Genomic DNA, 57,671 nt, shown 5'->3' with positions numbered 1-57,671 from the left:
CACCAGCTAGAACTAAGTCGCCTTGTTTCAATGTACCTTTTTTAACTAGGACACTAACGACAGGACCACGACCTTTTTCAAGTCTTGATTCAATAACCACACCCTGAGCAGCACCGTCTAGTGGCGCTTCTAGTTCCATTAGCTCAGCTTGTAAGCTAATGAATTCTAGTAGGTCTTCGATACCTTCGCCTGTTTTGGCTGAGATACGAGCCATTGGTGTATCGCCACCCCATTCTTCTGAAACAACTTCTTTCGTCGTTAATTCATTAAGAACACGGTCAGGATCAGCACCTGGCTTATCCATCTTGTTAATAGCAACAATGATTGGCGTACCAGCTGCACGTGCATGATCAATTGCTTCTGCTGTTTGTGGCATCATGCCATCGTCAGCTGCAACCACCAATACAACGATATCAGTCGCTTGAGCACCACGTGAACGCATTGCGCTAAACGCTGCGTGACCTGGAGTATCAAGGAAAGTAATAACACCGCGATCAGTTTTTACATGATAAGCACCGATATGCTGTGTAATGCCGCCCGCTTCGCCATTCGCAACTTTCGTTTCACGAATTTTATCTAGTAGTGAGGTCTTACCATGATCGACGTGACCCATAATAGTCACTACTGGTGGACGAGTCTGGATGTTACTACTACGCTCATCAACTGCGTACTGTAAGTCATCTTCGACTTTAGTATCACTAACTGGTACTGGGTTGTGGCCCATTTCTTCAACAAGCAAGCTTGCGGTTGCCTGATCAATCGTATCTGACTCACGAGCCATTTCACCCATTTTCATAAGTAATTTGGTTACTTCGCGAGCTTTAACTGCCATACGCTGCGCAAGATCGGCAACTGAAATTTGCTCACTAATCTCGACATCATAAACAATTTTTTCGACAGGTTTTTCAAACTTATGCTGTGACGCCTGAGTTGAACGCAAACCGTTTTTGCGATTTTTGATTTCGCGCTCATCTTGGTTCTTACGACGACGACCACGAGTACCAGTACTGTTCGAACCACGTTTGATTTCGCGACGCTCTTTTTCGAAAGACTCTTCTAGTGCATCACCGACCAAACCTTCAGCTAACGGTTCATCTTTACGTACTTCAGTAACAGGCTCACGATCTGTATATTTACCAGCCATTTTGCGCATTTGCTCAAGTGTACGCTTTTGCGCTTCTTCAGCTTGTGTGCGGCGGGTTTCTAATTCAATTTCACGCAGACGCGCTTCTTCTTTCTCACGAGTCTCGCGAGCTTTACGTTCAGCAGCGGTTTCAACTTTAGGCTTGGTTGCAGCAACTTTCTTCTTCGGCTGCTCTTTAGGCTTAACTTCAGCAGTCGCTTTACCGCCTTTTTTGACGACAACTGATGTAGAAATATCATCGTTTTTGTCGTCTGATTTTTTGCTAGAGCCTAAGCTTGCGCGCATTGCTGCTAGCGTTGCTGCTTGACGCTCTTCCGCTTTTTTCTTAGTAGCGGCACGTTCTTCAGCTTCTTTTGCTGCACGTTCTTGAGACTCAATTAGAGCCTGCTCACGAGCGGCTAGCTCTTCAGCCATTTTTTCTGGATCAGGCTTTTCAAATACTTTCTTTTTACGCACTTCTACGTTGACGCTCTTAGATTTACCAGAAGAGCCGGTCACACGTGCAGTACTGGTCGTCTTAGATTTAAGACTAATACGACGCTTTTCTTGTTGACCATGACTTTGCTTTAAATACGTCACTAGCTTTTCTTGCTCAAGCTCGGTGACTAGGTCATCCTCTGCGCGAGCAGGCAGGCCAGCATCTACTAATTGCTGCTTTACAGCATCTGTAGTTTTGCCTACCATTTCTGCCAGTTCTTTGACGGTCTTATCTGCCATTTATTATCACCTACTGTCTATTATTTGCTATATGTTCAATTCAGTTGTTGGCTACAAATGATTGGGTTAAGGCTGATACTTATAAATAGATATCAGCGCTTTATTCTCAATAGCATATCACCAAAAGACAGCGATATGCAGTTACCGCTTATTCATCGAACCAAGATTCCCGAGCTTTCATGATGAGTTTTCCTGCAGTTTCAGAGTCTAATCCTTCGATATCTTCTAGATCGAAGACGGCTTGTTCTGCCAAGTCATCAACAGTAATGATGTCTTTTTGCGCCATTTTATAAGCCCAACTGACTGTCATACCTTCAAGCTCTTGAAGCTCTTGACTTGGCTCTTTCATGTTCTGTTGTTTGACCAGTTCATCAGCGATGACAACTTCTTTAGCACGCTCTTGAATCATATCAATCGCTTCATCATCTAGACCTTCGATATCATAGAAAGTCTCAACTGGTACATAGGCCACTTCTTCGATACTGGTAAAACCAATATCAACCAATGCTTGTGCTAAATCTTTATCTACTTCTAGGCGCTCATAGAATAATTCAATAAACGCTTTTGATTCGTTTTGTTGACGTTGCTGATATTCTTCTTCGAGCATCATATTCAGCTTATAGCCCGTCAACTCAGACGCTAGACGTACGTTTTGACCTTGTGAGCCAATAGCACGCGCCAATTGATCATTGGTGCTAAAGATAATATCTGCCGTTTGCGTATCTTCATCTAAAATGATACTGCTTACGTCAGCAGGCTCTAGAGAGCTGATGATGAACTGGGCAGGATCATCTGACCATACCACCACATCAATACGCTCACCGTCTAACTCTTGCTGTACTGCTTGGATACGTGTACCACGCATACCAATACAGGCACCAACTGGATCGATACGATGATCGTTGGTCTTCACGGCTATTTTAGCACGAGTACCTGGCAGACGAGCGACGTTACGAATTTCGATAATTTGTTCTGCGATCTCAGGCACTTCTTTTTGCATCAATGCTGATAGCATTTCAGGATGTGTGCGAGATAACAATAACTGTGCACCGCGGTTTTCACGGTTCACATGGTACAAGATAGCGTTGATACGCGACTTTGCACGGAGTTGTTCACGTGGCAACATTTGATCACGTGACAAATAACCTTCAGCATTGTCACCCAAATCGATGATATAGCCATCACGAGTCTGTTTTTTGACTTCGCCATACATCATCTCACCAACACGTGGCTCGAAAGCATCTGCAACTAATGCACGCTCAGCTTCACGAATCTTTTGGATGATGACCTGTTTTGCTTGAGTAGCAGCAATACGACCAAATTCGATTGATTCAATTTGCTCTTCTTTAATATCACCAATTGACCATTCTTCCTGATCAAGATCGGTGATAGCAAGCTGACAAGCTGGCATTTCATGGTCTTCATCTGCAACCACTGTCCAGTAACGATAAGTATCGTAATCGCCAGTTGCACGGTCGATTGCTACCCGTACAGCCACTTCTGGCTGCTCGGTATATACTTTTTTCTTAGTCGATACCACTAAAGCGTCTTCAATTGCTTCAAAGATATCTTCAGGATTTAAGCCCTTTTCATTACTGACAGTTTCTACTACCGTTAAGATTTCACGACTCATGCTATACCTGTCCTATCATTTTTTAATTGACTTAAATTTTATAATTTGGGTGCTGCTATTATATAGTTGCTATAAGCCACATAAGCTATTGGAAGATAAAACTGTCTATCTATAAACAGTTACCCTAGTAAAAATCTAGGCATCTTCATAAATCAAATTGGCTTTATCAATATTACTTAGTGCGATCTCAAATTGCTCACCATCACTTGACGTCAGTTTTAAAGAGTTTTCATCAATACTATTTAAAGTACCTGTGGCTTTACGACGTTTCTGATCGCCTGTACCGATAGCTTGAATCAGACGCAAGCTCACAGTTTGACCAACATACGCATGCATTTGCTCATCTGAGAAAAATGCACGGTCAAAACCAGGTGAAGATACTTCTAAGATGTACTCACCAGCGATAGGATCATGAACTTCTAAAATACCGCTTACTTGATGGTTTACTGCCGCACAATCTTCAATCGTTACTTGTTTATCTTGGGCTTGCTCTTCTGGCAATGCCTCAATATAGATACGTAGTAAAGAGCGACGACCTTGTGGCGCAAACTCGATACCCCATAATGACACATCACAAGCGGCCACGGCAGGGGCAATAATATTAGTCAGTTCTGCAACTTTAGTCGAAAGCTTCATAATCTCTTTGTATTTTCCTATTCACTTATCTATCGTACTTAGTAAACTGTATTAAAGATTGACTCTTATCCATATATAACAATCTTATGATGATAAGAATCACGGTCAGTATATAATTTTAAATCACAAATATATGATACATATTGTGCATTTATATAGGGACGAGCCTAAAAAACATCAAGCTCAGCCAAACAATGCTTTTATTAGTTATAAAGCACTACTATCGATAAAAGCGTGAGGAATAAAAGATAGTGTTGCTTAAGGAGCATCGTGCCAGTAGCGGCCGATGATGACCAGTGACGAGTAATATCGTACTCTATAGACTTAGAGCTTAGCATAAGTAGGATAGATACCGCGATAACACTGACCTTCAGATACAAAAAAACCCACAAACATTATGGTGGGTTAATCGGTACTGACAAATTTAGTGTACAAAACATCAGTATAAAAAGTGGTAGCGGGGGCTGGATTTGAACCAACGACCTTCGGGTTATGAGCCCGACGAGCTACCAGACTGCTCCACCCCGCATCAATCTAGAACGCATATTATAGGGAGATAATGTAGAAGTGTCAACACTTTATTTAAAATAATTATAAATTAAGTGGTTACTACTAAAAATCCAACCTGACGCTATGCTGCGTCTATGAAACTTGGTGCGATTGGGGGGACTTGAACCCCCACAGCTTTCGCCACCACCCCCTCAAGATGGCGTGTCTACCATTCCACCACAATCGCATTTTACTACTCTGTTTTCTAACTTCCTATCTACTATATATAATGCGTAAGGTAAGCATTAATAGATAAGGACTTGCGAAAACAGAAAAGCATTGTAAATGTAACCTACCAAAATAGCAAGCGCTGACTACTTAAAAGCCACTTATTCAGGATTTTGTGTCAATGGACGCGGCGTTTGCGGCGCTGATACTGGCGCATCTAGACGAAATTGATCTTCTGCTTGCTTACGCGCATGAACAGCCAGCGTCATACTGGTAATAAAGAATATGACCGTTAGTACTGCAGTCGCACGCGTCAAAAAGTTGGCGGTTCCCGCTGCACCAAATACCGTACCTGATGAACCTGCACCAAAAGAAGCTCCAGCGTCTGCCCCTTTACCATGCTGTATCAGAATCAAGCCGATCATGGCAATGGCCACAATAATATGCAGGGCTAATATAAACGTAAACATGGTGGCCTCTTTTGCCGCGTAATGACGACTGATAACGGAAAATAAAACGTAAGGTTAATAGAATGACAATCGGCATGATCAAATGCCAAATCGACTATATAAATAAGGCGCATTGTACACGATTGCAAGGGCAGTGTTAAACCTACTTTTACTAACCGATAAAACCATACTGTCTATAAGCTATGATCTTGATATCTGAGCGTTATTTAAGCATTGGCTTGGTTAAAGGCATCGGCAATCGCTAGAAAGCTCTCTGCTTTTAACGAAGCACCGCCCACTAACGCGCCATCAATCATAGCGTCAGAAGCAAAGCTATTGGCATTATCAGCATTAACACTACCGCCATACAGCACGGTAATCGTATCTGTTATATCAGCAAAGCTTGCAACCGTTTGTTTGATGTACTGATGAGTCTTACTCACTTCTGCCACAGTAGGCACTTTACCTGTACCAATGGCCCATACAGGTTCGTAAGCGACGAGCAGCTTTTCAGATAACGATGATGCTAAATCTGGCTGCTGAGTCAGTAAGTCTTTAATAACCGAGAGTTGCTCATTGATAACGTCGAGTGTTTGACTATTGTCATACTGCTCTTGTGTTTCGCCGATGCAAAACACCACGCCTAAGTTCTGGGAAAACGCATGAGACAATTTGCTTATCAGGCATTTATGAGACTCTTTATGATATTGGCGACGCTCAGAGTGGCCAAGTAGCGTCCAAGTAGCACCTGCATCTGCTACCTGTTGGGCTGAGCAGTCACCAGTATAGGCTCCTGTACTTGCACTATAGGTACTAACGTCCTGTGCTGCACAAAGTATTGAGCTATCTGCTAGACGCGTACTCACTGTACTTAAATGAACACAACTGGGCGCTACCATTAATTTACAGCGGTTTTTTGATGTCTGAGAGTTGGCTTGTTCTTCAGTATTAACTTTCGTCAATAAGTCGTCCAATAGTGCATTGACAGCACTGTTAGTCGCAGGATTCTGTTTCCAATTGCCAATTACCCAAGCTTGCATACTTATTTACCTTGTCTCATGTATTCATGCCAATTCGGCTAATATGCGCGTCAGTATAACAAATAATTCGTAAGTGCTATAGTAGCGTGCCACCATGAGCAGAATCACTTCTGTAAACTTATCTATAGATAGTGCATCAATAGACCATTATTTTTACGAGCTAGTCGCCTAATGGTATATATAAATTTTTCAAACTAAAGTAAAGTTCTATACTACAGAATGTATAAAATCAAATATTATTGCTAGCTATATATATAGATACGCAGGTAGATAAGATAAACAAAGCAATATAGTTATAGCGAGTTATCAACTGAAAACAACAAGCATATAACGTGTAATACCAAGCAGTTTTACAGAATATTTTGTATCAAAGGAGAGGTTAAAATGTCTATCGCAACCAGTAAGTACGGTGGTCTAGCGCAGCAACTGATTAGCGACGGTGTCGTTAGCGAAGCGAACATGAAGACGGCACAGATTGAGTCGCAGCAGCAGCAAATAGGACTGGTACCTTATCTAGTAGACAATAAATTGGCCGATGCTTATCAACTTGCCCAAATGCTATCCCAAGCTTTCGGCGACCCTCTATTCGATCTTGATGCATTAAATGTTGATGTTATTCCAAAAGACTTGGTTGATGAGAAAATCGTTCGTAAGTTTAATGCGTTACCACTCTTTAAACGAGGACAACGTCTATTTGTCGCACTAAGTGATCCCACACGCGTTGATGCTATTGATGCGATTGCCTTTAATTCTCGTCTGTCGATAGAAACCATTGTTGTCGAAGAAAACAAGCTCAAAAAGCGTATTGAAAGTGCATACGCAGATACGATGCAGAGCTTTGATAGCTTTTCTAATAGTGATTTAAATGTCGACTTCGATGATGGGCAGGAAGAAAACGAGACCAAGCTTGATGATGGTATCGACGAAGCACCTGTTGTAAAGTTCGTCAATAAAATGCTAGTCGATGCTATCCGTATGGGTGCTTCTGATTTACATTTTGAGCCATACGAAAAATCTTTCAGAGTACGATTTCGTGTCGATGGCGTCATGCAAAAAATGGCTAATCCACCAGTTCAACTTGCGAATAAAATTGCAGCACGCTTAAAGGTCATGTCTCAGATGGATATCTCAGAACGTCGGGTACCACAAGATGGGCGTATTAAACTAAAAATTTCTAAAAATAAAGCGATTGATTTCCGGGTAAACTCATTACCGACGTTATTCGGTGAAAAGCTTGTTTTGCGTATCCTTGATCCATCGTCAGCCATGTTAGGTATTGATGCATTGGGGTATGAACCAGATCAACAGGAAATGTTTTTAGAGGCATTACACAAACCACAAGGCATGTTGCTTATCACTGGTCCTACTGGTTCTGGTAAGACAGTATCACTTTACACTGGTATCAACATCTTGAATACTGGCGCAACCAATATCTCAACGGCTGAAGATCCAGTCGAAATTAACCTTGAAGGGATTAACCAAGTCAATGTTAATGCCAAAGTTGGTCTAACATTTGCCAATGCGCTAAAGTCTTTTTTACGTCAAGATCCTGATATTGTCATGGTCGGTGAGATTCGTGACCTTGAGACTGCTGAGATTGCGATTAAAGCGGCGCAAACAGGTCATATGGTTCTTTCTACTTTGCATACTAACTCGGCACCTGAAACATTAACGCGCCTACGCAATATGGGCGTCGCCTCCTTTAATATTGCCACGTCGGTTAACCTAGTCATTGCTCAACGTTTGGCACGACGTCTCTGCAAGAACTGCAAAAAACCTATTAACATCCCGCGTCAAAGCTTGTTAGAGATTGGTTTTACCGATACTGATTTAGATAACACTGATAATGTCATTTATGAACCAGTCGGCTGTAATGAATGCCGTGAAGGTTATAAAGGCCGTGTAGGTATCTATGAGGTGATGAAAGTCAGCCCTGATATTTCACGCATTATCATGGAAGATGGTAACGCAATAGATATCAAAGATGCTGCCATCAAAAATGGTTTCCGCGACTTGCGACGTTCTGGGATTTTAAAAGTGTTGCAAGGTGTCACAAGTATTCAGGAAATGATGCGAGTGACTTCTGAATAATAAGTAAAATCATAGAACACGTAATTTATGTCTTAGCATATTGACTTTTAGTTATTATAAGAGTGATAAACTAGCAACGTTCCTTATCGTATATCTTTAAAAATAAAACAGATAGCCACTGGTTTTTTACGCTAAAATAAAGTATGCCTGACTGGTATCCTAAGTCTGGTATTCTATTGTAAATTTACAATTTATATTGGACAATTTTGAGGGTAGTAACATGGCAAAAGCTAAGACCGATATGTTGTTAGATTTTGTTTACGACGGTGTGAATCGACGCGGACAGAAAGTTAAGGGCGAAACTACTAGTCGTAGCTTAGAGCTGGCGAAGGCAACCCTGCGTAAACAAGGTATCACGGTTAAAGGGATCAAGAAAAAACCAAAGCCACTTTATACTTTCAAAAAAGCTATTAAAGCCATTGATATTGCTATTTTTGCTCGGCAATTAGCAACAATGATGAAAGCAGGTGTACCGTTAACTCAGTCTTTTGAAATTGTCGCCGACTCTCTCGATAATCCGAGTATGAAAGACTTAGTATTGAAAATAAAAGCAGATATTGAAGCAGGTGGTACCTTTGCTTCTTCTTTGCGCAAACATCCTCGCTATTTTGATGATTTATTCTGTTCACTCGTCGAATCTGGCGAACAATCGGGTGCACTTGAGACGATGCTTGAACGAGTCGCTACTTACAAAGAAAAGAGTGAGCTACTAAAAGTAAAAATCAAAAAAGCAATGAAGTATCCTATTGCCGTTATCGTGGTTGCTATCATTGTCACCATGATTCTATTGATAAAAGTAGTACCTGTATTCTCCGATCTATTTGAATCATTTGGCGCAGAGCTGCCTGCCTTTACACAGATGGTTGTTGGCATGTCCGAATGGATGCAGGCATGGTGGTTTATCCTTATTATTGCTATCGGTGGTGCAATTATCGGTTTTTCAGAAGCTAAAAAACGATCTAAAAAATTTCGTGACTTTTTAGACCGTGCTGTCTTAAAAGCTCCCATATTTGGCAACATCGCCTATCAAGCGATTATTGCACGTTTCTCTCGTACACTATCTACAACTTTTGCCGCTGGTGTTCCACTTATCGATGCCCTAGACTCTACTGCCGGTGCGACCAATAATGTTGTATTTTACAATGCAACTCAACAGATCAAAAATGACGTATCTACTGGCCAGCAATTACAGTTTTCTATACGCTCGACCAACTTGTTTCCGAGTCTAGTCATTCAGATGGTTGGTATTGGTGAGGAGTCTGGTAGCTTAGAAGAAATGCTAGATAAAGTCGCTGTCTACTATGAAAATGAAGTTGATAATGCCGTCGATGGTTTGACCAGCTTGATGGAGCCAATGATCATGGCAGTTTTAGGTGTATTAGTTGGTGGCCTAGTCATCGCAATGTACTTGCCAATTTTCCAGATGGGCGCAGTAGTAGGATAATTACTTAATGCAATTTATACAGTTACTACAAGAAAACATCGCCCTAGCTTTATTCGTATTTGGCCTATTAGGTCTTTGCGTTGGCAGTTTTCTAAATGTTGTGATTCATCGCATACCGCTGATGATGGTGTATGGTTGGAGACAAGAGTGTAGCCAGTTCATGTCTGAACAAGCAGATATGCCACGCGAGCATACGCTGCCCATAGCAAATATTGTCGCTACTGACCAACCAATTACTTTAAGTCGACCTGCCTCTCGCTGCCCTCATTGCGCACATAAAATTAAGTGGTATGAAAACATCCCTTTAATAAGTTGGCTGTTACTACGCGGACGCTGTTCAAGTTGCAAAGCGGCTATCGGTCTACGTTATCCTCTCGTTGAGCTAGTAACTGCCCTCTTATCTGTATTAGTAATATATAAGTTTGGGGTAAATACTACAGGCTTGTCCGCATTGGTTTTAGTATGGACACTGGTAGCTCTAACAGGTATCGACTTTGACACACAGTTACTACCCGATCGCCTTACCTTTCCTTTGGCAGGCTTAGGGTTGGCGGTGAATTCACAAAGCTGGTTCGTATCACCAACACAGTCGATATGGGGATTACTACTTGGGTTTTTATCGCTATGGATAGTAGTCAAAGTGTTTTACTTAATAACTAAAAAACATGGAATGGGCCAAGGGGATTTTAAACTATTGGCGGTATTAGGTGCTTGGCTTGGGCCTATAATGTTACCCTTAATCATCCTACTATCGTCTTTACTTGGCTCTATCGTTGGATTGATCTTGATGAAAAAACAGGGTGAAAGCCGACCTTTTGCTTTTGGGCCTTATATCGCTATAGCAGGTATCGTTGCCTTATTATACGGCTCAGATATCGTCAGCTGGTATCTCGGTATGTATGTCTAATAGCTGACAGCGTACACTAGATTATTGTAGTAAATATCATTGTAGGAAATTTTCGGCAGCGACTCATAAGTAAAGCTTTACAAGGCCGATTGTGAGTTCAAAGCTGCATTCATTGTTCTATCTATCAGATAAGCCACTATTATGTCAAAAAATATATCGCACTCTTATTCACACCAACCACAAACCACGCAACCAAAAAATAAGAAGCTCGTGGTTGGTTTGACGGGTGGTATCGGTAGTGGCAAATCTGCCGCTAGTGCTTGGTTTGCTGAGCAAGGCATCGATATTATTGATGCAGACGTGATCGCCCATGAGACTGTCGCTAAAGGTAGCACCACTCTGCAGAAAATCCAGAAAAAGTTTGGTGATTGGATACTGACGGATGAGGGTGTCATGGATAGGGCTGCTGTACGTACACACGTATTTGCAAATCCTGAAGCGCTGATTGAGCTTGAGGCTATCACTCACCCAGCGATACGTGAGACAGCAAAGGCACAGCTAGATGCTAGTACTTCACCGTATATAGTCTTGTCTGCGCCCCTACTTATAGAGGCGGCAGAAGCAGGACTGGCCAATTTATGTCAACGTATTTTAGTCATGGATGCCACCGAAGACACGCAGCTTGCGCGTGCCAGTCAGCGTGATGATCAAAGCATACAAAAAATTAAGGCCATTATGACCAATCAGCTGAGTCGTGAAGAGCGTAATCGTCATGCAGACAATGTCATACTCAATGAGAGCGACCTTGCCTCTCTATATCTACAACTAGAACCCTTGCACCAAGAGTACCTTACGCTTGCCCAGCAGCTAAAGTTCGCTGGCGATTGACCTCATACAGTGCCATCCCAGTAGCAACACTCACGTTTAGGCTCTGTAGATTACCATGCTCGTTTCCTGACATTGGAATATAAACCAACTCATCACAGCTCTCCATTGTCAGGCGACGCATACCCTCTCCTTCTGAACCCATAATGATAGCGGTCTTGCCAGTTAGGTCAGCGGCATGTATTGGCTTAGCCTCTTCACTAAGTGCCGTACCAAATACAAAAACGCCTGCATTTTTGATTTGCGACAACGTGCGTGCCAAGTTCGTAACGCTGACAATCGGCATCATCTCTGCTGCGCCAACTGATACTTTAGCGACTGTTGGCGTTAGGCTCGCTGCATGGTGTTTTGGACAAACCACTGCATCCACACCCATAGCCACTGCGGTACGTAGGCAGGCGCCAAAGTTATGTGCATCAGTAATTTGATCTAGTACCAACAATAAGCATTGTTCACGGCCAATAATAGTATCAAGCAAACCTTCATCAGCGAAACCTAACGGACGAGCATTGAGCACCACGCCTTGATGCTGCGGACTACCACACAACTGCGTTAGCTTGTCTTTTTGGGTTGGTTGAATACTAATGCCGTTTGCTTCCGCTTCGGCCATGATAGCTTGTACATGACTGTCACTCTCACGCCCTTGCTGCACAAACAAGCTAAGGCCATCAAGAGGACGATGTTCAAGTAACGCATCAATGGCATGAATGCCGTAAAAATAAATGGGTTTTGCCATAATAGGCCTACTAAATATAAAGTGGATATCGCACTAGGCGACGGAATAAAAGAGGGTAACGTCGGCTTTAAATGTCATAGCTCATTGATGATGAGAGAACAGTAAACCAAACGTCAAAAAAGAAATAAACAATACCAATCCGATATTGTTTATTTTCTCGAAACACTAATGTGTGATAGAACAGGCGCTAGAATGAAAGCTCGAGCGCCCTATTAATAATATCAGCCTTCTAGATGACAGACATATTGAACAATCTCTTCAGTACGTAGGTTAAAACCGCTATTGCCTTCAACGACAAATGATTGACCGGCACGGTAGTAGCTGAATTCATCATCACCATTGATCTTCACTTCACACTCACCACTAGTGATTTCGATACGCTCAGAAGTATTAGTGCTAAAGTGATAATGCTCAACCAAGTTGTCACAAGGTAAGATCACGCCTAGCGTTTTATGACGACCATCCTCAAACATAATGGTATGGCTTGAGCAGCGACCATCATAAGATACTGTCGCTTGGGCATTAACTGTTACGTTAGTAAATTGCGCCGCTGTCATAGTGGCTTCCTTATCAAATAATTATGGCAAAACTAAAAAATAAGTAACGGGTTAAAGTACTGACAGAGTTGCACTGGGCTTCAAATACGCGACCAGTAAGCAAACACGCCTGCTTTAGATACTTTATCCCTCTATAGTAGATATCTGCGCGCTAAAGGTAGCCACAGGTTCTATGAAAACGCTTTTGAGTAATGATTGAGTGGCATATTTTTACCACTATACGCCTACAATTTTACAAAATTATGACTCGTTATCAGCTTGCATAGCGCATCAAACTCATAAGAAGAGTTTATCATTATGTGAGATTATGCTACCACATTATATCTATAAAGTTTGTTAAAGCGACTAGGAAAATTCTATTCGATGGCAAGTATCTACCCGTTCGTTTAATATTCATTTGGTATTTTTCTAGGCGGATGCTAGGCCACTAACTTAGGTATGTTTTTATAATTATCAGTCAAAACACTTCTTCACATACTGTGCTTATCTTTAGATATCCAATGACCCTAACGATTAATATTATAGGTATTATGTTGATGATTTATTGTCAGTTTTTAATAGTTTTATGGTAATCTCCCAATAATAAATTCTGTTATACCTCATCTTAAAGTTTGTATTTACGCACATTTAACACCATACTATTTGCCTACAATATTTATCTAATTAGCAAGTTTAAATAGATATTTTCACTTCCTTATTTACCCTATTTATAGATGGCTTCCTAAGATTTATATGATGTCCATTGTCTGTCCTGAGAGGCGTTGATGCTAGTATCGTTAACTTTACATCAGTTTGCGTTGATTGCTCAGCATGAGCTGAGCGTGGCTGAAGGTTTTAATGTCATCACTGGTGAAACAGGTGCTGGCAAGTCGTTATTGCTAGATGCACTATCACTATGTGTCGGTGAGCGAGCAGACAGTGCAATGGTCAGGCATGGCGCTGCGCATGCAGATATCTACGCTCAATTTGATGTAGAAAATAACAGCGTCGTCGCTGACTGGTTTGCCAAAAATGATCGACCGCTAGAAGAGCCTGAAGTACTTATTCGTCGACAATTAAGCAATACTGGCCGCTCAAAAGCATGGCTAAATGGTTCACCGGTTAGCTTAGCGGAGCTAAAGAGTTTAGGTGCTTTACTGGTCAATATACATAGCCAACATGCTCAGCAAGCATTACTTAAGCCGCAATTTGTGGTGCAATGGCTTGATGAGATGGCACAGATAACACCGCTAGCCATCCAAACTGCCAGTAGCTATCAAGCCTATCAGCAGCTAAAACGTCGCGCAGATGACATCGCGAGCCGCGAAGCCCAGCGTCAAGATCGTATTCAGTTGTTGCAGAGCCAATTAGCAGATATTGCCCCGTTATTAGCTGTGGATTACGCAGAAGTTGAATCTGAACACGAAGAGCTCTCCAATATTGAAGCCTTAATGCAAGAGGCCAGTCATGGTCTGCATTTGCTCGACAATGATACTGATGAACCAGACGTCATGACCTTGCTCGGACAAGCAATTAAACTCTGTGACAACCAAGTAGGCGTTAGCCAAACGTTTGAACAAGCTTCTGAACAGCTACATCTAGCACAGCAGCAAATCACTGAGGTGACTGCGCTGCTATCAGATTATGCCGAACAGCAGCTACCTGATCCTGAACGATTGCAAACACTAGACAATTTAATCAGCTTAGGACATCGTCTGTCACGTAAGCATAGCTTGCCAGCGAGTGATTTAATTGATGAAGCAAAAGGCTGGGAAGCGCAATTAGAGCAGCTAGAGAACGAGCCAAGCAGTGATGCAATGGCAGCGCAAATTGATCAGGCTTGGCAAGACTATCTCGCTCTGGCGACACAGTTGAATAAAGAGCGCACAAAAGCTGCTCCGATAATTAGTAAGCAACTCATCAAACAGCTACAACCACTTGCGCTACCCAATGCTCGCTGTGAATTTGTTTTTACTAAGAAAGCCGAACCTAGTCAGTACAATGCCCAAGGTTGTTTCGATATTGATTTATTATTCAGCGCCAATGTCGGTATGCCAATGCAGCCTCTACACAAAATCGCCTCAGGTGGTGAACTGTCACGTATGGCGCTCGTGATGCAAGTCTTACAAGCGACCAATGCTGATAACAATGCCGCCAAGCCTATGTTGGTATTTGATGAGGTCGACGTTGGTATCAGTGGCGGTACTGCGCAAGTGGTTGGCGAACTGCTACGCTCGCTTGGGCAAACACAGCAATTGCTGGCTATCACACACCAAGCACAAGTCGCAGCGCAAGCGCATCAACATATCTTGGTACAAAAGCACCATCAAGAACAGACCGAAAGCGAGCTACTCATACTGACCGACAGTGCGCAAGTAGACGAGTTGGCGCGTATGTCTGGTGGTGTCATTATCACCGATGTCACGCGCGACCATGCCCGCAGCTTATTATCCGATGTTAAATAACGCTTATCTGACCTATCTAACGTTAAATAATCATTCGTTTTCATTAAAACGGATGGTTAGCTGAGTCTGTATGATGGTCAGTAGCAATTAGTGCAAATCTTGCTTTTCTATTGATTATCACCATATAGTGGTCTTTCACCCTTATTATTAGGTTGCATTTGTTTCTATGTCTAAAACCAATTTGACCCATCATTTTTTGATTGCAGGACCAGAGCTGTCAGACCCAAGGTTTGAGCAGGCACTTATATATATTTGCCGTCATGACAAGCATGGTGCGCTAGGTCTGATGGTCAATCGTCCGCTTGAGCAATCTCGCGTAGGTAAGCTGCTAGAAGATTTAGACATTGAAGTGACCAATCCGCAGGTGATGGAAGATGTGGCACTAGAGGGTGGCCCTATGTATCCTGAGGTCGGCTTTGTGCTGCATACTGGTCAGCCAGAATGGGCCTCTTCTTTTGCTATTTCAGAGAACGTTTGCATCACGACTAGCCAAGATATTCTAAAGCGTATTGCCGCAGGCCAAGGCGTCGGTCACTATCAGCTGTGCCTAGGTCATGCCAGCTGGGGTAAGAAACAGCTAGACCAAGAGCTCAGTAATGGTGATTGGCTAGTTTGCCCTGCTGATCTAAACTTATTATTTGATACCCCGTTTGAAGAACGCTGGCAAATCGCAGCTGACAAAATCGGAGTCAATTTCGACTATCTTAGTAGTGACATAGGTCATGCGTAATATCATACGCTCTGCAAATTTAGATAAAGACATAAAGGACACCCATTACTATGGTAGATAGTACTTTTACGGCGAATAGCACAGACGCTATAGATAATGACATTGATATTGACACTCTCGATAGCAATAGCACTGCTGAAACTATCGAGCCAGAAGTAAAGCCGCATCTTATCTTGGCGCTAGACTACGGTGTCAAAAAGATGGGTATGGCGCTCGGTAATACCATTACGCAGACAGCGCGTGCCTTTGACATTTTGGCAATGAATAACGGTCAGCCAGATTGGGACAACTTAATTGGTATTATCAAAGTCTGGGGCGTGGCGCAAGTCGTGGTCGGTCTACCGCTTAATATGGATGGCACTAGCTCCATGCTTTCAAAACGAGCGCACAAATTCGCTCGTCGTCTGGCCCATAGAGTGATGGAGCAACATCTGCCAGTGACCGTATCATTGTGTGATGAGCGGCTGACTTCAATCGAGGCAAGAGAAATCGCATGGGACAATGGTTGGATCAAAAACGAACGCGACCCAATCGATGATATCTCCGCTTGTATCCTAATGTCGACCTATTTTGCTGATCCTAATAGCAGTATCGCTATCGATGCAATCAAAGCAGAATAAAGCAGCCAAATAGGTAAAAGACACGTGTGCGGCTATAATGCCACTTAGATACATCGTACTTCTCAACGGATAAATGACTGATTACTATGACCACTGTCTCAGACCAATCTTCGCAACATAAGTCACAGCATGGTTTTGCTCCGCTTGCTATTGCCCGTATTAAAGGTGCACAGCGTGCCAACCAAATAGCGATTTATCTCATTTATGCGGCTATTTTCGCATTTGTGGTCTTTGGCACGATTGCTAGTATCAAAGCCTTCCATGATAACCAGTTGCTTTATCAATTATTTTATAATTTGCCATATGCCCTAGTAGCCCTCACGATACCCATTACTATTTACGATGCATTGGTCGTTTATCGTTATCGCTTAAACCAACCGTCGATGATTGCCATGAGTATTGGCGTATCAACCATTATATTGGTTGGTGGATTAATTTTTGCCGATACTGCATGGTTAGGACTATCTTGTTGGCTGGGCGTGGCATTTTTATTTAAAGTAAGTTTTAAGCGGTTTTTTAACTTTTTAGAAATAGCTGATACGCCTGATGCCGACGAAGAGGCTGAAAGTACTGAAGCGTAGACGACCTACAAAGTACGCCGCAATAAGCACTTAAGCAAACTACTCATCCTCAAATTCACTTATTTAGCTTTACGATAATGACTATGACCACTTCGATACCAGACACGCCTATCCACCATCACTTAGACACTCAAGGGCTGATTTGTCCTGAGCCGGTCATGATGCTACATCGCGTCATTCGCAAAGCAGATGGCGGTGAAGTGATTGAAATATTGGCGACAGATCCGGCTACCACGCGCGACATTCCAAATTTCTGTCGTCATTTAGGTCATGAACTAGTAGGCCAAGAAACACTGGCTGAGAATGTGAGCTTAGACGCTGATCCTGATGAAATTACCATCGATAGCGATGAGGATACGCCTGCAAGCGTAACGCTATATCGCTATCTGGTTAAGAAAAAAATGGCATGATAAGTTTGGCATTATTTTAATAACTGTCTGTTATTGCTAACTTAATCCCTACCTGAGTATCATCCTATGAGCCGTGATCGTGCCGTGCAACAACGACAGCCTAAAGCATTGGCGGTCGATGATGAGCCAGCTTATATGACTGAGTTTCGTCAAGCCATGCTGGCACGCGGTCTAGCGACGCGTACTCGTAATGCGTACGTCCGCGACCTACGCTCTTGTGAGCTGACCAATCCTATCGCTCTGACACGCTGGCAGCCTGATGATGTGCTGCACTGTCTGTCACTCCTTGCTCAAGATGGCAAAACCCCACGTACACAAGCACGCATGCTCTCAAGCTTGCGCCAGTTTTATCTATGGATGATTGCCAGTAATCTGCGTGAAGACAATCCTTGTGAACGTATCAAAAGCCCAAAACTCGGACGTCCGCTGCCAAAAGACTTAGCCGAGGCTGACGTCGATAATCTACTTGCCGCACCTGATACCGGCACCGCGCTCGGTCTCCGTGATAAAGCCATGCTAGAAGTTTTATACGCCTGCGGTTTGCGAGTGAGTGAGTTGATTAACCTCTCATTAGAGCAAGTGAATCTAAACTCAGGCTGGCTACAAATCACGGGGAAAGGGAATAAAACGCGACTGGTGCCCCTCGGCGAATATGCAGCTGATGCATTGGAAGATTATCTGTCTCATGGGCGTGGCGACTTGATTGCTCATTTAAAATCAGGCAATTGCCAAGCGGTATTTTTGACGGCGCAAGGTGGCTATATGACGCGGCAGAACTTTTGGTATCTACTTAAGAAGTACGCCAAAGTTGCCAGTATCGATAAAGAGTTATCCCCGCATACGCTACGTCACGCCTTTGCCACGCATTTGCTCAATCATGGTGCAGACTTGCGTAGTGTGCAGTTATTGCTAGGACATAGCGATTTATCAACCACGCAAATCTATACTCATGTAGCAACGGCAAGATTGCAGAAATTGCATGCCGAACATCATCCACGTGGGTAGCCTTGCCATATTGTCATATGGCCAGCATTGAAATCTAATATTATTGATGATTGTAAAAGGAATATATCGTGTCGCAAGCTCAACCATCTGCCTTAACGAAGCGTCAAAACTCTGCACTCAGAAATCTTACTATCATGGGTTATTTAGAAGGCACGTCTTTTCTATTGTTACTTGGTATCGCGATGCCACTCAAATATATGTTCGATATTCCAGAAGCGGTAAGCTATGTCGGTCCAGTGCATGGGGTATTATTCGTTGCTTATGTCGTGGTGCTGGTCATTACGGCGAGCAGAATAAAAATGCCGCTTTGGGCGCTACCTGCTGGTGTGCTTGGCTCGTTTTTACCATTTGGGCCATTTATATTTGACCATTTATTAAAGAAGAGTTTGAGGAAGTAGTTTCAAGAAAAATTCAATATCAGAAATGATATATAGCTGAATATGGTTAACTATAATGCCATTCTATTCGCCTGCTGTATCTATCGCTATACTTGGATTACGTGCCTGTATCTCGCGATAAAAACGTGATTTGTCTTTTGGCGAGATTAGTATTTCTTCATCTTGATAGGATATTTTAATCCTATCCAATGATAGTGCTGGCGCAGAACTCATACTTCGAGTCGGCGTAATATAGGTGATATCTGTAATTTCAATTTTTTGAACAGAGAACCCACTATCTACTTGTAGTTGGTCATTCGTTAATATGTACTTAGTACCGAAAAAAGGGATGAGCATTAGTGCTGCAAAAGGGATGAGAATAACCGTCATTAATATAGTTTGTATGAGGGATTTGTGAGCACCTCGCTTCCACTGCCATAATGGAACAGACACAGTAAATAAACTCAAACCCCAAAGTAACAGTGCAAGCCAGAAGTCTACTTTGGATACGAATATAATGTCTGGCATAAATAACACTTAGAGACTATCAGGTTAGATTTGATTCTATCTTAAGCGATACCTCTTATCTAATATCTCTAGCATTTTTTCTTAAAAATTTTTACGACATAGCAAAATGCAGTTCCATAAATAGATAGCTGCAAACCTGCCCTTTTCTCGTTACAATACCCTTATTAAAGTGCGTCATGATATACATGCTACCTAACTGGGCTGCGCACTACCTTTTACCTATCTATTATCCGAGAATCCCATGAGCCATAGACCACCTGCTGACCTATTAAAAAATGCCGAACACTGGCGCGAAGATATCAATTTTCGCCAAGAGGTGCTTGGCAAGCCGTTTGATTTTTCGACCACGTGGGGTATTTTCTCTCCACAAAAGCTTGATGATGGTAGCTTGATGCTACTTGATTATGTGGATTTTGAGCAAGATGATGATTCGATCGATTTGGGCTGTGGTTATGGCGTACTCGGTATGACAGCAGCACGTGAATGTCCAAATGGTCAGCATACGCTGATTGATAAAGACTTTATGGCGGTAGAATACGCACGTCGTAACTGTGAGAAAAATGGTCTAAACAATGTCGATGTGCATTTATCAAATGGCTTTAATCATGTGGCAAAAGACAAAGACTTTAGCCTTGTGATGTCAAACTTGCCAGCCAAAGTAGGCAAAGAGCAGCATTATTTATACTTCCTCGATGCCTATGCACGTATGCGTAAAGGTGGCCGTTTTTATGTCGTGACCATCAATGGCCTACGCCAATTTGTGAAACGCTCATTTACCGAAGTTTTTGGCAATAGCGATAAAATCAAACAAGGTAAAACCTATACGATTACCATGGCGACTAAAGACTAGCTTTAGCTTTGCCTGATTGAGTTTCGGCCATTTAAACTGAAGCTTAAATTGAAATCGACATAAAAAAGCACGCTAAATTAATTTTAGCGTGCTTTTTATTTTGTATGATTAACTGTCATCTTACATCTGGCGTTTTATTAGATACCCGCCTAATAGTGCGCTGCCGATAATCGGCAATAGCACCATAAGCATTGGTGAAAAGCCTGTCGCCAGCGATACAAATCCGACCAAATCTTGAATATAGCTAAATAACAAACCAAACAACAACGCCACGACGATACGCAAGCCTAAGCTGTGCGTCCGTAGCGAGCCAAAGACAAATGAGCAGGCGACAATCACTAGCGACAATATCGACAATGGCGATAGTAGCTTTTGCCAAAATGCGACTTCATGATCTAAAGAACGATTGCCCTGCTGACGCATAAACGTGCGATGCTCATACAGCTGCGTTAATGACAAATCCTCTGCCTTACGCGTTAGCAAATACACAGACTCTGGGGCAAAGGGCAAGCTTAGCGTATCTGATGGTGAAACGGCTTGGCTACTCTCAAATCCCTGATTGATAGAGAGCTTAACCATATCATTTAGCTGCCACTCGTAACGATACTGCTCACTTGGCTTTTCACTATTCACATCAATTGGTTCACGGCCAGTATACTTTCCACCTTCCGCATGGACAGCAGTTTGCAAATTACCGTTGTTATCCAAATGCCAACGTTTCACTTCGCCAATATTGCCCGCGACATCAGCATAATCAATATATAAAACGTCGCTACCATCAGGTGTAGCACTGCCATCTTCTGATGTTTCGAATCGCGGCTGTATCGTCCAATAGCCGCGTACCGAGGTGACCAGTGAGATGCTGTCTTCATCATTAATCTGTTTTGCCAACTGGTTAGAAGACGGTAGGATAAATTGGTTGATAGCCAAGGCCAATAGTACAAATATCAAAGCGGGCTGCAATACCCAGCCGACGATACGATAAATACTGACCCCAGCCGCGCGCATAACGACCAGCTCGCTTTTATTAGCCAGCAAACCCAACCCTATGACAGCACCCAATAGCGCGCCCGTTGGGATAAATTGCTCTAAAAAATAAGGCGAACGATAAAAGATATATTTGAGCGCCTCGCCCATGGTGTAGTTATCATCTAACGAATCAAGCTCTGATAAGTAAGAAAAAATCAGCTGTAATGCCCACAAACCAATGACGGCAGCAATAATAGCCAATAGAGCATTAAGTTTGACATAACGACTAAGGACTTTTAGATTGGCAGGTTTCTTAGCCAATTGATCAGACTCAGCTGATTGAGCAAATAAAGAGCGCATTAAGACTGCCCTCCTTGTGAGCTGTTGTTCTGATGATCGATATCGATATCGCTAACTGAGTTAGTTGCGGCAGCAGCTAGCCTATTTTCTTGTTTGCGAAAGCGCAATCGATGTTGCACGCGGCTACCCCAATTCATATAAAGCGCCAATGCGATAAATCCTAAGATAAGCCATGCATACGCCCATACGCTAATGCTGTCTTTGCTCACTGCGTTTTTGAGCGAGATGATACCTAATGCACAGCTGACAAATAATAAGATAGAAGGAAATAGACGGAGCCAACGTCCTTGACGCGGACGGACTTGCGCCAGTGGCACGGCCAACATAGGTGCGATAATCATCAGCCATGGTAGCGCCAAACGATAGCCAAGCTCACCTTGTGCAGCACGCATTGCACTATTAGTGCCTGATGGTGAGCTACTCGTGGCGGCTTGCCACAATGGTCCAATCTGTTGCGTTTCAATATTGTCTTCGGTGATAACTTCCTGTGAAGACTCAGTCAAGGTGATGCGATAACGATCAAAAGCGACTTGATTATATTTCAGACTGCCTGCGCCAACTTCGTAACGACGTCCTTGGAACAGATCCAACTGAGTCACGCCGCTATTGCCAGTATTCACTTGCTCAGCACGCTTAGCCAACGTAATCGTGTCTTTACTAATGTCCTTCGCACCGCTATTTATAATATCTTTAGGAATATCAGAGATGCCAATTTGTTCGGCTGTTTCGCTGTCAATCATGTTATTCATATCAGTCGCAGTGGCATTAGCATTGACACTTTTGGCAGCACTACCTTTTTTCGCAGGTTCAGATTGGATCAATATCACATCTTGCAATTTTTTCTTATCATCGCTGAGACTACCCACGTATAAATGGTAATTACCGCTACTGATAAACTCGTTCGGACGAATCAAATCAAACGCACTGGTCAATGCTTGCTGCTGCCAAACAGCCTCAGACGAGCGTACGCCCCAAGGCTTACCAACGATAGATAGCGCCGCCTCGCCGACAAACAATGCCAATATTAACGGTGTCATTAACCGAGCAAGCCTACCGCGAGATACACCACTAGCATTAATCACTGCCATTTCTTGATCGACATATAAGCGGCCAAATACGAGCATCAAAGCAATAAAGAATGCTAACGGTAAAATGAGCTCTAAAAAATACGGCAGGTTATACCCAATGATAGTAAACAGTAGGCTGACGTCCAAACGACCTTCAGCAGCGATGCCAAAATAGCGTATCAAACGACCGCCGAGCATCATCACTACCAAAAACCCCAACACTAAGGCAGTGGTCGAGGCAACTTGTTGTGTCATGTAGCGGCGTAATATCACAATGGGTACTCTTAAACAGTTGGTATGCGCGCGATTGATGATGAGCTTATTAAATATCTAGGTCGTAGACGACATATCATCAGCATGATATGGATCATCTAAATACTCAAATAACGGTAAACGTTACTAAGCGACTGGTTAGTCATACTCAATAAACACCAGCAACAGATATAACCGCTAATGCTAGCATGTTTTGCCCAAAAATGGCTGTGAAATGTGTTTGGAAACATTACCTACACCTTGCTGAGAACGCATTATCGACAGTAAGTAACGAATATAGCAAATATTGGATGAATAATTGATAAAACCTCAAATTACATCACACTAATAGTATTTATGGCGTTAAGTTTTTGCTTTATTTATTTTAGAAAGGTTTGTTTGTCATTCGTATCATCGAACATTCATCTCTGTTATTAATTGCTAGACTGACTGATAGAAAAATATACTTATATCGTCAAACGGAGAATAATACTAATGAATAAAACGACCTCTACACCCTCTACCCTACTTGAACTCGCTGGCGGCACTTTTAATGCGCTTGACTGGTCAAACTGTGCACTCGTTCTTATTGATTATCAGAATGAATATGTCGATGGCGCTATGCCATTAGGGGACGCTGGGGCAAAAGCCATCGCCAATGCGCGCCTAGTACTCGATAAAGCACGTCAGCAAGATTTACCTATCTTTCACATTACCCATCATGGTGCCGAGAATGGCAATATCTTTGATCCTCTATCAGCTAACGTTGAGATAGTCGAACAGTTGCAGCCTCAAGATGGCGAAACAGTAATTGCCAAAAAGCATCCGAATGCCTTTTATGATACGCAATTACAATCATTGATCTCAGCAGCAGAAAAAAAGCAGATTATTTTTGCGGGTTTTATGAGTCATATGTGCGTCAGCTCAAGCGTCCGCGCCGCATTTGATTTAGGTTTCGATAGTTTTGTCTGCCATGATGCTTGTGCCACTCGTGACCTACCGAGCGCTACAAGAAAGCCGATAAGCGCTGAAATCATGCATGATACTGCCATGGCCGCACTACAAGACAGATTTGCCGCGATGGTAACGACCGATGAATTGATCAATGGCTAATATGTTGGCATCATCGAAAAATGATAATGTAACCGCTAAACCATAGCGTAAGTTAGCACAGCATAATAATTCAAACGTATTACCTAAGGCTTGCTAACTGCGCACGATTATCGCAATATGCTACACTACTGTGATTGCTCAACAAACCAAATAATCTAATAATCTAATAATCTGACAGGTATAAGCAGTCATCCAAATCCTGCAATTTTCATAACTCTAATAAGGATAACTATATGAATATCAAATTATCTCAGCATTTACCAAAGACCCATACGCAGAAAATCCTGAAAAAAGAAGCCAAAAGTAAAGACGATGCTTGTCTGGTTGTTTTAGTCGATGACAAGAAAAACATTCTGGCTGAATCTGTGCTGACCGAATATACCGCTCGCATTGAGCAGCTGATTGAAGTATCACATTTCAAGGGTACTACTTGTGAGACTGTTGCTGATTATGCGCTGGCAGGTGATAAAAAAACCACTAAGCAAAACCCTGTACAACTGCTATTAGTCGGTGTAGGCAATACTGATAAGTTCAACAATACAGTGCTGCAAAAAATCGCCAATACTATCTATAGCAGCACACAAAAGCGTGTGTCTTCTATCACTGTCGCCTTAGGTGATGCGCTAGAAGAAAATCACTTCGGTCAATTTGCCCTTAATCTACTGGCAGCGAGCTACCGCTTTGACAAGTATAAGTCTGAGCAAGCGACTCCTGTATTGACTGACGTTTATCTGTTAGCTGATGAGTCACTACAGCCTGCGCTAGCATTTGCTCAGTCAGTATTTGCTGGTCAGAGCCTCACTCGTGATGTAGCCAATGAGCCTGGCAATATCTGCTTCCCAGCTTATATGGCAGAACAAGCTCAAGAACTTGCAAAAACTTACCCTGACCTATTAACCGTGAAAGTACTAGGTGAAGACGAGATGGCAGCGCTAGGTATGCATTGCTTCTTGGCCGTTGCACAAGGCTCTACTAAAGAAGGTAAGCTGGTGCTCATGGAGTACCGAGGTAAATCAGAATTTAGTTCAAATGCAGGCACTACCGAGCAAACCACTAGCAACGCAAAAGTGAGTGGTCTAAAGGCATTGGCCGATAAACTACCAACCAAAAAGTCAGCTAAAAATGCAAGCAAAAATAGCAATGATAACGCACAAGCGGCCAATGACGACGCACCTATCGTATTAGTCGGTAAAGGCGTGACCTTTGATTCAGGCGGTATCTCAATCAAGCCAGGTGCGGCAATGGACGAGATGAAGTTTGACATGGGTGGTTCGGCGTCAGTACTTGGTACAATCAAAGCATTATGTGAAGCACGTCTACCGATCAACGTCGTTGGTGCGCTAGCCTGTGCTGAAAACATGCCATCAGGTGATGCCACGCGTCCAGGCGATATCGTCAAGGCGATGAATGGTAAATCAGTTGAAATCTTGAACACTGATGCTGAAGGCCGTTTAGTACTAGCAGATACCTTGTGCTACGTGCAGCGTTATCAGCCAAAAGCCATCATCGATGTTGCCACTTTGACTGGCGCTTGTGTGGTTGCGCTAGGCCATGTTCGTTCAGCTGTATTTAGTAATGATGAAGATGTCCTGTTTGATTTAGAAAATGCTAGCAACCTATCAGGTGACCTAATTTGGCATATGCCTTTAGATGATGAGTATCAAGCTCAGCTTGATTCGCCAATCGCTGATATGCAAAACATTGGTGGTAAAGGTGCTGGTGCGGTAACTGCCGCCTGCTTCTTGTCGCGTTTCATTGAAGAAGGTCAAGCATGGGCCCATTTAGACATCGCTGGTACTGCATGGAACTCAGGTAAAGACAAAGCAGCCACTGGACGTCCTGTACCATTGTTTATGCAATATCTAAAAAACAGCGCAGAGATGGCTTAATCCATTTATGAAAATTAGTTTTTATATATTAAGTGAAAGTAAGGCCCAAGATTTCTTGGGCTTTATTTGTCAGCTGACTCAGACGGCGCTTAACAAAAGCGCTCAGTCTTTGCTGATTTTAATTGAAAATGAGACATTACTAGCAAATCTAGATACGGCGCTTTGGGCACAAGAGTCCACGAGTTTTATACCGCATCAATGTCTTTCTGATACTGACAATAAAAGTACCAATGATAGAGGTACTGATGATAGCAACATTGCTACTCATAAATCATTAGCACCTGTACTGCTAGGCAATCATATGCCAGCAGATTTTAATGGTATCGTGCTCAATACGACGACACGACCCGTCAACGATTTTATGGCTGCTACCAATAATTCAAAACCCTCTCGAGTCCTTGAGCTGATCCGACCTGATGCTATAAGTACACAAGAAGGTCGCAATAAATATAAAGCCTACCAGCAATTAGGTTACGATCTGACCCACTTTAAGGTGTAGCTCTGCCGTTTATTTTCCCCTTATCTTTTACAACGGAATACCCTTCCTACCTTATATATCGCTGCTTTTATTCTCTCCTTGATGAGGTATTCTGAGTAGCTAGCCCTTGCCTATAAGTGCTGCATTCTTTTTATACTAGTTATATGACTCTACTATCTCTCTTGTTTACTTACAACGGCTACTGCTATGAGCGGTATGCGAATATGTCAAAAAATGCTACCATCCTTCGATAAATTTTCTGTTGTGACAATTCACTTACTTTTAACGGACTTGAGGGTGTACAGATGCGTTCATTAATTGCGATGTATCAGCGTATAGGGCTGGTGCCGCTTATTATTATTGGCTTGGTATTAGGGGTATTGATTGGTTGGCTAGCGCCAAGTATCGGCACCGCTATAGGGTTGCTTGGTACACTCTTTGTTGGCGCACTAAAAGCAGTCGCTCCCATCCTAGTATTTATTCTGGTTATGGCAGCCATTAGTCAACATCGCAGTGGCAATGAAGTCTACGTAAAGCCGGTGCTTATCATGTACATGTTCGGCACTTTTTTGGCAGCACTAACGGCAGTCGGTGCCAGCTTTTTATTCCCGACTGAGCTGGTCTTGATCAACGCCGATATCGCACAAGTACCACCTGCTGACCTAAAAGAAGTCTTGACGAACTTGCTCATGAACTTGGTCGCCAACCCGATCAATGCAATCGCTGAAGCCAACTATATTGGTATCTTAGCATGGGCAATTATTATCGGTTTTGCATTGCGCCAAGCCAGTGATACTGCTCGTAATGTTGTCGGCGATTTCGCTGATGCCATCTCACAAGTAGTTAAATGGATTATTGCTTTAGCCCCATTTGGTATCTTAGGCCTAGTCGCTAGCACGGTTGCTGAGACAGGCTTTGCTTCTTTGGCAGGCTACGCACGTATCTTGATGGTATTGATCAGCTGCATGTTATTCATTGCGTTGGTTGCCAATCCACTTATCGTCCTTATTAAAACGGGCAAAAATCCTTATCCACTCGTGTTCAGATGTCTACGCGAATCAGGAATTACGGCCTTCTTTACACGCAGTTCAGCGGCCAATATTCCAGTCAATATGAACCTTGCCCGTAAGCTTGGATTGCATGAAGACACTTATTCGGTGACCATTCCACTAGGTGCCACGATCAATATGGCTGGTGCTGCAATTACGATTAACGTCTTAACGCTTGCTGCTGCTCATACGTTGGGTATCGAAGTGACGTTTGCATCAGCGCTGCTACTCAGTCTGGTTGCTACGATTAGTGCTTGCGGTGCTTCTGGTGTTGCTGGTGGTTCGTTGCTATTGATTCCACTCGCTGCTAGCTTATTTAGTATTCCAAATGATATCGCGATGCAAGTAGTTGCGATTGGCTTTATCATCGGTGTGATTCAGGATTCAGCTGAGACTGCCTTGAACTCTTCTACTGATGTATTATTTACAGCAGCAGCTGATCCAACGTACTCACGTTAATTTCTGCTGACGTGTTTTATATAGATATAAAAAAAGGGCCTTTATAGGGCCCTTTTTTTATGTGTTATTTTGATTGCTCGATTACTTTAAATGGTCTATATCAACTTCGATGACTGGTGTTTGCTGCTCTATTTGACGTTTGAGTTGGCGCAGTTGCTCAACCTCATCTAACAGCTCAAGTATCAAACCAATTGCTGGTACGCTGGCTTCAAAGTCACGACTCAGTCGCGATGCACGGCGCACTGTCGTCAGCTGATAACCAGTAAATTTTTCATGCTCTGGTACATCATACTCAATGATATTTTCTTCGATTAATTCGATGACCCATTGGCGCTCTTGGCCACAGGCAGAGACCAGTTCATCTAAGCTCATGATGATGTCTGTAAATTCAGTCGAGTGGTTCATAGCTATTATCCTCGTTTTCTCTTTATTTCATCGGTATCGTATTCATCTCTGCTATTCGTCTATTACTTCAGTAATAAATGACAGTTATTTATAACCTTGTTTAACGACTAATATTGATATCCGCAAAGGCTTGTTTTAGCTGCTCATAAGCCTGTATCGACGCATCGTTACTGACATCAGGATTGACGATATTTAAAGTTAGATACAGGTCACCTGCTTGCTTGGCAGGGATACCCTTGCCTTTAAGACGTAAATTGCTACCGGACTTGCTATTCTTAGGAATAGTCACACCAAGCGTACCCGCTGGCGTACTGACATTGATTTTTTCACCCAATGCCGCTTCCCACGGTGCAATATTTACAGTTTGATAAACGTCTGTGCCTTCTATGCGAATATTGGCATCATGACGAATTTTAACCTTCAAAAACAAATCACCATTTTTGCCATTACTGCCACCAGCAGCACCTTGCCCTGCTAAACGAATTTGCTTACCATCAGTGATACCTTTAGGAATTTTGATCTTAAGGGTTTTATTGTCGTAGTCGACATTGCCATTGGGCTGACGAACAGGGACGTTTAACTTAATGCTGTAGTCGTCGCCACTATAGACTGAAGATAAATCAACGGTAATCTCGGCATGCTGATCTTGACCTTTGCTATCTTGCGTCCCAAAGCCGCCACCAAATTGATCGAAGCCGCTGCTTTGAGAGCGACTGCCCGTTTGTCCACCAGTTGACCCACGTGCGCCGCGACCAAACGCTGAGAAGATATCATCGAAGCGAAAACCACCATCACCAAAGGCCTCACCGTCACCAAACTGGTCTTTGATATCTTCCCAGCGAAAACCACCTTGACCCGCATCAGTTTGCCCACTACCACCAAACCCACTTGATCTACTTTGACCAGCAAATGGATTATTGAGCATAGCGTCATATTCGGCGCGCTTTTCTTTGTCTCTAATCGTTTCGTAAGCGTTGTTTATTTCTGCAATTTTATTATCAGCGTCTGGATGATCACTGACATCGGGATGGTATTGACGAACAAGCTTACGGTATTTTTTTTTGATATCAGCGTCTGAGGCGTCTTTTTTGACCCCTAAAATGTCATAGTAGTTTTTCTCTGCCATGTTATTTTCCCCAAAATAAAAACATATTAGTGGTATCAGTCTGCCAATTTCAAACGATACGGTATAGATAGCTACTAGATTTTGCTATAGCAATTTTTGTAGCCTACTTATCATCATAACAATAATTACAACAAACACCGTTATATAAATATTACCAGTAGTGATGCCAAGCGATATCTACAATACTCTCTAGTACAGGCAAACAAACACCTTTGCCTTAAACTAGACTTTTTTAAAATTTAGAATCATTAACTCTCTATTGACACTACAAGAATGCCAAACCTTCTTTTTTACAAAATAGTAAGAATATAGCAAGGTTTTTTACATTATATTATCTATCTCTATTTGAGCTTTCATAACGATAATTATGCTATATCGATAGATTTGGTCTTTATATATTACCTATTTATATTGTATTAATAGCTTTCCGATATTTTGTCGGCTTCTTTATGAGAATCACTCTTTATAAGTCTAATTTTAGTACCTACGTCATCATTATTTTTGCTAAAAAATAGCTATTTTTCCTTAAAAAACAGGTATTTGACCTCATGAGTTTTTTACACGGCAGTAATAATATGACAAGCTAGCTCTTGTAGAATCCCCTATTATTCATACTCATAGGGAGTATAGATAACGTAGGCAAGAGCATCTGTCTATTTTATTAATTGCTTAAAGGTATTAAATGTCTTATTTAATCAAGTCTTTGGTTGTCACTTTATCGCTACTACTTAGCACCACAGTTTTCGCTGCCAATACCAGTTATTACGGTAGTAAGTTTCATGGTAAGCGAACAGCGAGTGGTAGTATCTTCAACATGAACTCTCTAACCGCTGCACATCGCACGTTACCGTTCGGTACGAAGGTACAAGTAACCAACCAAAAGACAAAGCAGAGCGTAATTGTAAAAATCACGGATAGAGGACCTTTTATTCGAGGCCGTATTCTTGATTTATCAAAAGCCGCTGCTGGTGAAATAAACTGTCAGCTTTGTACGACCACGATGGAAATACTGTCGTACGGTGATGGCAAATATCGTAAGGAATAATGTAATAAAAAAGGGATGGCTTATGCCATCCCTTTTTTATGTCTGCTTATATAACTAACTATCTAGAACGCTTTATGCGAACTTAGCTTCCATCTCTTCTAAAGTCGTCATTGATAGTAGTAACTTTTCTTCATTATCACTATGCTGCTGCTGTAGCGCTGTTTGCTCATTGAGTAACACAAGCAAGTCAGACTTACGGCTCTCTTCATACAATGCTGTATCAGCCAGTTTTTCTTCAAGCGTCACGAGCTGCTTATCAATCTTAGCCAGTGTCTTTTCTGTTTCCTCTATCTCGCGGCGGATAGGTGCTGTCATTTTACGTTGTTCAGCGGCTAGCTTACGCTGCTCTTCTTTACTAAGTGCAGGCGTCGCAGCTTTACTGTTTGACGAGTTATCAGATGACTTGTTGCTTGCTTGGCTATTATCTGTTTCACGTGAAACAAACTTCTTACTCTCTTTTTTACTTTTTTTCTTACCAGTATTTTTATCTGATGCATTCTCCTGCTTGCGCTTCTCTGCTAGCCATTTACCATAGTCGCCAATGTCACCATCGAACTCTTCGATGATGCCATCATGTACCAGATACAGCTCATCACAGACATTGGCTATCAGCTCTCGATCATGCGAGACTAGTACCACTGCACCTTTAAAGCCTTGTAAGGCGATAGTCAATGCTTGACGCATTTGTAAGTCTAAATGGTTGGTTGGCTCATCGAGTACAAGGACGTTTGGACGCTGCCAGACGATAAGTGCCAAGGTCAAACGCGCGCGCTCACCACCGGAGAAGAGCTCGCTTGGTGTATCAATACGCTCACCGCGGAAGTCAAAGCTACCCAAGAATGAACGTAGCATCGCATCAGAGGTTTTGCCCGCTAGGCGACGTAACATCTCTATAGGCGTTGCTTTGGCATCTAGGATATCCATTTGATGCTGATTGAAATAGCCTAGCTTTAGGGTATCCGAAACACGATACTTCCCTGTTAATACGCTAAGCTCACCGACTAATGCTTTAATCAGCGTTGATTTACCAGCGCCGTTCATACCCAATAAGCCAAGACGGGTGTCAGGGGTCACCTGTACATTGGCATTATGTAGAAGCGGTGTCTCACTATAGCCAATATCTGCGTTGGTCAGCTCAATCAGCGGTGAGCTCATGTTTGCTGGCTCATAGAACTGGAACGAGAAAGGGTTATCAGCCATCATTGGTGACAGCTCTGCCATACGCTCTAACTGCTTAATACGGCTCTGTGCTTGCTTAGCTTTACTGGCTTTAGCACGGAAACGGCGAATAAAGTCATCCAAGTGAGCCTTGGTCGCTTCTTGCTTCTCAAACGCTTGCTGCTGCTGCGCCATACGCTCGTGACGGGTACGGATAAACTGCTGATAGTTACCAGTATAAAGGGTGATTTTTTGTTGCTCTACATGCAGGATATGACCAACTGTTGCGTCCAAAAACGCTTGGTCATGCGAGATGACGATGACCAGACCCATATAGGCATTGATCCATGTCTCAAGCCACAGAATAGCATCCAAGTCCAAATGGTTGGTTGGCTCATCGAGCAACATCAGATCAGCACGGCTCATCAAGGTTTTGGCGAGGTTTAAGCGCATACGCCAGCCACCAGAAAACCCTTCTACTGGCAGTTCATGCTGGCTAGTTTTAAAACCAAGACCTGCCATAATTTGCGCCGCTTTGGTCGGCGTACGATATCCGTCGATTTCATCGAACTGCTGGTGTAGCACACCAATTTGCTCATCACTGACACTGTTCAAATCATTTAGCGCAGCATTAATTTCATACCACTGCTCATCACCGCTCAATACATAATCGATTGCAGACTGCGTTGTAGCACCAACTTCCTGCGCCATGTGCGCCACATGCCAGCTATCAGGAATACTGACTTCACCTTTATCAAGGGTGACCTCTGTATCGCCTGTACCCATCTGCGTCAGTAACAGCGCAAATAAAGTAGATTTGCCTGTGCCGTTGTTGCCCGTCAGTCCAACTTTGTGACCTGGATGGAGCTGAAAGCTTGCACCTGCAAACAATTCACGACCATCACGGCGAACACCAACGTCTTTAAATTCGATCATATAATTTCTTCATCTCAACAATAATATAGATATAGGGCAATAAGAAACACACATAGGGTATGCCAACTGGCGGCTATTATTTCAAACGCTTGCCCCATAGGCAAACAATTAAATAACTATTTCAAAACTAAGTATTTATTACGCTAAACACCTTACGTTGCACAAGCGACTCTTGAGCTCATACATGGTTGTTACTATTATAAAGGTTATGGCCGTAAAATACCGTAATATGACTAATAAGCTTTAAGACTGTCTAATATTATTAAGTAGTGTTTTATATAGTCATACGCTATTTAGTCACACCCTATTATTTTTAGTCTGGTTATTGGTTTAGCCCATTGACGCAGTTATTTTAAAAAACACAATATCAAAATTGGGACACTGTCATTTATTAGTAATAATTCAATAGTTGCATCACTCTTGACAAACGAATCAGCACCCCCATTATGATATACTGCTAAAAGATAAGTGCCCACTATCAATAGAGCCAATAAAATATTGTAGTGGCACAAATACTATTTTGAAATTGCACAAACAGCTTATAATGCACCAATAGCTTTGCCATAATGACAGCACCCAATTAAATCAAACGCCGTGCGTATCTTTATTTGCAAGTACCCTATTGCAAACCCAAACAGGACGACGACCGCATTTGATCCTAGCAACTGAGGTAGATATGAACGAATCAGCCAACCAATTTAGTCCAAGCTCAAGCCAACCAGTAGACCCAACCGTATTAAGCCTAACTGATAGTGCGGCGCAAAAAGTACGCCGTCTACGCGAAGAAGAAGGCGATAGCGATCTTATGTTACGTGTCTATGTGACAGGTGGCGGTTGTTCTGGTTTCTCTTACGGGTTTAACTTTGCCAACGATCTAAACGAAGACGATGCCAATTTTGATAATGGGGATGTGACGTTAGTCGTCGATTCGCTAAGCTATCAATACTTGCAAGGCTCTACCGTTGACTATACCGAAGGTCTGGAAGGTGCACGTTTTGTGGTGACCAATCCAAATGCCACGACCACGTGCGGCTGCGGTTCGTCATTCTCTATATAAGCCAAATAGACGCGGTCGCGCTATGATTATTCAGATAATGCGATAGTGTGCGAACACTATGTCAAATGGCTTGTAGGCATAATGAACAAAGCATCTATCTCTTAGGTAGATGCTTTTTTTATCAAACTGTCTGGCCAGAATAACGCTATATTCGAGATGAATTTGTATTAAAAACAGGGTCAAAATCCTCACAAATCGCTTTGCCTAAAGCTTATCGTATTTGTAATTGTCCGTGGTTTTCAAGACAGCTTTGAGCTAAACTGACGGAATTATTGACCTAACATTTACCTATTTTATGGACAAACGCTTATCGTGTTTTGATCCGCCATAATAAATAACAATAGATGACTATTATGAGTAATTTTGCGAGTAGCTTTGTTAATTTCGAAATCCCTAATTGGTTTGATAGCCAACACTTAACGGGTATGCTCCGCGGTATTGAAAAAGAGGGCCTGCGCGTAAAGCCTGATGGTTTCTTGGCCCAGACTCCGCATCCAGCCAAACTTGGGTCAAAACTTACCCATCCTTTTATTACTACCGATTACTCAGAAAGTCTGCTTGAGCTCATCACTGAACCAAAGTCCTCACCAAAAGAGACCCTTAATATGCTGCGCCAATTGCACGTATTGGTCTATCAGGGCATACCTGAAGGTGAGCTGATGTGGCCATTATCGATGCCTTGCATGTTGTCTTCTAAAGATGAACATATCCCACTAGCTGATTATGGTAGCTCTAATACGGGTAAGCTAAAAACCCTATATCGTAGTGGCCTTGGTATTCGCTATGGTCGCCGCATGCAGACGATTGCTGGTTTGCATTACAACTTGTCTTTTGGTGATACGTTGTTTGAGACTTGGCAAGCACAAACACCGACTGCACAAAGCCAAACATTGACAGAGTTCAAAAACGAGAAATACTTAGGGCTGATTCGTAACTTTAAACGTCTGACTAGCCTTGTTTTATATTTATTGGGTGCCAGTCCAAGCGTATGTCCTTGTTTCTTGGCAGGGCGTGAGCACGATTTAGAATTGCTCAATGATTCGACCTATTACAAACCTGCTGCGACTAGCCTACGTATGGGTAAGCTTGGCTATACCAATAGCGTGCAAGAGCAGCTTGATATCCGTTATAACTATCTGCCAGAGTATGTCGATGGCCTGCGCCGTGCCATCCAAACACCGCACGAAAGCTTTGCTAAGCTTGGCCTAGAAGACGAAGATGGCAACCCGATCCAAATCAACAATCATATTCTGCAGATAGAAAACGAGTACTACAGCCCTATTCGTCCTAAACAAATCGCAATGAGCGGTGAAACACCAACCGAAGCGCTTGAGCGTCGCGGTATCGCCTATGTTGAGTTCCGAGCTATCGATCTTGACCCATATAGTGATGTTGGTATTCGCCTATCTAGTGCTTGCTTCTTGGAAGTGATGGCGCTGTATTGCCTGTTCAGTGACTCACCAGACTTGCTACCTGAAGAAGAAGACACGCTCGCTATCAATCTTGAACGTGTGGTCAATGAAGGTCGCCGTGATGACTTGCATATTATCAATAATGGCCAAGAGCAGTCACTTGAAAGCTGGATGCTAACGCATCTAGAGCGTATGCAGCCGCTTGCGGCACTGCTTGATGCTCACTACGGTGGTAACGATTACCGCGCGGCCGTAGCATTGATGCAAGGCAAAGCAGGACACTCTGAGTCGACTATCTCCGCACAAGTGAATTCCGATAGCAAACGCTTAGGCAGCTTATGGCAGCTTGGATTTACGTTGGCTCAGCAGCATCGCGAGTCTTTATTACAGCAGACACTTAGTCCAAACACTCAAGCTAAATACGAAGTATTGGCAGAAAAATCTATCTTGCAGCAAGCTGAGATTGAGCAGTCTGAAACAGAAGACTTTGCGGAATTTTTACAGCAGTATCGCTAAGCCTTGATTGCTAGCTTTTAACTGCCAGTTATTGATTGCTGAATTCTGATGACTAGCTATTGATTGCTAAGTCCTGACTGTAAAATTTTGACTGCTCAATATTGATTGCTACCCTACATCTATTATAGATAAACCCATAAGAGTAACCGCACAATGCGACAGCTAACCACTTACCGTAACCTGCAAGTATTTTTGGTGATAATGGCCATCATAGGCATGAGTTTTGCGCTGTTCTATTTACAGCGTCATCTAGGGCTTTCACCTTGCCCGCTCTGTATTTTTCAGCGTGTTGGTCTAATCGTCATGGGCGGTTTTGCCCTCATATCAGCGTTGTTTAATCCTAAGTCTAAAGTGATAAGACTATTGCTATGGCTTGGGAGTCTAGTAGGTATCGGCTGGGCAACTGCGGTAGCAGCACGCCATGTATGGCTGCAACATTTACCTGCTGACCAAGTACCTTCTTGTGGTCCAGGACTGAACTATTGGCTTGATACCCTCCCTATCCTACAAGTATTCAAAGAAGTATTTGCAGGATCTGGCGAATGCGCCTCTGTTGATTGGACTCTTATGGGATTAAGTATTCCTGAGCAGTCGTTGATTCTATTCAGTGTGCTGCTGATCGTACATGTCTTGATATTAATGCGTATCGTAAAATCTGCTAATTAGTATCTTATGACTTAATAAAACGTTAAGTTTCTTTCTTACTTCTGCTTTTAAAACAGACATTGCTATCTTCGATACAATGTCTGTTTTTTTGTCTACTATTAACCCGCCCTTACAACCCATATTAGCGTTACCAACAGGTATTGCTAATGTCAACTTATGCCTTTTAGATATAAGGCCAACAACAAAAAGCCCACAGAGATATTTTCAAGCCTTTGATATCTTTAGTCAGCTTACCTTATAAACGGATAAGCATTAGATATTTGTCGCTTTCTACTCATAAGCTATCTGTATTTTGAATATAAGATAATGCTATCAAGTTCTTAATTTATATTATTACTACGCGCCCATGCCTTATTATCCTTCTTTGACAATGGCTTTACGTTGTCGATAGTATAGATGAGCTTGAAAAATACTTGTTAAAAACTGTTTTTGGTATGACCATGATATATTTTGCTCCCGTTCGCTCTACTACGCTTGCTATCGTAAAACGGTGGCGTCCTTCGTTACTTGTAGCGTCACTATGCGTGCTAATCGTAGGCTGTGATAGTGCCTCGTCCAATACCGATAAAGACATGGTATCTACGTTCGCGTCGACTGGTTCTGAGTCGCAGGAGGCTTCACAATCATTGCAAAATGACAATGCTAAGAGTGCTGAGCTAGCGAGTGATGATGAGACAAGCGAAATGGTGGAAGGGCAATCATTAATTGCTGCTGCTCAGTCAAATAAAGATACCTATGCAGACAGCTCTATGGAGCGATCAGAAGCAAAAAGCAGTATGCTGCAAGCAACATTGATGGGCGATTATGGCGGCATGGTCTCTTGTACAGATTGCGACAGTATCGACGTTACATTGAACTTATTCGCCGATGGTTCCGTACTAAAAGCAAGTTATTACCATAATCCTGAAAAACCAAAAACACCCCTACTCGAATCGGGTATCTACCGACAAGACAATGATAAAATCACCATTGTCTATGAAGGGAAAAATATCGAGACCTACCATATCCAAGACAATCATTTGATACGGATCGATGAGCACGATAATTTAGAGGATGACTATACGTTATCACGAAAATAAAAGTGTCATCATGCTGACTGTTAGTTGGCGTATCGCTGCATAATAAAACGACCAAATTATATTAGCTACATAGCGCCTACTTGTTAGGCGTTTTTTATTGGTCATCGAACAGGCTTTACTTTACAATGATTGCTTGTTTGCCAAGCTGATATATTGGTCGTTGTTTATCAGAGTGGTTATTTTTACTGATAACAGCTAGGCACCTCATACTTTATTTTATCAGCTCTCTATTCTTTTCATTCAAGCGCGTACGGAACGTCTATGCATATTCATATCCTTGGTATTTGTGGTACTTTTATGGGCTCACTGGCATTGCTAGCACGTGCGCTTGGGCATACGGTCACGGGTTCAGATGCCAATGTCTATCCTCCTATGTCCACTCAACTCGAAAATGCTGGTGTGACTATCGAAGAAGGCTATCTGGTAGAACACTTGCAACCAACGCCAGACTTAGTCGTCGTTGGGAACGCAATGAAGCGCGGCATGGATGTGATTGAGTATATGCTAGATAATGGCTTGCGCTATACCTCAGGTCCGCAGTTCTTATCTGAGCAAGTATTGCAGTCACGCCACGTAATCGCCGTTGCAGGTACGCATGGTAAAACCACAACCACGACTATGCTTGCGTGGATATTACATTATGCTGGTATCGATGCAGGGTTTTTGATTGGCGGTGTACCACTAGTTGATACGACTGACGAGCATTTGCAGCAAGTGTTCGCGCACAGCAGCTATTTGGGAGCTGATAAAAGCGCTGATGATAAATCTGGCTACTTTGTGATTGAAGCAGATGAGTACGATTCTGCCTTCTTTGATAAGCGTTCGAAGTTCGTTCACTATCGTCCGCGTACTGCTATTTTGAATAACCTTGAGTTTGATCATGCAGACATCTTTGCAGATCTCAATGCGATACAAACCCAGTTCCACCATATGGTGCGTATGATTCCAAGCACTGGCAAAATTATTATGCCAGCCGCGACCATTAGTTTAGAAGATACGCTAGCAAAAGGGGTTTGGACACCTATCTGGCGTACTGCTGTTATCGACTCTACTTTAGCTGATACCAGCGACAATGCGCGTGCTCTAAAAGATAGTAGCGATTGGCAGGCTGAGCTGATTCAAGAAGATGGTAGTAAGTTCAAAGTCAGTTTTGCCGCTAATGAAGATGCCTCTGCTATCGTAAACTGGTCAATGAGCGGTATCCATAACGTCAATAATGCATTAGTTGCTGTAGCTGCTGCCTATTATGTTGGTGTCAGTGTTGAGACTGCTTGTGCTGCTTTATCAGATTTCGCTGGTATCAAGCGCCGGATGGAGCTGATTGGCGACGTCAATGACATCTTAGTCTTTGATGATTTTGCCCATCATCCAACAGCTATTACAACCACATTGGATGGTGCCAAAAAGAAGCTGGCTGATAGACGTATTTGGGCTATCATTGAGCCGCGTAGTAACACCATGAAAATGGGTATTCATCAAGACAGCTTGGCTCAATCAGCGGCACTTGCTGACTACACATTATGGTACGAGCCTACTGGTTTGGAATGGGGCTTAAAAGAGGTCATCGAACAAGCTAAGGCTACTAGTGACTCTATCGGCAACCAACAAGTGTTATCAAGCATTGATGCTATTATTGAGCATATCAGCGGTCATGCAAAAGCAGGTGACGCGATTGTGGTTATGTCAAATGGCGGTTTTGAAGGGATTCATCAGCGTTTATTAACCGCATTGCATAACGGCTAACGCTTATAGTTAAGATAAAGAAGCAGCTCTTATAAAGAAACAGCTCTTCTTATTTTCCTCTATACAAACGCAGCCATCTAATAGATGGCTGCGTTTTTTACTTCTAATATTTATATGAGTTCGGCACTACAGGTACCATGTTGATAAACGTTGTTAGCACCACTGCTACCTTTGTAACCTTTCGTTTACTTATTGCCCTTACTCGATAGCAAATCGGACTTTTTCCTCACATAGCCCCTACAGTAGTAACATTTTATGCTTACTTTTGCGTCCGAGGAGTGTTTACAATAGATTAATCAAAACTTGTAACACATTATAAATATTAATAATATTAGGAGAATAACATGAGCTTTATTTGGATGATTATTGTAGGTTTAGTCGCAGGTTTATTAGCACGTGCTATTAAACCAGGTAACGACCCTATGGGCTGGATTATGACTATCGTATTGGGTATCGTTGGTGCAATGCTAGGTGGTTTCCTAGCTGGCCTAATCGGTATCAACGCTGATGGTGGTTTCACTGGTCTGATTTTCTCAGTGATCGGTGCAATTATCCTACTGTTCCTATATGAAATGATTGTAAACAAACGCCGTGCATAACTAGTTATAAACTGTGCGTAATTAATTACTAGCTAATTAAAATACTATATAAACAAAGCCTTGCGTTAAGCAGGGCTTTTTTATGCCATTTATCATTGAAATTTAATTTTTCTATATGCATATAGCATCATATGACTGCGAAAGTATTGATAAGCATTACTTTTGTCCCCATTTATCTTATAATATCAACCCTATTTTGTCCTTATCTTTGAGGTGAGCGTTATGGCACTACTCCCTATCTTAAGTTACCCAGATCCTCGCTTGCGTACTATCGCCAAGCCTGTCAAGGAAGTGACTGCTGAAATCAAAACCTTAATCGCAGACATGATCGAGACGATGTATGATGCTCAAGGCATTGGGCTTGCAGCCAGTCAAGTGGATCATCATATTCAGCTTATCGTTATGGATTTGTCTGAAGACAAAAGCTCTCCTAGAGTTTTTATCAATCCAAAAGTCACGCCACTGGTAGAAGAAAAGCAACCGTATGAAGAAGGCTGCTTATCTGTACCTGATGTCTATGACAAGGTCGAGCGTCCTAATAAAGTCCGTATTGAAGCGTTAGATGGTAACGGTGAGGTCATCGATGAGGTCGTTGAAGGACTGCTTGCTGTTTGTATCCAACATGAAATGGATCACCTAAATGGCGTAATTTTCGTTGACTATTTGTCTCGTCTTAAACAGACTCGTGCTCGTGATAAAGTCCGCAAAGTTCTTAAAATACGCGAAAAGCAAGAAGCACAATCAGCAGAAAAACAGACACAAGCCGTCAATTCTTAAAGCCCTACTCTTTATTCTTATCTTTTTATTTCGTCTTTATCCTTCACATAGTTACGTCTACAGTGAGTGTTAATATTTAGCATTCACTGTTTGGCGATAACTTTTATAACCGATACAGTTTCCACAAAAGGTTTACTACTATGACAATGATCAAAATTGACCAATATTTTGAACCTGCCAGCTGGCAGAAATTTACCAAGGCTGCTGAAGGTCGCGAGACGCCTTTTTTAGTAGTTGACCTTAGTCGTATCGAAACCAAATACCACGAAATGGTAAGCCTGTTTCCTAACGCTAAACTGCATTATGCAATGAAAGCTAGCCCTGCGGTGGAAGTAATCAATTTACTAGCAAACCTTGGTTCTAACTTTGACTGTGCCTCTATTTATGAGCTTGATCGCGTGCTTGGTTGCGGCGTTGATCCATCTCGTATCTCGTATGGCAACACCATCAAAAAAGCTGAGCATGTTAAATATGCTTTTGAGAAAGGCATCGATCTATATGCGACTGATTCAGAAGCGGATCTAAAAAACATTGCCAAACATGCTCCAGGCTCTAAAATATTTGTTCGTATCTTGGTTCAAGGCTCAGAGACAGCAGAATGGCCATTGTCACGTAAGTTTGGTTGCCATCCTAATATGGCAATCGACCTACTGGTTCAAGCACGTGAGTTGGGCTTAGTGCCTTATGGTATATCGTTCCACGTTGGTAGCCAGCAAAAAGACGTCGCTGCATGGGATGATGCATTAGCCAAAGTTAAATATATGTTTGACTGGATGAAGAACGAAGAAGGCATCAAGCTACAAATGATCAATTTGGGTGGTGGCTTCCCGACCAATTACATTAGCGAAGTCAACCCTATTAAAGTCTATGCGGAAGAAATTACCAGCTATCTGACTGATGACTATAATGATGACGAAATGCCAGAAATTATTTTGGAGCCGGGTCGTTCGTTGGTTGGTGGTTCAGGCGTGTTGGTCAGTGACGTGGTACTGATCTCTCGTAAGTCTGATACCGATTTGACTCGTTGGGTATATACCGACGTTGGTCTATTCCAAGGCTTAATCGAGACGCTAGGTGAAGCTATCAAGTACCCTGTCTATACGCCCAAGATGGAAACATCTACCAGTGAAGGTACAGTAGTATTGGCAGGCCCAACCTGTGATTCAACTGATATTATGTATGAAGAAGCAGGCTATCAGCTACCAGAAGAGCTTGAGATTGGTGACAAAATCTACTGGCTCACTACTGGTGCTTATACCAACTCTTACTCATCGGTAGAGTTCAATGGTTTCCCACCGCTCGAAGTGATTTATATTGACTAGTACTTAACACTGTTTCACAAAAAAGCGCGGCACGGTTAATACTCGTATCGCGCTTTTTTGTGCGTAACGACTTAGTAACTAGTCAACTCGCAAAGAAATAGGCACGCTATTATTGTTATCAATAGTTCGGCTACCGTTGCTGGTGCTACTGCTTGAGTTTTGTGAAACTTGCCCAATCGTCACCCATTGTCCACGTGGCACGATAATCGTACTGTTAAATCTTTGACCCCGAATAGCATTGCTAGCATTGCCAGTAGAATTATCAGCAGAACTCATTTTATTATAAGGTGAATTCGGCTGCACTAACCTTTCTTCTACTTGGGAGAGTTGTACTTCCACCTGTCCATTGGGCAGCAGTCTTGGTGTGACAGCAATACCTTGCGTCGTTGGCAGTAGTATTTGCTGCTGAATCACAATCTGTGGTCTTAAGTTATCGCTAGCTGAACGATGATAAGTTGAATAGTTATTAGCATTGTAGGTTTGAGTCAGTGAGTAGAGCGTACCTGTGCTGATACTCGCCGCACTGCCAGATAGTGTTTGTACTTGATATAGATTATTACCCTGCTGCAGGCTGCTACGCTGACTAATAACCCCTGCACCTTGGATACCGCGATTGGTAATAATGACCTGACTTTGCTGAATATTGCCTTGTCCGCTACTACTATTGCCAACACGTACGGCGACCGCCAATGCCTGTGGCTGACGGTCAATTTGAGACAATAACTGCTGTACCGCCTGATAATTGCGTGCCGTCGCTTGTAGTACCAATTTATCTTGATACGTAGTCACCGTGCCACCGTCAGGACTACTATTTAATTGTTGCCTTACTGCAGGTAACAGACTAGCCCCACCATAAGTATGGATAACATAGGTTTGAGCAGTGCTAGCTTGTACGGTTACTGGTAGAACCGCTAGACTCAGTGCAAAAGCTGATAGGTTCGCAAGGTTGATGGTACAAACAGCACCAATCAGTCTATGACTAATATAACGTTTGATACTATTCATACCTGCTCCCTTGCTGCTATTAAGTCATCGAACCATCAGCCATAACGCTAAACTTGACCGTCAACCATAAGTAGTTATTAGTCACTTAATCCAAGTACGTCCTGCATATTGTACTGACCTACTTCCTGCTCAACGACCCAAGTTGCGGCACGTACGGCACCAGCGGCAAATGTCATGCGCGCGCGTGCACGATGGGTAATCTCAACCACTTCGCCATCTGCGATAAACATCACAGTATGGTCGCCTACGATTTCGCCGCCACGTACTGCATGAATACCAATTGTCCCAGATTCGCGCTCGCCAGTTTGTCCTTCGCGGCCATAAATAGCGACGTCTTTTAGGTTCTGTCCGCGCGCTTCCGCGACGGCTTCGGCCATCATATACGCCGTACCAGAAGGCGCATCAATTTTATGCTTATGATGGGCCTCAATGATTTCTACATCAGCATCATTACCAAACGCTTTGGCAGCCATCCCGAGTAGCTTCAATGATAAATTAACGCCTGTCGAATAGTTGCCCGCATATACGATAGTGATTTTCTCACTAGCTTTTGCCAGTACTTGTTCTTGATGTTCATTGAATCCTGTGGTACCGATGACCATAGCAACATTATGCTCAGCACAAACTTGCATGTTTTTTTCAGTGGCGTCAGGCAAGCTAAAATCAATCAGCACATCGATATCATTAATCACAGTGGCTAAGTCATCAACGATTTGCACATTTAAATGGCCGATAGCAGCAACTTCGCCTGCATCAGCACCGACTAGGCTAGAGCCTTGACGCTCAATCGCTGCTTTTAATGTAGTTTGTGGGTTGTTCTGTACGGCCTCAATAAGCATACGACCCATACGGCCGCCTGCACCGATTACCCCAACGTTGATAGATTTATTATTCGATTGTTCGCTCATGTTTTTACCTTAGATGTTTTATATTTGGTGAAACTATTTTTGACTATATTTATCGTAAGTTTAGCAAATATCATCGTACGAAGGGCTTTTTATACCATCAATAAAAAGCCCAAAGGTTTCACATGAAACCTTTGGGCTTAGTTTAATACTAGCTACTTAGTTAGATTACTTCTTAATCGAATAAATCACCGATTTTTTTGAAGAATGACTTCTTATGTGGCGACTGTTGGTGCTTGCTATCGTCATCCAAAGTATCTTGGAATTGGCGTAATAAGTCTTTTTGCTCACGAGTCAGATTCACTGGCGTTTCGATAACCACACGGCAAATCAAGTCACCTTTCATGGTAGTACGGACTGGCGTTACACCTTTACCGCGTACACGCAGTAATTTACCGCTTTGCGTACCTTCTGCCACTTTGATTTTTACTTTACCATCTAAGGTTGGGATTTCTACTTCTTTACCCAGTGCTGCATCAGTGATACTTACTGGTACATCCATATATAGGTCAGCGCCTTGACGGGTAAAGACATTATGCTGTTTGACGCGTACTTCGACATATAGATCGCCGTTTTGTACACCAGCGCCACCCGCTTCACCTTCGCCAGCTAGACGAACGCGATCCCCATCATCGACGCCTGCAGGGATAGAGACTTCTAAGGTGCGTGATTTGTCTTTTACGCCATTACCATGACAGTCTGAACAAGGGTTTTTGATCTGTTTACCAGTACCGCCGCAATGAGGACAAGCTTGCTGTACCGCAAAGAAACCTTGCTGCATACGTACTTGACCTTGGCCATGACAAGTCTGACAGGTAACCACATCAGACGCATTTTTTGCCCCTTTACCATCACAGGTATCACAAGGCGCAGGAGCCGTGAAACTGATTTCTTTTTTGCAGCCACGTACAGCTTCTTCTAATGTCAGCTCAATCACATAACGCAAGTCAGAGCCGCGACGCGTACGCCCACCGCCGCCACCACGTTGCTGACCGAAGATATCACCGAAGTTACCAAAGATATCGCCAAAGATATCTTGGAAGTTGCCGCCACCTGCGCCGCCGAAGCCGCCGCCACCCATGCCGTTTTCAAAGGCTGCATGGCCCATACGGTCGTAGGCTGAACGTTTCTCTTCGTCGCTCAATACTTCATAAGCCATTGAAGCTTCTTTGAATTTGTCTTCCGAATCAGGATCATCAGAGTTGCGATCTGGATGGTATTTCATGGCAAGCTTACGGTAGGCTCGCTTAATTTCTTTGCTGTCAGCGGTCTTGCTGACACCTAATATTTCATAAAAATCGCGCTTACTCATGCTCTCTCCTATCGTCTTTACAGCCACACCGGCTCGTCAAATCATCAGCTCAATTGATAATTGTCTTAATCTTATTCGTGGTTCTTAGCTAACGGATATGTATAACGTTTCACATGAAACATAACAATTCACCATGCTATAGAACCATAATGCTTAGACTTAACCAACAAATACGGTGAAGGCTGCTTAGCCAAATCAATTATAAAAAGTTTGCGCTATTTATGGAGATGGTCTGCTGATTTATCAAGCTCTTAAATGATGAAATTAGCAGTTGGCCTCGCTGCGGCAAAAGCCAAACGATTCATTAAGGTTACTGCAAAGCTTTTCGTACCTGAGCGATGCCCAGTCGTGCTAATATTTACCGCCACATCTACGGTCATTTATACTCATAGTGATGACGCTTGCGACAAGGTATTAGGTCTTATGAAAAAGCTGGTTATTCTATTAATCATCATTGCGGTAGCAGTATATGCAGGCTCGCCTTACTACAGCGCTTATCAGCTCAAAAACGCTTATGACGATAAAGACGGTGCCACTATCGCCGCGGCTATTGATTATGAGCAAGTGCGACCAAGCGTCCAAAATCAGCTAACCAGCCAATTTGCAACGACAATGACTAAGTATCCATTAATTTCTGAACTAGGCGGTGAGCCGTTGACCCAAGCCGCGAATGGTTTTATCGCGCAGGCAGTTGAAGGTGCTATCACCCCACAAAATATCGAAAAGGTAATTAATACCCAAGGTCAAGCCAATACAGCAACCAAAGAGCTAGCCGCAGCATGGGCCATCGCTAGCGATCAAGTTGACTTGAAAAACCTAATTCAAAGCTTAATCATTCAGCGCGGTGATGTCGATGCCGTGGTCAAAAGCCAAATGCAGCAAGTCATGAAAAAACAAGCTGCCGAACTTGAACAGCATGTCGCCCAAGGCAATGACAGTGAAAAGCCAACGCTTAGCTACTGCGGTATCAACTGCTTTAGTATTAGTGGTCAGGTAAAAGGCTACCCTCTCACTATCGAGATGCAGCGTGAAGGGCTTATCAATTGGAAAATTATTGATATTGTCTTACCATAAATTATTTAAGACAGCTTTTGAGATACAAAAATGTCTGAATAGAACCAAAAAAACCGCCCTATGAACTGATTCATAAGGCGGTTTTTTTACATTGTTTAACAGTCCAATATCTTAAAGTTTTGAATTGCTAGAACACCCAACCATACCAGTCGATTATTCAACACCCAAGAATTCTAGAAATTCTGGGCTTTCAAAACTCGCTTGATATAGCACGCCATCTTCACGATAGATTGCAGGCGTCGCCATTACCGCGAGTCCAGCTGCTTTTTCACGATTAGGTGTCACATGGTCAACTGTACAACTTGCTGATGCAGGCGTCATTTCACCCTGTAGCATCGCTTTGTCAAATGCCTGACGACGACTGTCTTCATCCGCTTGGCACCAGATACCACGCATCTGCTTCGGTGACGCATCATATATCGGATAGCCGATGACATTGACCGTCACGCCTTTTGCATTGAGTGAGGGCACTTGCTGATGTAATCGGCGGCAGTAAGGGCAGTTCACATCATCTGCCACATAGATAACGGCTCTCTCAGTAGTGGTCGCTGGATAAGTAATCAGCTGGCTTTTGTCCAATGACGCAAACACCGACTGGTTTTTATGTTTTTCAAAGTTCTCATCGAGGCCGATAAATTGACCGTTTTCGATGACTGATATTTCACCATCGGTAATATACTGCGCATCATCTGATAGTAAAAACGGCACGCCTTCTAGGGTTGCGCCCCAGATGACCCCCGGTACTGCGGTATAAAAGAATGGTGTTTTCGCGCTCATGTTCTTAAGCGCCGCCATATTTGCTAGCATAGACGATTTGACTGAGGCACTGACAGGTTTGCCTACTTGCGTACTCGTGCTACGTACTGGTGTTTTGGTGACAACTTGCTTACTTGGGTTTTTCTGTAGCTCACCCTGAATGACGTAACGACCATCTTCGGTGATGTGCAGCGGCAACTGGCCAGCCAAATTCACTTGATACATATTGGGCAGTTTGGATGGCACAATAGAAGTAATCTTTGTTTTGATGCCTGCTTGGGTCAGTACTTGGCGCAATCGCTTATCGACAGTTGCACTCACTGTTTGAGCTACTTGCGAATTTGTAGTGCTTTGCGTTACGTTATTGCTATTAGCATCTGCTGAACTTGGCTGAGCGCAAGCAGTGGTTGCTAATAGTATGACGCTGATTAGGCTAGCGGACTTTAATACAGGTAATGTCACAGAGAGATTCCTATCTGGTTTTTAATAATGGCAGTTTTTAATATTAAGACCAATTCCAAATCTACCACTAAATCTACCACTAACTGAAAGGTAGCAATCCACTTTCTGATTAGTCAGGTTCTTGGAATTGGTTTAAGGGTTGTCTGTCATAAAAATATAGATTAAAAAGACTGTAGCATATGGGATAGTTTTGCAAAGCGCAAAATGGCTAAAGTCGCAAAACTGCTACTTAGCTTTAAGAGATAGGCAACACAGGTAGGTAGTAGACATAAATACAATATAGTAGACCGCAAAAAGCAGCACACTGAGTAGCGGCTGCTAATGGGTTTAAAACGATAATTTCAAGACAAATACTAATGCCAAAGCTTAATAATTTCAGTGCTCATTGATTAAAACTTGGCAACTTCTTCTGGCGTTAAGAAACGACTATCGCCTTTTTCTAGCCCTTCTAGATTGATATGACCGATACTGGCGCGGTGCAGATCGGTGACTCGATTACCGAAGTAACCCATCATACGTTTGACCTGATGGTATTTGCCCTGCTCCAATGTGAGGCGTGCATGTTTTTCATCAATGAACTCAAGAACAGCAGGCTTGGTTGGCTCGTAATCACCTTCAAGCAAGATGCCTTCAGCCACTTTCTTAACGGCTTTTTCTTGTGCATCACTATCCATTGCATCTGCCAAAGTCAGCTCATACACCTTGGCATGCTCGTGCTTAGGACTGGTGACACGATGTAGCCAGCCACCATCATCACTCATGAGCAATGCGCCAGTAGTATCGACGTCGAGACGTCCGGCGATACGCAGACTGCCCAATTCTGGTACAGCAATCAGTTCGGTGACGATTGGATATTCTTTAACTTTTAGCGTGCATTCGAAGCCTTCAGGCTTATATAACAAGATATAGCGATTGCCCGCAGCAACCGACAACGGCTCGCCTGCCCACATCACATCATCATTGACGACATCAACATGTAGGCCAGGATCTTTAACCACTTGATCGTTTACGGTGATTTCGCCGGCGTGCATGATCTTCTTTGACTCTTTACGCGACAGCTCAGTGGCTTTACTAATGAATTTATCTAAACGCATACTATTTACTACCATCGGTTTTATTATACCAGCCCTAAATCAGAAACTAACGACGCCAACACTCAGCCGTGAGCGGCTCGTTATCTTCGATGGTTAGAAATGGTACTATAATGAAAAATTAAATGAACACTGTGCTCAATACAAAAGCCAGTGAAAGTCAGACCAGTTTAACATATCCAACCTAAGCCTGATGAAATATGAGCTATCAAACGCTAAAACGTGCCGTTACCACGCGACTCGAAATTAAAAAATCTGAGTTTATCGCTTACGCCTATCCGGTGACCTCTCGCGATCAAGCAATGTTTCACGTGGAACAACTGCGAGAGCAATACCCCGATGCACGGCACTTCTGCTGGGCATACATCATCGGTGATCCAGATAATACCACTAGTGCTGGTTTCGATGATGATGGCGAGCCAAGTGGTACAGCGGGTCGACCGATATTGAATGTGCTACAACATAAGTCAATCGGCAATGTGATTATCATCGTAGTACGTTACTTCGGTGGTATCAAGTTGGGTGCTGGCGGTCTCACCCGTGCCTATGCAGGCTCTGCCCAAGCGGCCGTCGACGAGATGATACTAAACCCTTATGTACCAATGACTCAGATTCAGATACTGGCAGAGTTTGCGACTGAAGCACAATGCCGCTATATGATAGAGAGCCTTGGCGGTCATATCGATGATGTCGCCTATAGCAAGCAAGTAACCCTAACCGCCACACTTGCTGAAGCAGATGTCGAAAATTTAAAAGAGCGTTTAGCAATGGATGGTCGAGTATTGGACAAGCCAGAAGAATAAAAATCTGACTAGCTATTCTCGTCGCAAACTTTAGACAGTTCTCTTTTCAATACATTTATTAGCTTTTTACAGAAATTGTTTTTCAGTAAATGATTTTTAGCAGCTACTTCTCAGTAACTGCTTTCAGTAGCTGTTTTCAGTAATCATGCGTTCACTGAAAATCATTGGTTTTCACAGGTACTGGCGTTATGATAAAAAACCTTACCACGCTACTCTATTTGTTTTTTCACGATTATTAAATAAGACCAATATATGTCAATTTCAACCAAACCATTCTCTCCAGCACCTTTTAAGCCACCATTTTGGCTAACTAATCCACATCTGCAAAGCATCTTACCTAAGTTTTTTGCGCCAAAGGCACCGACCTACCGCCGCGTGGTCGAAAAAGACTCATTGGACGAGAGTGATATTGCTTATGACTTCTATGATGCGCACCCTATAGAAGCATCAAAAAATGGCGATCTTGAGCAAACCCCATTGATTGTATTATTCCATGGGATGGAAGGCAGTAGTGACAGTCATTATGCTCGCGCACTAGCATACCAAATGCACGCGCAAGGCTGGCACTTTGTGGTGGCACATTTCCGTAGTTGCGGCGGTATTCCTGCTAGTGGACGGGTGTTTTATAATGCAGGTGATACGGGCGAAGTGCACTACATGCTGCAAAACCTAAGCGAAAAATACGCCAATATGTATGCGGTCGGTGTCTCTTTAGGTGGCAATGCACTGGCAAAATATATGGGCGAATACGAAGACAAGGTTCTTTGTAAAGGTGCCGTAGTTATCTCTGCGCCAGTCGATATGTCATCAGCGGCGCTTAGTATGCATAGCTTTTTGAGTCATCGTATCTATACGCCTTATTTGCTCAACCCAATTATCAAAAAAGCGCTTGCCAATGACATTACTCAAGAGGAGATCGACTCGATCAAAGCGGTCAATCGCATCAGTGACTTTGATGATATCTTTACCGCGCCGCGTCATGGCTACCGCTCTAACAACCACTACTATCAAGCCTCGTCCGCCCTTCCCTATTTGATCAAAGTGACCAAGCCTTTATTACTCATCAGTGCAAAGGACGATCCGTTTATTGGCTTTACCGCGACACCAAACGATGTCTCTGATAGCGTCACTATCTTAGATACTGAGCACGGTGGACATATCGGCTATTTGCGTTATCGCTCAGATGAAGGTCGAGCAAAAAATAATACTAATGGCAAATCTTCAAAATTTGATATCAACTGGATACCCGAAACGGTTAGTGCGTACTTCAATTGGATTGGGGTCGAGTCACGTAAAAAATAGGCCTAAGTAACCCTGACAATAGCTCCTAATCTAACGACTTTTAATACTATCCTTTAAACCTTCGAGACGACTTTATGTACCCATTTATCCGTTATGCTAGCACCATCGCTCATGCTGCTCTAAAAGCAAAAAAGGGCGACACACTGACGTTTAAGGACACCAGTGAGATTCAGTTTCGCTGCCGCTTATCCGATATAGATAATTTTTTGGAAATGAATAACGGCCGCGTATTTACGCTTTATGATTTGGGTCGTATGGACTTTGCAGTACGGACTGGGCTTGGCAAGCAGTTGTTAAAACAACGCTGGGGTTTGGTCATCGCTGGCAGCACTATTCAATACCGTAAGCGTATTCGCGCCTTTCAAAAAGTCACGCTCAAGACCAAAATCGTCGGTATCGACGCGCGCTGGTTGTATATAGAGCAATCAATGTGGGTCAAAGGACAGCCTTGCTCATCTGGACTACTGCGTACTGGTGTGACCAAGGGTGGTAGAGTAATCGACACGGCACAAGTACTGGCTGCGTTGGGTCAGTCTGAATGGGATCTACCGCCAACGGGTTACGTGGCTGAGTGGATCAAAAGTGATGCTGATCGTCCGTGGCCGCCTGTCGATACAGCTGACTAACTTAACTTTATAAAGCAGTAATCCATTACTTTTATCTTATTTAACAGACGGTACAAGCAAGCAACCTTATAGCTACTATTTCATAACAACTCATTATATAAATATATATAATAAATGTTAGGATAGTAGTGAGTACATACTCAGATAAAACAAATATAGTCTTATAAGGAGAATAATATGGCTAATACAACAGATTATGTCGGTACGTTATTTGATAATAGTGAATCAAACCCAAGCAAAATTACTTTAGCGTTTACTATGGCAGGCGTGGCACTGAAAAAAGGCCATTCTGCTACTGTCATACTCATGGTGGATGCCGTACATCTGGCAAAACCAAACGCGCTAGACAATGTAGATATTGGCGATCCGTTTGAGCCAGCTGGTGAGTTACTAGAAGCCTTTATCGAAAAAGGTGGACAAGTACTGGTCTGCGGCGCTTGTATGAAACACAACGGCGTAGAAGAGTCAGATATCGATAAGCGCTTTGAAGTGATTAGCGGTGATGATGTGGTTGAGCTGCTGATGAATGCGAAAGGGTCGTTGCAGTTGAATTAAACGGTAAGCAAAGTTAGTTAATAAAGCTATAGAAGTGGGTCAGTTTTCTTAGTCATCGTTGGATGGTTTGGAGGCCGGTTCTTTTTTTGTAATGAATAAATTTTCCACATAGATTGAAATTTTGAGTAGGTGCGCCCAGCGCACCGATTTTTTATATTATTTTAATTAAGCAAGATATCAGATTAGGTCTGAGCTAGTATAACTAATGACTATGTTCAAGAAGCTTATTAATAGTAATCTAATTTGCATTAATATTACGTAAACCTTGGAACAGTATCGATAAGCTTTTCATTAATATTGTAACGACCTAAAAACTTGTCAAAACTAAAGTTTATTTGACTAAGTGCCTTTTTAACACCAGTCTCAACAATAGGATGACTATAAACATAACCATCAGTTAAATTAGAGTTTTGGAAGAAACGACCTAATGGGTCTACCATAATGTATGAATCCGTCATCTCATTGTTGTCCTCTGATGCTATGATGCTTTCAAAATCTGCATGCTTATCTAAAAATACACTAAACATTGTGTCTGTAATCGTTGAAGTATAGCCCTGGCTGGGTAGTACCTTAAATATTTTCCATTTAGAAGGATTAACATCTCTAATAAATCCCGATAAATCTTCATTAAAATTATTACTATTAACTACCGTATTGATTTTTATATCTATCTCAGGGTTTAGCTTTCGCAAAGCATGGATATCGCTACGAACTTTGTCAGTATCCATTACCTTGTTCTTCTCAGATCTCCCGATAATCAAATTAGTTTTATGGTTTGTAGAATCCACACTGAAACCTATCCAGTCTAGATTTTCAGCTATTAGTGAGAGCAATTCAGCATCTAGACGACTGCCATTTGTAATAGCGGACACACGAAAGCCATAACTTTTAGCACGCTTTATTATATGAATAGCTTTGGCTTTATATAAGAATATCTCGCCACCAACTAAGTTTAATCTAACACCATCAAATTTAGTATTTTGTTCGTCTTCCAGTATAGTCTTCAACTCAAAAATTTCGTCTAACAGCTTATCTGTCAAGTATTCATCATGAAACAGCTCTTTTCTGCCTTGTTTATCCCACTTTGCGAAACAAAAATCGCAAGCGTAGTTGCAAGCTTCTGTAAAATGCCAATTTATAACGAGCTCAGATGTATTATTCATATTTATATCTCTATTAGTATGATTTATATTGATGATGGCTATCCGTATTGTAGGTAGTTACTAGATTGTTTCCACAGACCACTACCGTTACTCCTCCTTTGTTCATCATTTTTAATGCCAAACTCCTGAGTTGTACCAGCCTATTGATTGCTTTAGCTATAATAGTTGAAACTCTATAGTGCTCATATTTCTTATAAATTGAACGAAAGCTTATTAATCTAGTGTCTAGCTCGTTTAAATAGTCATCCAGACATCGACGGTCAGTTATATATTTATCTCCCTTAATAACTCCTATCTCTAGAGTCAAATCAACCATGCTTTGGACAATGCCACGATTATTCATCCGCTGTGCCATATGGGTTGTAACTCTCATAAATACCTCCTATCTATAGACCATTATTATCACTACAGTTGAATAGTACTATAATAGTAAGGGAATTAAAGTAGAATATAGATATGGAACAACTCATTAATATCTTATTCAAAAATGTTAAATTATTATTTAGATATGGTTTGAATTTTTATATCAATAAATCGTATCTATTTAATAAAAATATTATAATTTTATATCTTATATACTTTTTAGGTACTATTTATAATCATCTTCGATATATTAAATACTTACAAACTATATCGCCAAATCATTTAAAGCAAGACTACACATAGGAAAATATGAATGAACTCAAGTTACAAAAAAAACGATGAGAGCCTAATAAATTTAAATCTGGAAGTACTAGGAGTACGTGATAAGGATATTGATAGTATTGTCAAAGAGACTCAAAACGTTAAAAAGATGGTGTTTGAACAGGTATTTTTGGTGATGCTATACACAAGACAGCTGATGTTGCACCCTAAAAATGGTGCAAATGTTAAAGCTAGATTGAAGCTTATTGATATTGTGTTTAGAATTCAGGATTCATCTAACGGAAGTGAGGTCTCAAAGGTTAGAACTGACATATTGCAAATGATGGAGGCTAATGAAGGCAGTAATGATTTCATCGCTTATTTGCATTCTTTAAAGCTTAAAAATGAGACTAATAGCGAGGCTATCGACACTATCTTATCGTCGATACAAGAAGAAAAAGTTGCTTTTGCTCCTCTTGGAAATATTCATGGCAATAGTTATAAGTTCATAAATACAGATAGACAGTATAGCTATTATGAAATGTATGCATCTCTTAGATATACCATGACGATTTTCCAGAAATTCCTTAATCAAGCCACATATGACGATAATGTTATAAAACGAGCATTATTTAAAAAAATAAAATCCAAGGCTGAAACCAAAGACTTCTATAGACCATCTTCACAGGATGGAAAGGATATACTTTCTGGTGAGCAAAAAAAGATATCAGATCTTTTAAGTAATCAGAGTTATGCAGAGTTAGTCAAAGAATTCGAACTCCTACATAAAAAAGAGTTACTACAAGATATTAGAGCAGATATAGCAATTGATTTAGGTGTCTGGGCAACAGATATTTTTCGCCGAATCTATGACTCAAAGTATATTGGAGGACTAGAGTACTCCTCTCAATACAATTATTTGAATAATGTAGACTTATTGGAAATAGACAACGAATCAGAAGATAATGTCATTGTTTCTATTGATAAGATAATATTAGAGGATATCTACAAGCTCAATCAGTTAGATCATTTAGCAGATAGTATTAAAAATGCATTGATCAATAGTCTAAAATCTGAAAAAAGAACCATTGGGAATCCTGTTAGCTCAGATAAGGAGTTTCTTACAGAAAGCTTAAACAAGGCTAAAGACAATAATGAGAGTGCATTGACTCAATTAAGCGAATGGTATGCAGAGAACTCTATTGGTTTTTTTAAAAAAATAGATCAAATACCTAAGGCTATTGTATCTATTATAAATTTTGATCTTTATAACCCATTGAGTGATGTGAATTGGAGACTAAACGATGCTTTAATGTTAGACCAAGCTTATAGCTACAAAAAACAGATAAATAATCAGGGGCAACCTTATTTTAGAAGGAAAAGCCCTATAGCAGAGCATAATAAGCTTGTAACCTATTTAACCTCCTTATTTTTACACTTGAAAATGAATCATAGTTTAATATCTTATCAATTTTTCGATTTACTGCAAGATATCAAAAAAGATAACCTAATACACTTCAATCATTCAGACTTTTTTGAAAATTCAATGATGTTTTCATGGAGTATTTTTAAACCCTCTACACCAGTAGAGAGTACTAATAATTCTTTTCAAGAAAAAAGTGACATAGAATTTGGCGAAGATGAGCAAAATCAGATGATGTATCGCTTTAAGAAGATACCAATATCTGTACGCAACAATGAAGGCCGTAAGGTAAAAATACTATCTAAAGACACTACTGAAGACGTTTTAGAGGCTTTAGTCAATTTTATTACCAATCAGCCTAGTACGAAACCTTATCCTTACAACTCTTCATTTCCACTACCACTAAGAATTCGGAAGAGATAATAGACGCAGTATTAATATCATAATAACTAGTGAGCTATGCTGAATAAACCATAGTCAAAATCTACCCCTTCTATTCAGCAACTAAATAAACACTATCTAACACGCGCACTGCCTACCTCTGCTACAGTAAGCCATGCAAACACCTTAATAAAAGGCTACCCATCATGACCTTACTTGATACTCTAAACTTAACCTACCCTATCATTCAAGCGCCAATGGCAGGTGCAACCACGCCTGAGCTGGCAGCGATGGTGAGTAATTTTGGTGGACTGGGCTCATTAGGATCTGGCATGACGGCGCCAAATGTTTTGACCAGCCAAATTGATACCATTAAATCGCTCACTAACCGACCGTTTATGATCAATCTCATGGTATTGTCTGAGCAAGAATCTACGACCTTTGATACCGAAATTCCCGCTTGGCTAAGTCAATACTATCAAGACAATAATATTGAATTTACACTACCTGAACGCCCAGCGCAGAGCTTCGCAGAGCAGCTAAAAGTGCTCTATGACAATCCCGTTCCCGTTGCCAGTTTTACCTTTGGCATTATCAGTGCTGAGCAAGTTCAGCGTCTGCAAAGTCTCGGCACACGCGTCATCGGTACCGCCAATCATCCACTAGAAGCGAAAGCATGGGCAGATATTGGCGCAGATGCGGTATGTGTACAAGGGGTCGAAGCGGGAGGTCATCGCGGTGGTTGGTTACCGCAAAGTGCAAGCGATCCATTGGGATTATTGACGCTGATTGGCCAGACCCGCGCCTGTACTGACATTCCTTTGGTTGCAGCAGGTGGCATTATGACGGGACAGGATATCAAGGCAGTACAAGCGGCAGGTGCTGAGCTTGCACAAATGGGGACGGCGTTTTTGACCACTGACCAATGCGGTATCAATGATACTTACAAACAAGCCTTACTCGATGCCAGTCACAGCATACGCAGCTCAGAAACCCAACTAACTCGATTATTTTCAGGTAAGCTCGCTCGTGGTTTATTAAACGATTATCTGCGTGATTTTACTCAATTTGAAAGCGCTGATGAGCTACCGCCCTACCCACAATTAAATGCCATGTCCAAATCTATGCGAGCTCATGCGTCCCAGAATATGGATGCAGAACATCAATCTTTATGGGCAGGACAAGGGGTAACTGTGGTCAAACAAGAAAGCACGTTTGAACTGCTTGAGCGACTGGTAAAAACGTTATAGGCTTAAATATTTTTATCAGTCCGCACTACTCTAACAAAAAATCCACCGCCGCCGCTGCATGAATAGCTGTGGTATCAAATACAGGTATGGGGCTGTCGGCTTGTTTGATAAGTAAACCAATTTCTGTACAGCCTAATATCACACCCTCTGCCCCTTTCGCTGCCAAATCTTTAATCACTTGACGATAATACTCTCGTGAGCTGTCTTTAAACTCACCGACACACAGCTCTTTTTTGATAATGCGGTGCACTTCTGCTCGTGCCTCATCTTCTGGTATCAATACTTGTAAACCCGCATCCATAAGACGCTGCTTATAAAAATCTTGAGTCATCGTAAACTGAGTGCCAAGTAAGGCTATTTTAGTAAGATTCTGGTTTTTGATAGCATCAGTAGTCGCATCAGCAATATGAGTCAACGGCAAGTCTGTGGCGGAGCGCACGTCATCGACCAGTTTGTGCATCGTGTTAGAGGCAATCATGATCCCTTGTACGCCAGCTGCTTGTAGACGTTGAGCACTGTTAGCCATTATCACACCTAGCTTGTCCCATCTGCCTTGCTCCTGTAACGTATTGATCAACGCAAAATCCACACTATGAATCAACAAATCTGCTGAATGTAGTCCACCAAGCTGATGCTTGATACCTTCATTAATCAGACGATAATAGCTCTCGGTACTCTCCCAGCTCATACCACCGATGATTCCTAATGTTTTTTGTTGAGACCCTCGTTGTTCTTGAACTGCCATACTATACTCCTAGTTGTTTTTGGTCTTAGTTATAGTAAGTTATCGTAGCAAAACCGACTGTTGAGAACGCGCTATTTTTAGCGATATTCGTTTTAAAAATGATTTCTTCAAAAAGCTTTAAAATGTTGCCTTAAAGACAATAATCATATTAGGGCGTGTCATCAATTAGCACAGTTATTTTAGAATAAGCTATAGTAACTCTATATTTAGCAATCTGAGTAAAACCCTCATGACAAGACGCCATGCCCTACGAGATGACCAATGGGCGAGAATTAA

General features: G+C 42.2%; 53 protein-coding genes and 2 tRNA genes (1 of these 55 running past the window's edge). 32 read left to right on the top strand and 23 right to left on the bottom strand.

The genetic code is table 11. The features are described 5' to 3' along the window. From infB to tpiA, 7 genes are all read right to left on the bottom strand, one after another. A protein-coding gene (infB, locus tag QL898_RS06305; RefSeq protein WP_057757754.1) for a translation initiation factor IF-2 crosses the window boundary here: on the bottom strand, nucleotides 1-1,861 show its 5' portion. Its footprint begins 866 nt before the window's first position; 1,861 of the gene's 2,727 nt are visible here — the first part of the coding sequence; the start codon lies at nucleotides 1,859-1,861; its stop codon lies off the left edge, out of view. A 148-nt stretch (nucleotides 1,862-2,009) separates the two neighbouring features. After that, nucleotides 2,010-3,494, bottom strand: a complete 1,485-nt coding sequence (gene nusA / locus QL898_RS06300) for a transcription termination factor NusA (RefSeq protein ID WP_057757751.1) — start codon at nucleotides 3,492-3,494, stop codon at nucleotides 2,010-2,012. 135 nt (nucleotides 3,495-3,629) lie between these two features. After that, nucleotides 3,630-4,130 (bottom strand): ribosome maturation factor RimP, encoded by a 501-nt coding sequence (gene rimP / locus QL898_RS06295; RefSeq protein WP_290176196.1) that lies wholly within the window; start codon nucleotides 4,128-4,130, stop codon nucleotides 3,630-3,632. Nucleotides 4,131-4,582: 452 nt separating this feature from the next. Beyond that, a tRNA-Met gene (locus QL898_RS06290) sits at nucleotides 4,583-4,659 on the bottom strand. A gap of 123 nt (nucleotides 4,660-4,782) precedes the next feature. Beyond that, nucleotides 4,783-4,866, bottom strand: a tRNA-Leu gene (locus QL898_RS06285). A gap of 142 nt (nucleotides 4,867-5,008) precedes the next feature. Then, on the bottom strand, nucleotides 5,009-5,317 hold the full coding sequence (secG, locus tag QL898_RS06280; protein WP_021814138.1) for a preprotein translocase subunit SecG: 309 nt from the start codon (nucleotides 5,315-5,317) through the stop codon (nucleotides 5,009-5,011). 206 nt (nucleotides 5,318-5,523) lie between these two features. After that, nucleotides 5,524-6,336 (bottom strand): triose-phosphate isomerase, encoded by an 813-nt coding sequence (tpiA, locus tag QL898_RS06275; RefSeq protein WP_290176195.1) that lies wholly within the window; start codon nucleotides 6,334-6,336, stop codon nucleotides 5,524-5,526. Nucleotides 6,337-6,720: 384 nt separating this feature from the next. Here tpiA and pilB point away from each other — a divergent pair, with 384 nt between their 5' ends. From pilB to coaE, 4 genes are all read left to right on the top strand, one after another. Further along, the gene (gene pilB, locus QL898_RS06270) at nucleotides 6,721-8,427 is read left to right on the top strand and encodes a type IV-A pilus assembly ATPase PilB (RefSeq protein ID WP_201547506.1); all 1,707 of its coding nucleotides are present in this window, start codon (nucleotides 6,721-6,723) and stop codon (nucleotides 8,425-8,427) included. A 220-nt stretch (nucleotides 8,428-8,647) separates the two neighbouring features. After that, nucleotides 8,648-9,871, top strand: coding sequence for a type II secretion system F family protein (locus tag QL898_RS06265; protein WP_290176194.1), 1,224 nt, complete (start codon nucleotides 8,648-8,650; stop codon nucleotides 9,869-9,871). A 7-nt stretch (nucleotides 9,872-9,878) separates the two neighbouring features. Further along, nucleotides 9,879-10,778 carry an A24 family peptidase gene (locus QL898_RS06260; protein WP_290176193.1) on the top strand — a complete coding sequence of 300 codons (900 nt, stop codon included), beginning with the start codon at nucleotides 9,879-9,881 and terminating at the stop codon, nucleotides 10,776-10,778. 141 nt (nucleotides 10,779-10,919) lie between these two features. After that, a complete protein-coding gene (coaE, locus tag QL898_RS06255; RefSeq protein ID WP_102078745.1) occupies nucleotides 10,920-11,606 on the top strand; it encodes a dephospho-CoA kinase in 687 nt (228 codons plus the stop codon). On the opposite strand, the gene rlmB is transcribed toward coaE, so the two are convergent. Beyond that, complete coding sequence (gene rlmB / locus QL898_RS06250) at nucleotides 11,569-12,339, bottom strand: 23S rRNA (guanosine(2251)-2'-O)-methyltransferase RlmB (protein WP_102078746.1); 771 nt, start codon at nucleotides 12,337-12,339, stop codon at nucleotides 11,569-11,571. The two genes, coaE and rlmB, sit on opposite strands and share 38 nt — an antisense overlap. A 221-nt stretch (nucleotides 12,340-12,560) precedes the next feature. Beyond that, nucleotides 12,561-12,896 (bottom strand): pyrimidine/purine nucleoside phosphorylase, encoded by a 336-nt coding sequence (locus QL898_RS06245; protein ID WP_057757729.1) that lies wholly within the window; start codon nucleotides 12,894-12,896, stop codon nucleotides 12,561-12,563. A gap of 764 nt (nucleotides 12,897-13,660) precedes the next feature. On the opposite strand from QL898_RS06245, the gene recN reads away from it, so the two are divergent. From recN to QL898_RS06210, 7 genes are all read left to right on the top strand, one after another. Further along, complete coding sequence (gene recN, locus QL898_RS06240; RefSeq protein WP_160021381.1) at nucleotides 13,661-15,340, top strand: DNA repair protein RecN; 1,680 nt, start codon at nucleotides 13,661-13,663, stop codon at nucleotides 15,338-15,340. A gap of 166 nt (nucleotides 15,341-15,506) precedes the next feature. Next, nucleotides 15,507-16,070 carry a YqgE/AlgH family protein gene (locus tag QL898_RS06235; protein ID WP_290176192.1) on the top strand — a complete coding sequence of 188 codons (564 nt, stop codon included), beginning with the start codon at nucleotides 15,507-15,509 and terminating at the stop codon, nucleotides 16,068-16,070. Nucleotides 16,071-16,120: 50 nt separating this feature from the next. Then, a complete protein-coding gene (gene ruvX / locus QL898_RS06230) occupies nucleotides 16,121-16,690 on the top strand; it encodes a Holliday junction resolvase RuvX (RefSeq protein WP_101204672.1) in 570 nt (189 codons plus the stop codon). Between the two features lie 86 nt (nucleotides 16,691-16,776). Then, nucleotides 16,777-17,271 (top strand): hypothetical protein, encoded by a 495-nt coding sequence (locus QL898_RS06225; RefSeq protein WP_179798573.1) that lies wholly within the window; start codon nucleotides 16,777-16,779, stop codon nucleotides 17,269-17,271. An 83-nt stretch (nucleotides 17,272-17,354) separates the two neighbouring features. After that, nucleotides 17,355-17,681 (top strand): sulfurtransferase TusA, encoded by a 327-nt coding sequence (gene tusA, locus QL898_RS06220; protein WP_102092648.1) that lies wholly within the window; start codon nucleotides 17,355-17,357, stop codon nucleotides 17,679-17,681. A gap of 66 nt (nucleotides 17,682-17,747) precedes the next feature. After that, on the top strand, nucleotides 17,748-18,686 hold the full coding sequence (gene xerD / locus QL898_RS06215; RefSeq protein WP_160021378.1) for a site-specific tyrosine recombinase XerD: 939 nt from the start codon (nucleotides 17,748-17,750) through the stop codon (nucleotides 18,684-18,686). Between the two features lie 68 nt (nucleotides 18,687-18,754). Beyond that, on the top strand, nucleotides 18,755-19,084 hold the full coding sequence (locus tag QL898_RS06210; RefSeq protein ID WP_160021377.1) for a DUF3817 domain-containing protein: 330 nt from the start codon (nucleotides 18,755-18,757) through the stop codon (nucleotides 19,082-19,084). Nucleotides 19,085-19,147: 63 nt separating this feature from the next. Here the strand turns inward: QL898_RS06210 and QL898_RS06205 are convergent, their stop codons facing one another. Then, nucleotides 19,148-19,591, bottom strand: coding sequence for a PH domain-containing protein (locus tag QL898_RS06205; protein WP_160021376.1), 444 nt, complete (start codon nucleotides 19,589-19,591; stop codon nucleotides 19,148-19,150). A gap of 241 nt (nucleotides 19,592-19,832) precedes the next feature. Between QL898_RS06205 and QL898_RS06200 the strand changes: the two genes are divergently transcribed. Then, complete coding sequence (locus QL898_RS06200; RefSeq protein ID WP_290176191.1) at nucleotides 19,833-20,441, top strand: methyltransferase; 609 nt, start codon at nucleotides 19,833-19,835, stop codon at nucleotides 20,439-20,441. A gap of 120 nt (nucleotides 20,442-20,561) precedes the next feature. Here QL898_RS06200 and lptG read toward each other — a convergent pair whose 3' ends face one another. Next, complete coding sequence (gene lptG / locus QL898_RS06195) at nucleotides 20,562-21,770, bottom strand: LPS export ABC transporter permease LptG (RefSeq protein WP_290176190.1); 1,209 nt, start codon at nucleotides 21,768-21,770, stop codon at nucleotides 20,562-20,564. Then, entirely contained in the window at nucleotides 21,770-23,092 is a 1,323-nt protein-coding gene (gene lptF / locus QL898_RS06190; protein WP_290176189.1) for an LPS export ABC transporter permease LptF, read from the bottom strand. The genes lptG and lptF overlap by 1 nt, the downstream gene beginning before the upstream one ends. 492 nt (nucleotides 23,093-23,584) lie before the next feature. Between lptF and QL898_RS06185 the strand changes: the two genes are divergently transcribed. The 4 genes from QL898_RS06185 to sstT all read left to right on the top strand — a co-directional run bounded on the left by QL898_RS06185 (nucleotide 23,585) and on the right by sstT (nucleotide 28,077). Beyond that, on the top strand, nucleotides 23,585-24,202 hold the full coding sequence (locus QL898_RS06185; RefSeq protein ID WP_290176188.1) for a cysteine hydrolase family protein: 618 nt from the start codon (nucleotides 23,585-23,587) through the stop codon (nucleotides 24,200-24,202). A 233-nt stretch (nucleotides 24,203-24,435) separates the two neighbouring features. Beyond that, on the top strand, nucleotides 24,436-26,091 hold the full coding sequence (locus QL898_RS06180; RefSeq protein WP_290176187.1) for a leucyl aminopeptidase: 1,656 nt from the start codon (nucleotides 24,436-24,438) through the stop codon (nucleotides 26,089-26,091). Nucleotides 26,092-26,098: 7 nt separating this feature from the next. Beyond that, nucleotides 26,099-26,590 (top strand): DNA polymerase III subunit chi, encoded by a 492-nt coding sequence (locus QL898_RS06175; RefSeq protein WP_290176186.1) that lies wholly within the window; start codon nucleotides 26,099-26,101, stop codon nucleotides 26,588-26,590. Between the two features lie 284 nt (nucleotides 26,591-26,874). Beyond that, the gene (sstT, locus tag QL898_RS06170) at nucleotides 26,875-28,077 is read left to right on the top strand and encodes a serine/threonine transporter SstT (RefSeq protein WP_057757687.1); all 1,203 of its coding nucleotides are present in this window, start codon (nucleotides 26,875-26,877) and stop codon (nucleotides 28,075-28,077) included. 81 nt (nucleotides 28,078-28,158) lie between these two features. On the opposite strand, the gene QL898_RS06165 is transcribed toward sstT, so the two are convergent. Beyond that, complete coding sequence (locus QL898_RS06165) at nucleotides 28,159-28,482, bottom strand: chaperone modulator CbpM (RefSeq protein WP_101204683.1); 324 nt, start codon at nucleotides 28,480-28,482, stop codon at nucleotides 28,159-28,161. Nucleotides 28,483-28,582: 100 nt separating this feature from the next. After that, entirely contained in the window at nucleotides 28,583-29,608 is a 1,026-nt protein-coding gene (locus tag QL898_RS06160) for a DnaJ C-terminal domain-containing protein (RefSeq protein ID WP_290176185.1), read from the bottom strand. Between the two features lie 682 nt (nucleotides 29,609-30,290). Between QL898_RS06160 and QL898_RS06155 the strand changes: the two genes are divergently transcribed. Continuing rightward, complete coding sequence (locus tag QL898_RS06155) at nucleotides 30,291-30,653, top strand: septal ring lytic transglycosylase RlpA family protein (protein WP_290176184.1); 363 nt, start codon at nucleotides 30,291-30,293, stop codon at nucleotides 30,651-30,653. Between the two features lie 72 nt (nucleotides 30,654-30,725). Here the strand turns inward: QL898_RS06155 and QL898_RS06150 are convergent, their stop codons facing one another. After that, nucleotides 30,726-32,747, bottom strand: a complete 2,022-nt coding sequence (locus tag QL898_RS06150; protein ID WP_290176183.1) for an ATP-binding cassette domain-containing protein — start codon at nucleotides 32,745-32,747, stop codon at nucleotides 30,726-30,728. A 676-nt stretch (nucleotides 32,748-33,423) separates the two neighbouring features. On the opposite strand from QL898_RS06150, the gene erpA reads away from it, so the two are divergent. The 8 genes from erpA (at nucleotide 33,424) to QL898_RS06110 (ending at nucleotide 41,918) form a co-directional block, all read left to right on the top strand. Beyond that, nucleotides 33,424-33,804 (top strand): iron-sulfur cluster insertion protein ErpA, encoded by a 381-nt coding sequence (erpA, locus tag QL898_RS06145; protein WP_057757666.1) that lies wholly within the window; start codon nucleotides 33,424-33,426, stop codon nucleotides 33,802-33,804. A 353-nt stretch (nucleotides 33,805-34,157) separates the two neighbouring features. Next, on the top strand, nucleotides 34,158-35,732 hold the full coding sequence (gshA, locus tag QL898_RS06140; protein WP_290176182.1) for a glutamate--cysteine ligase: 1,575 nt from the start codon (nucleotides 34,158-34,160) through the stop codon (nucleotides 35,730-35,732). Between the two features lie 153 nt (nucleotides 35,733-35,885). Then, entirely contained in the window at nucleotides 35,886-36,398 is a 513-nt protein-coding gene (locus tag QL898_RS06135) for a disulfide bond formation protein B (protein WP_057757661.1), read from the top strand. 440 nt (nucleotides 36,399-36,838) lie between these two features. Further along, the gene (locus tag QL898_RS06130) at nucleotides 36,839-37,477 is read left to right on the top strand and encodes a copper resistance protein NlpE N-terminal domain-containing protein (RefSeq protein WP_290176181.1); all 639 of its coding nucleotides are present in this window, start codon (nucleotides 36,839-36,841) and stop codon (nucleotides 37,475-37,477) included. Between the two features lie 261 nt (nucleotides 37,478-37,738). Further along, a complete protein-coding gene (gene mpl, locus QL898_RS06125; protein WP_290176180.1) occupies nucleotides 37,739-39,220 on the top strand; it encodes a UDP-N-acetylmuramate:L-alanyl-gamma-D-glutamyl-meso-diaminopimelate ligase in 1,482 nt (493 codons plus the stop codon). Between the two features lie 344 nt (nucleotides 39,221-39,564). Further along, nucleotides 39,565-39,819: a GlsB/YeaQ/YmgE family stress response membrane protein gene (locus tag QL898_RS06120; RefSeq protein WP_057757652.1), complete on the top strand. Its 255-nt coding sequence runs from the start codon at nucleotides 39,565-39,567 to the stop codon at nucleotides 39,817-39,819. 222 nt (nucleotides 39,820-40,041) lie between these two features. After that, nucleotides 40,042-40,596, top strand: coding sequence for a peptide deformylase (gene def / locus QL898_RS06115; RefSeq protein ID WP_057757649.1), 555 nt, complete (start codon nucleotides 40,042-40,044; stop codon nucleotides 40,594-40,596). 146 nt (nucleotides 40,597-40,742) lie between these two features. Then, the gene (locus tag QL898_RS06110; RefSeq protein WP_290176248.1) at nucleotides 40,743-41,918 is read left to right on the top strand and encodes a type III PLP-dependent enzyme; all 1,176 of its coding nucleotides are present in this window, start codon (nucleotides 40,743-40,745) and stop codon (nucleotides 41,916-41,918) included. 78 nt (nucleotides 41,919-41,996) lie between these two features. Here QL898_RS06110 and QL898_RS06105 read toward each other — a convergent pair whose 3' ends face one another. The 3 genes from QL898_RS06105 to dnaJ all read right to left on the bottom strand — a co-directional run bounded on the left by QL898_RS06105 (nucleotide 41,997) and on the right by dnaJ (nucleotide 45,140). Then, on the bottom strand, nucleotides 41,997-42,923 hold the full coding sequence (locus QL898_RS06105) for a hypothetical protein (protein WP_201547523.1): 927 nt from the start codon (nucleotides 42,921-42,923) through the stop codon (nucleotides 41,997-41,999). 77 nt (nucleotides 42,924-43,000) lie between these two features. After that, nucleotides 43,001-43,831 carry a 4-hydroxy-tetrahydrodipicolinate reductase gene (gene dapB, locus QL898_RS06100; protein WP_290176179.1) on the bottom strand — a complete coding sequence of 277 codons (831 nt, stop codon included), beginning with the start codon at nucleotides 43,829-43,831 and terminating at the stop codon, nucleotides 43,001-43,003. Between the two features lie 172 nt (nucleotides 43,832-44,003). Next, entirely contained in the window at nucleotides 44,004-45,140 is a 1,137-nt protein-coding gene (gene dnaJ / locus QL898_RS06095) for a molecular chaperone DnaJ (RefSeq protein WP_201547525.1), read from the bottom strand. A 255-nt stretch (nucleotides 45,141-45,395) separates the two neighbouring features. Between dnaJ and QL898_RS06090 the strand changes: the two genes are divergently transcribed. After that, complete coding sequence (locus tag QL898_RS06090) at nucleotides 45,396-46,214, top strand: DUF2939 domain-containing protein (RefSeq protein ID WP_290176178.1); 819 nt, start codon at nucleotides 45,396-45,398, stop codon at nucleotides 46,212-46,214. A 153-nt stretch (nucleotides 46,215-46,367) separates the two neighbouring features. On the opposite strand, the gene QL898_RS06085 is transcribed toward QL898_RS06090, so the two are convergent. Continuing rightward, nucleotides 46,368-47,432 carry a disulfide isomerase DsbC N-terminal domain-containing protein gene (locus QL898_RS06085; RefSeq protein WP_201547526.1) on the bottom strand — a complete coding sequence of 355 codons (1,065 nt, stop codon included), beginning with the start codon at nucleotides 47,430-47,432 and terminating at the stop codon, nucleotides 46,368-46,370. A 389-nt stretch (nucleotides 47,433-47,821) separates the two neighbouring features. Then, nucleotides 47,822-48,526: a 16S rRNA pseudouridine(516) synthase gene (locus QL898_RS06080; protein ID WP_201547527.1), complete on the bottom strand. Its 705-nt coding sequence runs from the start codon at nucleotides 48,524-48,526 to the stop codon at nucleotides 47,822-47,824. Between the two features lie 197 nt (nucleotides 48,527-48,723). Here QL898_RS06080 and QL898_RS06075 point away from each other — a divergent pair, with 197 nt between their 5' ends. The 4 genes from QL898_RS06075 to QL898_RS06060 all read left to right on the top strand — a co-directional run bounded on the left by QL898_RS06075 (nucleotide 48,724) and on the right by QL898_RS06060 (nucleotide 51,809). Continuing rightward, the gene (locus tag QL898_RS06075) at nucleotides 48,724-49,326 is read left to right on the top strand and encodes a YigZ family protein (protein ID WP_201547528.1); all 603 of its coding nucleotides are present in this window, start codon (nucleotides 48,724-48,726) and stop codon (nucleotides 49,324-49,326) included. Between the two features lie 252 nt (nucleotides 49,327-49,578). Then, on the top strand, nucleotides 49,579-50,628 hold the full coding sequence (locus QL898_RS06070; protein WP_290176177.1) for an alpha/beta fold hydrolase: 1,050 nt from the start codon (nucleotides 49,579-49,581) through the stop codon (nucleotides 50,626-50,628). Nucleotides 50,629-50,702: 74 nt separating this feature from the next. Then, the gene (locus tag QL898_RS06065; protein ID WP_201606242.1) at nucleotides 50,703-51,254 is read left to right on the top strand and encodes an acyl-CoA thioesterase; all 552 of its coding nucleotides are present in this window, start codon (nucleotides 50,703-50,705) and stop codon (nucleotides 51,252-51,254) included. Nucleotides 51,255-51,431: 177 nt separating this feature from the next. Beyond that, nucleotides 51,432-51,809: a DsrE family protein gene (locus QL898_RS06060; RefSeq protein ID WP_102078217.1), complete on the top strand. Its 378-nt coding sequence runs from the start codon at nucleotides 51,432-51,434 to the stop codon at nucleotides 51,807-51,809. A gap of 254 nt (nucleotides 51,810-52,063) precedes the next feature. On the opposite strand, the gene QL898_RS06055 is transcribed toward QL898_RS06060, so the two are convergent. Together QL898_RS06055 and QL898_RS06050 are read right to left on the bottom strand one after the other, a co-directional pair. Beyond that, nucleotides 52,064-52,972: a viperin family antiviral radical SAM protein gene (locus tag QL898_RS06055; RefSeq protein ID WP_290176176.1), complete on the bottom strand. Its 909-nt coding sequence runs from the start codon at nucleotides 52,970-52,972 to the stop codon at nucleotides 52,064-52,066. Nucleotides 52,973-52,985: 13 nt separating this feature from the next. Beyond that, nucleotides 52,986-53,345: a hypothetical protein gene (locus tag QL898_RS06050; RefSeq protein ID WP_290176175.1), complete on the bottom strand. Its 360-nt coding sequence runs from the start codon at nucleotides 53,343-53,345 to the stop codon at nucleotides 52,986-52,988. A gap of 303 nt (nucleotides 53,346-53,648) precedes the next feature. On the opposite strand from QL898_RS06050, the gene QL898_RS06045 reads away from it, so the two are divergent. Together QL898_RS06045 and QL898_RS06040 are read left to right on the top strand one after the other, a co-directional pair. Next, entirely contained in the window at nucleotides 53,649-55,442 is a 1,794-nt protein-coding gene (locus tag QL898_RS06045; protein WP_290176174.1) for a hypothetical protein, read from the top strand. A 164-nt stretch (nucleotides 55,443-55,606) separates the two neighbouring features. Continuing rightward, nucleotides 55,607-56,650 (top strand): nitronate monooxygenase, encoded by a 1,044-nt coding sequence (locus QL898_RS06040; protein WP_290176173.1) that lies wholly within the window; start codon nucleotides 55,607-55,609, stop codon nucleotides 56,648-56,650. Nucleotides 56,651-56,675: 25 nt separating this feature from the next. On the opposite strand, the gene QL898_RS06035 is transcribed toward QL898_RS06040, so the two are convergent. Further along, nucleotides 56,676-57,395 (bottom strand): aspartate/glutamate racemase family protein, encoded by a 720-nt coding sequence (locus QL898_RS06035; protein ID WP_290176172.1) that lies wholly within the window; start codon nucleotides 57,393-57,395, stop codon nucleotides 56,676-56,678. Nucleotides 57,396-57,671: the final 276 nt, after the last annotated feature.

It is taken from the genome of Psychrobacter sp. APC 3279, from assembly GCF_030407795.1.
Lineage (GTDB): Bacteria > Pseudomonadota > Gammaproteobacteria > Pseudomonadales > Moraxellaceae > Psychrobacter.
Note: the sequence above shows the minus strand (reverse complement) of the source record. Positions and strands in the feature narration are given on the sequence as shown.

Excerpts from the sequence above, each read along its gene's own strand:
- nusA (WP_057757751.1), bottom strand. The coding sequence starts at position 3,494 with ATGAGTCGTGAAATCTTAACGGTAGTAGAAACTGTCAGTAATGAAAAG.
- rimP (WP_290176196.1), bottom strand. The coding sequence starts at position 4,130 with ATGAAGCTTTCGACTAAAGTTGCAGAACTGACTAATATTATTGCCCCT.
- secG (WP_021814138.1), bottom strand. The coding sequence starts at position 5,317 with ATGTTTACGTTTATATTAGCCCTGCATATTATTGTGGCCATTGCCATG.
- tpiA (WP_290176195.1), bottom strand. The coding sequence starts at position 6,336 with ATGCAAGCTTGGGTAATTGGCAATTGGAAACAGAATCCTGCGACTAAC.
- pilB (WP_201547506.1), top strand. The coding sequence starts at position 6,721 with ATGTCTATCGCAACCAGTAAGTACGGTGGTCTAGCGCAGCAACTGATT.
- QL898_RS06265 (WP_290176194.1), top strand. The coding sequence starts at position 8,648 with ATGGCAAAAGCTAAGACCGATATGTTGTTAGATTTTGTTTACGACGGT.
- QL898_RS06260 (WP_290176193.1), top strand. The coding sequence starts at position 9,879 with ATGCAATTTATACAGTTACTACAAGAAAACATCGCCCTAGCTTTATTC.
- coaE (WP_102078745.1), top strand. The coding sequence starts at position 10,920 with ATGTCAAAAAATATATCGCACTCTTATTCACACCAACCACAAACCACG.
- rlmB (WP_102078746.1), bottom strand. The coding sequence starts at position 12,339 with ATGGCAAAACCCATTTATTTTTACGGCATTCATGCCATTGATGCGTTA.
- QL898_RS06245 (WP_057757729.1), bottom strand. The coding sequence starts at position 12,896 with ATGACAGCGGCGCAATTTACTAACGTAACAGTTAATGCCCAAGCGACA.
- recN (WP_160021381.1), top strand. The coding sequence starts at position 13,661 with ATGCTAGTATCGTTAACTTTACATCAGTTTGCGTTGATTGCTCAGCAT.
- QL898_RS06235 (WP_290176192.1), top strand. The coding sequence starts at position 15,507 with ATGTCTAAAACCAATTTGACCCATCATTTTTTGATTGCAGGACCAGAG.
- ruvX (WP_101204672.1), top strand. The coding sequence starts at position 16,121 with ATGGTAGATAGTACTTTTACGGCGAATAGCACAGACGCTATAGATAAT.
- QL898_RS06225 (WP_179798573.1), top strand. The coding sequence starts at position 16,777 with ATGACCACTGTCTCAGACCAATCTTCGCAACATAAGTCACAGCATGGT.
- tusA (WP_102092648.1), top strand. The coding sequence starts at position 17,355 with ATGACCACTTCGATACCAGACACGCCTATCCACCATCACTTAGACACT.
- xerD (WP_160021378.1), top strand. The coding sequence starts at position 17,748 with ATGAGCCGTGATCGTGCCGTGCAACAACGACAGCCTAAAGCATTGGCG.
- QL898_RS06205 (WP_160021376.1), bottom strand. The coding sequence starts at position 19,591 with ATGCCAGACATTATATTCGTATCCAAAGTAGACTTCTGGCTTGCACTG.
- QL898_RS06200 (WP_290176191.1), top strand. The coding sequence starts at position 19,833 with ATGAGCCATAGACCACCTGCTGACCTATTAAAAAATGCCGAACACTGG.
- lptG (WP_290176190.1), bottom strand. The coding sequence starts at position 21,770 with ATGCGCTCTTTATTTGCTCAATCAGCTGAGTCTGATCAATTGGCTAAG.
- lptF (WP_290176189.1), bottom strand. The coding sequence starts at position 23,092 with ATGACACAACAAGTTGCCTCGACCACTGCCTTAGTGTTGGGGTTTTTG.
- QL898_RS06185 (WP_290176188.1), top strand. The coding sequence starts at position 23,585 with ATGAATAAAACGACCTCTACACCCTCTACCCTACTTGAACTCGCTGGC.
- QL898_RS06180 (WP_290176187.1), top strand. The coding sequence starts at position 24,436 with ATGAATATCAAATTATCTCAGCATTTACCAAAGACCCATACGCAGAAA.
- QL898_RS06175 (WP_290176186.1), top strand. The coding sequence starts at position 26,099 with ATGAAAATTAGTTTTTATATATTAAGTGAAAGTAAGGCCCAAGATTTC.
- sstT (WP_057757687.1), top strand. The coding sequence starts at position 26,875 with ATGCGTTCATTAATTGCGATGTATCAGCGTATAGGGCTGGTGCCGCTT.
- QL898_RS06165 (WP_101204683.1), bottom strand. The coding sequence starts at position 28,482 with ATGAACCACTCGACTGAATTTACAGACATCATCATGAGCTTAGATGAA.
- QL898_RS06160 (WP_290176185.1), bottom strand. The coding sequence starts at position 29,608 with ATGGCAGAGAAAAACTACTATGACATTTTAGGGGTCAAAAAAGACGCC.
- QL898_RS06155 (WP_290176184.1), top strand. The coding sequence starts at position 30,291 with ATGTCTTATTTAATCAAGTCTTTGGTTGTCACTTTATCGCTACTACTT.
- QL898_RS06150 (WP_290176183.1), bottom strand. The coding sequence starts at position 32,747 with ATGATCGAATTTAAAGACGTTGGTGTTCGCCGTGATGGTCGTGAATTG.
- erpA (WP_057757666.1), top strand. The coding sequence starts at position 33,424 with ATGAACGAATCAGCCAACCAATTTAGTCCAAGCTCAAGCCAACCAGTA.
- gshA (WP_290176182.1), top strand. The coding sequence starts at position 34,158 with ATGAGTAATTTTGCGAGTAGCTTTGTTAATTTCGAAATCCCTAATTGG.
- QL898_RS06135 (WP_057757661.1), top strand. The coding sequence starts at position 35,886 with ATGCGACAGCTAACCACTTACCGTAACCTGCAAGTATTTTTGGTGATA.
- QL898_RS06130 (WP_290176181.1), top strand. The coding sequence starts at position 36,839 with ATGATATATTTTGCTCCCGTTCGCTCTACTACGCTTGCTATCGTAAAA.
- mpl (WP_290176180.1), top strand. The coding sequence starts at position 37,739 with ATGCATATTCATATCCTTGGTATTTGTGGTACTTTTATGGGCTCACTG.
- QL898_RS06120 (WP_057757652.1), top strand. The coding sequence starts at position 39,565 with ATGAGCTTTATTTGGATGATTATTGTAGGTTTAGTCGCAGGTTTATTA.
- def (WP_057757649.1), top strand. The coding sequence starts at position 40,042 with ATGGCACTACTCCCTATCTTAAGTTACCCAGATCCTCGCTTGCGTACT.
- QL898_RS06110 (WP_290176248.1), top strand. The coding sequence starts at position 40,743 with ATGATCAAAATTGACCAATATTTTGAACCTGCCAGCTGGCAGAAATTT.
- QL898_RS06105 (WP_201547523.1), bottom strand. The coding sequence starts at position 42,923 with ATGAATAGTATCAAACGTTATATTAGTCATAGACTGATTGGTGCTGTT.
- dapB (WP_290176179.1), bottom strand. The coding sequence starts at position 43,831 with ATGAGCGAACAATCGAATAATAAATCTATCAACGTTGGGGTAATCGGT.
- dnaJ (WP_201547525.1), bottom strand. The coding sequence starts at position 45,140 with ATGAGTAAGCGCGATTTTTATGAAATATTAGGTGTCAGCAAGACCGCT.
- QL898_RS06090 (WP_290176178.1), top strand. The coding sequence starts at position 45,396 with ATGATGAAATTAGCAGTTGGCCTCGCTGCGGCAAAAGCCAAACGATTC.
- QL898_RS06080 (WP_201547527.1), bottom strand. The coding sequence starts at position 48,526 with ATGCGTTTAGATAAATTCATTAGTAAAGCCACTGAGCTGTCGCGTAAA.
- QL898_RS06075 (WP_201547528.1), top strand. The coding sequence starts at position 48,724 with ATGAGCTATCAAACGCTAAAACGTGCCGTTACCACGCGACTCGAAATT.
- QL898_RS06070 (WP_290176177.1), top strand. The coding sequence starts at position 49,579 with ATGTCAATTTCAACCAAACCATTCTCTCCAGCACCTTTTAAGCCACCA.
- QL898_RS06065 (WP_201606242.1), top strand. The coding sequence starts at position 50,703 with ATGTACCCATTTATCCGTTATGCTAGCACCATCGCTCATGCTGCTCTA.
- QL898_RS06060 (WP_102078217.1), top strand. The coding sequence starts at position 51,432 with ATGGCTAATACAACAGATTATGTCGGTACGTTATTTGATAATAGTGAA.
- QL898_RS06055 (WP_290176176.1), bottom strand. The coding sequence starts at position 52,972 with ATGAATAATACATCTGAGCTCGTTATAAATTGGCATTTTACAGAAGCT.
- QL898_RS06050 (WP_290176175.1), bottom strand. The coding sequence starts at position 53,345 with ATGAGAGTTACAACCCATATGGCACAGCGGATGAATAATCGTGGCATT.
- QL898_RS06045 (WP_290176174.1), top strand. The coding sequence starts at position 53,649 with ATGAACTCAAGTTACAAAAAAAACGATGAGAGCCTAATAAATTTAAAT.
- QL898_RS06040 (WP_290176173.1), top strand. The coding sequence starts at position 55,607 with ATGACCTTACTTGATACTCTAAACTTAACCTACCCTATCATTCAAGCG.
- QL898_RS06035 (WP_290176172.1), bottom strand. The coding sequence starts at position 57,395 with ATGGCAGTTCAAGAACAACGAGGGTCTCAACAAAAAACATTAGGAATC.